This is a genomic window from Pseudomonas mucoides (assembly GCF_015461845.1).
Classification (GTDB): Bacteria; Pseudomonadota; Gammaproteobacteria; order Pseudomonadales; family Pseudomonadaceae; genus Aquipseudomonas; species Aquipseudomonas mucoides.
This window is the reverse complement of sequence record NZ_JACOPW010000003.1, coordinates 747043-803530: the sequence shown is the minus strand read 5'-3', so window position 1 is coordinate 803530 and position 56488 is coordinate 747043. Positions and strand designations below refer to the sequence as shown.

At 59.4% G+C, this 56488-nt stretch carries 54 protein-coding genes and 1 pseudogene (1 of these 55 cut by a window edge); 28 read left to right on the top strand and 27 right to left on the bottom strand.

Annotated features, from left to right (window positions below):
• Positions 1–283 precede the first annotated feature (283 nt).
• Complete coding sequence (gene yihA, locus H8F22_RS18520) at positions 284–925, bottom strand: ribosome biogenesis GTP-binding protein YihA/YsxC (protein ID WP_027926151.1); 642 nt, start codon at positions 923–925, stop codon at positions 284–286.
• Positions 926–1116: 191 nt separating this feature from the next.
• Here yihA and H8F22_RS18515 point away from each other — a divergent pair, with 191 nt between their 5' ends.
• The 7 genes from H8F22_RS18515 (at position 1117) to H8F22_RS18485 (ending at position 8388) form a co-directional block, all read left to right on the top strand.
• Positions 1117–1407, top strand: a complete 291-nt coding sequence (locus tag H8F22_RS18515; protein WP_027926152.1) for a c-type cytochrome — start codon at positions 1117–1119, stop codon at positions 1405–1407.
• 46 nt (positions 1408–1453) lie between these two features.
• Positions 1454–2065, top strand: coding sequence for a c-type cytochrome (locus H8F22_RS18510; RefSeq protein ID WP_027926153.1), 612 nt, complete (start codon positions 1454–1456; stop codon positions 2063–2065).
• A 200-nt stretch (positions 2066–2265) separates the two neighbouring features.
• The gene (locus tag H8F22_RS18505; RefSeq protein ID WP_059181884.1) at positions 2266–2907 is read left to right on the top strand and encodes a thiol:disulfide interchange protein DsbA/DsbL; all 642 of its coding nucleotides are present in this window, start codon (positions 2266–2268) and stop codon (positions 2905–2907) included.
• A 13-nt stretch (positions 2908–2920) separates the two neighbouring features.
• Entirely contained in the window at positions 2921–3799 is an 879-nt protein-coding gene (locus H8F22_RS18500) for an endonuclease/exonuclease/phosphatase family protein (protein WP_027926155.1), read from the top strand.
• The gene (locus H8F22_RS18495) at positions 3796–5817 is read left to right on the top strand and encodes a GGDEF domain-containing protein (RefSeq protein WP_194940529.1); all 2022 of its coding nucleotides are present in this window, start codon (positions 3796–3798) and stop codon (positions 5815–5817) included. The genes H8F22_RS18500 and H8F22_RS18495 overlap by 4 nt, the downstream gene beginning before the upstream one ends.
• A 102-nt stretch (positions 5818–5919) precedes the next feature.
• Entirely contained in the window at positions 5920–6699 is a 780-nt protein-coding gene (locus H8F22_RS18490; protein WP_027926157.1) for an N-acetylmuramoyl-L-alanine amidase, read from the top strand.
• 75 nt (positions 6700–6774) lie between these two features.
• Positions 6775–8388: an EAL domain-containing protein gene (locus H8F22_RS18485; protein ID WP_027926158.1), complete on the top strand. Its 1614-nt coding sequence runs from the start codon at positions 6775–6777 to the stop codon at positions 8386–8388.
• A 7-nt stretch (positions 8389–8395) separates the two neighbouring features.
• Here H8F22_RS18485 and H8F22_RS18480 read toward each other — a convergent pair whose 3' ends face one another.
• Both H8F22_RS18480 and algB read right to left on the bottom strand, forming a co-directional pair.
• Positions 8396–10186, bottom strand: a complete 1791-nt coding sequence (locus H8F22_RS18480; protein ID WP_027926159.1) for an ATP-binding protein — start codon at positions 10184–10186, stop codon at positions 8396–8398.
• A gap of 10 nt (positions 10187–10196) precedes the next feature.
• Entirely contained in the window at positions 10197–11543 is a 1347-nt protein-coding gene (gene algB / locus H8F22_RS18475) for a sigma-54-dependent response regulator transcription factor AlgB (RefSeq protein ID WP_027926160.1), read from the bottom strand.
• A gap of 439 nt (positions 11544–11982) precedes the next feature.
• On the opposite strand from algB, the gene H8F22_RS18470 reads away from it, so the two are divergent.
• From H8F22_RS18470 to H8F22_RS18450, 5 genes are all read left to right on the top strand, one after another.
• Complete coding sequence (locus H8F22_RS18470) at positions 11983–12270, top strand: hypothetical protein (protein ID WP_194940528.1); 288 nt, start codon at positions 11983–11985, stop codon at positions 12268–12270.
• 83 nt (positions 12271–12353) lie between these two features.
• A complete protein-coding gene (locus H8F22_RS18465) occupies positions 12354–12518 on the top strand; it encodes a DUF1328 domain-containing protein (protein WP_003177151.1) in 165 nt (54 codons plus the stop codon).
• 2 nt (positions 12519–12520) lie between these two features.
• On the top strand, positions 12521–12985 hold the full coding sequence (locus H8F22_RS18460; protein ID WP_027926162.1) for an inhibitor of vertebrate lysozyme family protein: 465 nt from the start codon (positions 12521–12523) through the stop codon (positions 12983–12985).
• A 706-nt stretch (positions 12986–13691) separates the two neighbouring features.
• Positions 13692–15023 carry a glutamate/aspartate:proton symporter GltP gene (gene gltP / locus H8F22_RS18455; protein WP_027926163.1) on the top strand — a complete coding sequence of 444 codons (1332 nt, stop codon included), beginning with the start codon at positions 13692–13694 and terminating at the stop codon, positions 15021–15023.
• A 202-nt stretch (positions 15024–15225) separates the two neighbouring features.
• Positions 15226–16455, top strand: coding sequence for a nucleoside recognition domain-containing protein (locus H8F22_RS18450; protein ID WP_027926164.1), 1230 nt, complete (start codon positions 15226–15228; stop codon positions 16453–16455).
• Positions 16456–16574: 119 nt separating this feature from the next.
• Here the strand turns inward: H8F22_RS18450 and H8F22_RS18445 are convergent, their stop codons facing one another.
• The 11 genes and pseudogenes from H8F22_RS18445 to H8F22_RS18395 form a co-directional block, all read right to left on the bottom strand.
• Positions 16575–17201, bottom strand: a complete 627-nt coding sequence (locus H8F22_RS18445) for an ABC-type transport auxiliary lipoprotein family protein (protein WP_027926165.1) — start codon at positions 17199–17201, stop codon at positions 16575–16577.
• Entirely contained in the window at positions 17198–18136 is a 939-nt protein-coding gene (locus H8F22_RS18440; protein ID WP_027926166.1) for an MlaD family protein, read from the bottom strand. Before H8F22_RS18440 ends, H8F22_RS18445 begins: the two co-directional genes overlap by 4 nt.
• Position 18137: 1 nt before the next feature.
• A complete protein-coding gene (locus H8F22_RS18435) occupies positions 18138–18941 on the bottom strand; it encodes an ABC transporter ATP-binding protein (protein WP_027926167.1) in 804 nt (267 codons plus the stop codon).
• Complete coding sequence (locus H8F22_RS18430; RefSeq protein ID WP_027926168.1) at positions 18938–20086, bottom strand: ABC transporter permease; 1149 nt, start codon at positions 20084–20086, stop codon at positions 18938–18940. Before H8F22_RS18430 ends, H8F22_RS18435 begins: the two co-directional genes overlap by 4 nt.
• 55 nt (positions 20087–20141) lie before the next feature.
• The gene (locus H8F22_RS18425; protein WP_027926169.1) at positions 20142–21170 is read right to left on the bottom strand and encodes a DUF5924 family protein; all 1029 of its coding nucleotides are present in this window, start codon (positions 21168–21170) and stop codon (positions 20142–20144) included.
• A gap of 124 nt (positions 21171–21294) precedes the next feature.
• Complete coding sequence (locus tag H8F22_RS18420) at positions 21295–22683, bottom strand: M16 family metallopeptidase (protein WP_194940527.1); 1389 nt, start codon at positions 22681–22683, stop codon at positions 21295–21297.
• A 164-nt stretch (positions 22684–22847) separates the two neighbouring features.
• On the bottom strand, positions 22848–24506 hold the full coding sequence (locus tag H8F22_RS18415; RefSeq protein WP_027926171.1) for a Na/Pi cotransporter family protein: 1659 nt from the start codon (positions 24504–24506) through the stop codon (positions 22848–22850).
• A 367-nt stretch (positions 24507–24873) separates the two neighbouring features.
• Entirely contained in the window at positions 24874–25329 is a 456-nt protein-coding gene (locus H8F22_RS18410; RefSeq protein ID WP_194940526.1) for a hypothetical protein, read from the bottom strand.
• Between the two features lie 50 nt (positions 25330–25379).
• A complete protein-coding gene (locus tag H8F22_RS18405; protein WP_324188018.1) occupies positions 25380–26033 on the bottom strand; it encodes a hypothetical protein in 654 nt (217 codons plus the stop codon).
• Positions 26030–27190, bottom strand: a complete 1161-nt coding sequence (locus tag H8F22_RS18400) for a DUF2515 family protein (protein WP_027926173.1) — start codon at positions 27188–27190, stop codon at positions 26030–26032. The genes H8F22_RS18405 and H8F22_RS18400 overlap by 4 nt, the downstream gene beginning before the upstream one ends.
• Before the next feature lie 18 nt (positions 27191–27208).
• Positions 27209–27705 (bottom strand): annotated as a pseudogene (locus tag H8F22_RS18395) (PAAR domain-containing protein).
• A gap of 478 nt (positions 27706–28183) precedes the next feature.
• Here H8F22_RS18395 and H8F22_RS18390 point away from each other — a divergent pair.
• Positions 28184–28471 carry a DUF6124 family protein gene (locus H8F22_RS18390; RefSeq protein WP_027926174.1) on the top strand — a complete coding sequence of 96 codons (288 nt, stop codon included), beginning with the start codon at positions 28184–28186 and terminating at the stop codon, positions 28469–28471.
• A gap of 136 nt (positions 28472–28607) precedes the next feature.
• On the opposite strand, the gene H8F22_RS18385 is transcribed toward H8F22_RS18390, so the two are convergent.
• Together H8F22_RS18385 and H8F22_RS18380 are read right to left on the bottom strand one after the other, a co-directional pair.
• Positions 28608–29375, bottom strand: coding sequence for a TerC family protein (locus H8F22_RS18385; protein WP_027926175.1), 768 nt, complete (start codon positions 29373–29375; stop codon positions 28608–28610).
• Between the two features lie 84 nt (positions 29376–29459).
• Positions 29460–30767, bottom strand: coding sequence for a CitMHS family transporter (locus H8F22_RS18380; RefSeq protein ID WP_027926176.1), 1308 nt, complete (start codon positions 30765–30767; stop codon positions 29460–29462).
• A 418-nt stretch (positions 30768–31185) separates the two neighbouring features.
• Between H8F22_RS18380 and H8F22_RS18375 the strand changes: the two genes are divergently transcribed.
• Positions 31186–31587, top strand: a complete 402-nt coding sequence (locus H8F22_RS18375; RefSeq protein ID WP_027926177.1) for a GFA family protein — start codon at positions 31186–31188, stop codon at positions 31585–31587.
• Here the strand turns inward: H8F22_RS18375 and H8F22_RS18370 are convergent, their stop codons facing one another.
• Positions 31588–31914 carry a DOPA 4,5-dioxygenase family protein gene (locus H8F22_RS18370; protein WP_194940525.1) on the bottom strand — a complete coding sequence of 109 codons (327 nt, stop codon included), beginning with the start codon at positions 31912–31914 and terminating at the stop codon, positions 31588–31590.
• Positions 31915–31998: 84 nt separating this feature from the next.
• On the opposite strand from H8F22_RS18370, the gene H8F22_RS18365 reads away from it, so the two are divergent.
• Positions 31999–32670, top strand: a complete 672-nt coding sequence (locus H8F22_RS18365; protein WP_194940524.1) for an NAD(P)-dependent oxidoreductase — start codon at positions 31999–32001, stop codon at positions 32668–32670.
• Here H8F22_RS18365 and H8F22_RS18360 read toward each other — a convergent pair.
• The gene (locus tag H8F22_RS18360) at positions 32657–33607 is read right to left on the bottom strand and encodes a choline sulfate utilization transcriptional regulator (protein WP_027926180.1); all 951 of its coding nucleotides are present in this window, start codon (positions 33605–33607) and stop codon (positions 32657–32659) included. The two genes, H8F22_RS18365 and H8F22_RS18360, sit on opposite strands and share 14 nt — an antisense overlap.
• A 114-nt stretch (positions 33608–33721) precedes the next feature.
• Between H8F22_RS18360 and betC the strand changes: the two genes are divergently transcribed.
• The 3 genes from betC (at position 33722) to H8F22_RS18345 (ending at position 37897) form a co-directional block, all read left to right on the top strand.
• Entirely contained in the window at positions 33722–35236 is a 1515-nt protein-coding gene (betC, locus tag H8F22_RS18355) for a choline-sulfatase (RefSeq protein WP_027926181.1), read from the top strand.
• A 16-nt stretch (positions 35237–35252) separates the two neighbouring features.
• Positions 35253–36173, top strand: coding sequence for a choline ABC transporter substrate-binding protein (choX, locus tag H8F22_RS18350; RefSeq protein ID WP_194940523.1), 921 nt, complete (start codon positions 35253–35255; stop codon positions 36171–36173).
• 155 nt (positions 36174–36328) lie between these two features.
• Positions 36329–37897, top strand: coding sequence for a SulP family inorganic anion transporter (locus H8F22_RS18345; RefSeq protein WP_194940522.1), 1569 nt, complete (start codon positions 36329–36331; stop codon positions 37895–37897).
• A 114-nt stretch (positions 37898–38011) separates the two neighbouring features.
• Here the strand turns inward: H8F22_RS18345 and aroE are convergent, their stop codons facing one another.
• Together aroE and hemF are read right to left on the bottom strand one after the other, a co-directional pair.
• Positions 38012–38833, bottom strand: coding sequence for a shikimate dehydrogenase (gene aroE, locus H8F22_RS18340; RefSeq protein ID WP_194940521.1), 822 nt, complete (start codon positions 38831–38833; stop codon positions 38012–38014).
• A 13-nt stretch (positions 38834–38846) separates the two neighbouring features.
• A complete protein-coding gene (gene hemF / locus H8F22_RS18335; protein WP_027926185.1) occupies positions 38847–39761 on the bottom strand; it encodes an oxygen-dependent coproporphyrinogen oxidase in 915 nt (304 codons plus the stop codon).
• 156 nt (positions 39762–39917) lie between these two features.
• Here hemF and H8F22_RS18330 point away from each other — a divergent pair, with 156 nt between their 5' ends.
• Positions 39918–40895: an NADPH:quinone reductase gene (locus H8F22_RS18330; RefSeq protein ID WP_027926186.1), complete on the top strand. Its 978-nt coding sequence runs from the start codon at positions 39918–39920 to the stop codon at positions 40893–40895.
• Positions 40896–40983: 88 nt separating this feature from the next.
• Here H8F22_RS18330 and H8F22_RS18325 read toward each other — a convergent pair whose 3' ends face one another.
• From H8F22_RS18325 to H8F22_RS18315, 3 genes are all read right to left on the bottom strand, one after another.
• Positions 40984–41541: an L-threonylcarbamoyladenylate synthase gene (locus H8F22_RS18325; protein ID WP_027926187.1), complete on the bottom strand. Its 558-nt coding sequence runs from the start codon at positions 41539–41541 to the stop codon at positions 40984–40986.
• Between the two features lie 54 nt (positions 41542–41595).
• A complete protein-coding gene (dprA, locus tag H8F22_RS18320; RefSeq protein ID WP_027926188.1) occupies positions 41596–42696 on the bottom strand; it encodes a DNA-processing protein DprA in 1101 nt (366 codons plus the stop codon).
• 80 nt (positions 42697–42776) lie between these two features.
• A complete protein-coding gene (locus H8F22_RS18315) occupies positions 42777–43802 on the bottom strand; it encodes a LysM peptidoglycan-binding domain-containing protein (protein WP_194940520.1) in 1026 nt (341 codons plus the stop codon).
• Positions 43803–43970: 168 nt separating this feature from the next.
• Here H8F22_RS18315 and def point away from each other — a divergent pair, with 168 nt between their 5' ends.
• The 5 genes from def to H8F22_RS18290 all read left to right on the top strand — a co-directional run bounded on the left by def (position 43971) and on the right by H8F22_RS18290 (position 48580).
• Positions 43971–44477: a peptide deformylase gene (gene def, locus H8F22_RS18310; RefSeq protein WP_027926190.1), complete on the top strand. Its 507-nt coding sequence runs from the start codon at positions 43971–43973 to the stop codon at positions 44475–44477.
• Between the two features lie 71 nt (positions 44478–44548).
• Positions 44549–45508 (top strand): methionyl-tRNA formyltransferase, encoded by a 960-nt coding sequence (gene fmt / locus H8F22_RS18305; RefSeq protein ID WP_027926191.1) that lies wholly within the window; start codon positions 44549–44551, stop codon positions 45506–45508.
• On the top strand, positions 45505–46815 hold the full coding sequence (gene rsmB / locus H8F22_RS18300; protein ID WP_027926192.1) for a 16S rRNA (cytosine(967)-C(5))-methyltransferase RsmB: 1311 nt from the start codon (positions 45505–45507) through the stop codon (positions 46813–46815). The genes fmt and rsmB overlap by 4 nt, the downstream gene beginning before the upstream one ends.
• Positions 46816–46837: 22 nt before the next feature.
• A complete protein-coding gene (gene trkA, locus H8F22_RS18295) occupies positions 46838–48211 on the top strand; it encodes a Trk system potassium transporter TrkA (RefSeq protein ID WP_027926193.1) in 1374 nt (457 codons plus the stop codon).
• Positions 48212–48262: 51 nt separating this feature from the next.
• A complete protein-coding gene (locus H8F22_RS18290; RefSeq protein ID WP_172825961.1) occupies positions 48263–48580 on the top strand; it encodes a tetratricopeptide repeat protein in 318 nt (105 codons plus the stop codon).
• On the opposite strand, the gene H8F22_RS18285 is transcribed toward H8F22_RS18290, so the two are convergent.
• From H8F22_RS18285 to tag, 3 genes are all read right to left on the bottom strand, one after another.
• Entirely contained in the window at positions 48581–48820 is a 240-nt protein-coding gene (locus H8F22_RS18285) for a pilus assembly protein PilZ (RefSeq protein WP_027926195.1), read from the bottom strand.
• A 72-nt stretch (positions 48821–48892) separates the two neighbouring features.
• Complete coding sequence (locus tag H8F22_RS18280; RefSeq protein WP_027926196.1) at positions 48893–49780, bottom strand: lysophospholipid acyltransferase; 888 nt, start codon at positions 49778–49780, stop codon at positions 48893–48895.
• Between the two features lie 40 nt (positions 49781–49820).
• A complete protein-coding gene (tag, locus tag H8F22_RS18275; protein WP_027926197.1) occupies positions 49821–50378 on the bottom strand; it encodes a DNA-3-methyladenine glycosylase I in 558 nt (185 codons plus the stop codon).
• Between the two features lie 81 nt (positions 50379–50459).
• Between tag and glyQ the strand changes: the two genes are divergently transcribed.
• The 4 genes from glyQ to H8F22_RS18255 all read left to right on the top strand — a co-directional run bounded on the left by glyQ (position 50460) and on the right by H8F22_RS18255 (position 54866).
• On the top strand, positions 50460–51413 hold the full coding sequence (gene glyQ, locus H8F22_RS18270) for a glycine--tRNA ligase subunit alpha (RefSeq protein WP_003213601.1): 954 nt from the start codon (positions 50460–50462) through the stop codon (positions 51411–51413).
• Positions 51410–53464, top strand: coding sequence for a glycine--tRNA ligase subunit beta (gene glyS, locus H8F22_RS18265; RefSeq protein ID WP_194940519.1), 2055 nt, complete (start codon positions 51410–51412; stop codon positions 53462–53464). Before glyQ ends, glyS begins: the two co-directional genes overlap by 4 nt.
• 4 nt (positions 53465–53468) lie before the next feature.
• The gene (gene gmhB, locus H8F22_RS18260; protein ID WP_172825962.1) at positions 53469–54008 is read left to right on the top strand and encodes a D-glycero-beta-D-manno-heptose 1,7-bisphosphate 7-phosphatase; all 540 of its coding nucleotides are present in this window, start codon (positions 53469–53471) and stop codon (positions 54006–54008) included.
• A gap of 78 nt (positions 54009–54086) precedes the next feature.
• Positions 54087–54866: a lysophospholipid acyltransferase family protein gene (locus tag H8F22_RS18255; RefSeq protein WP_194940518.1), complete on the top strand. Its 780-nt coding sequence runs from the start codon at positions 54087–54089 to the stop codon at positions 54864–54866.
• Between the two features lie 299 nt (positions 54867–55165).
• Here the strand turns inward: H8F22_RS18255 and gyrB are convergent, their stop codons facing one another.
• Positions 55166–56488, bottom strand: partial view of a DNA topoisomerase (ATP-hydrolyzing) subunit B gene (gene gyrB / locus H8F22_RS18250; RefSeq protein ID WP_027926201.1) — the 3' portion only. It continues 1095 nt past the right edge of the window; only the last 1323 of its 2418 coding nucleotides appear in the window; the start codon falls outside the window, past its right edge; its stop codon occupies positions 55166–55168.

The window sequence follows — 56488 nt, the reverse complement described above, 5'->3', positions numbered from 1 at the left end:
TTTCTGCTGCGGCATAGTGCCGCGGCAGAAAATCAGGGAGCAGCATTATGTCGAAAAATGCTTGGGCTTATTTCCAATGGATTTGGAACTTCCTCGGAACTAATCCCGTCAACCGCCACTCAGAGTTACTGAATGGCTGGTGAAGCCCTTCGATGCTCCTATGTTGTGTTAAGTGTTGGCAGATATCTGGACCCCGCCCTAGCGGTCCGGAACTTGGACCCCGGAACTTCCCCCTCCCCATAGAAGTCCGGGGTTTTTTTTGCCCGCGATTTGCCTCAACGCCTTACTCGGCGGCCTCGGAACCCTTGTCCGCCAGCTCCATCCAGCCCGCCAGTACAGTGTAGGCGTCTTCCAGACCCAGGCGTTTTGGCGCCGAGAACAACTGGATACTGACCGCATCCCCCCAGCCCTTGCGGATATCGGCCTGAACCTTCAGCAGGACGTTTTTCGCTGCGCCGTACGTCAGCTTGTCGGCTTTGGTCAGCAAAATATGCATCGGCATACCGGCGGCGACGGCCCAATCGAGCATCAGCAGGTCGAAGTCGGTCATTGGATGACGGATGTCCATCATCAAGATCAGACCTTTCAAACTCTCGCGACCGCCCAGGTACGCTTCCAGGTGACGCTGCCAGTGCAGCTTCAACGGAATGGGTACTTTTGCGTAACCGTACCCCGGAAGGTCGACCAGACGACGATCATCGTCTAGCTTGAAGAAGTTCAAGAGCTGCGTGCGCCCCGGAGTTTTCGAGGTTCGCGCAAGACTGGCGTGCGTCAGGGTGTTCAGCGCACTGGACTTGCCGGCGTTGGAACGGCCCGCGAAGGCCACTTCAAAGCCTTCATCGTCCGGGCATTGGTCGACTTTGGCAGCGCTGAGCATGAAGGTGGACTGTTGGCACAGGCCGAGGATGGGATTCTTGAGTTGCATGGGATTTCCGATGTGGGCGGCGCCGGGAATGGACGCGGCAAGCGGTGTCGTTTCCGTTTCAGTGACGCCAGTATATAATGCCGCAGATTTTGTGTGCGCTTTGTCCCAGCGTAGGATGAAGTTCACGAGAGCGATTGACCTTGATTGCGCATTAGAACGCAGAACGCTCTCAACCCTGAAAAGGTCGTTTTATGACGAAATGGCTGCTAGCTGCCGGTGTCTTGATACCGCTTTACAGCGCTCAGGCTACACAGGATCCGGAAGCTGTGTACAACCGTGTTTGTGGTGCCTGTCATTCCGGCCAACTACCCATGGCGCCTCAAAAGGGCGATCAGGAAGCTTGGACGCCGAGGTTGGCGAAAGGTATGGAGACGCTGGTGCAACACGTGACCCAGGGTTTCAAGGCGATGCCGCCGCGTGGTTTGTGCATGGACTGCAGTGCCGAGGATTACCAGGCCATCATCCACTGGATGAGCGAGTGATCCCGGTCCATAACTCTTTAACCCTTAGCCGTAGTTGGATTAGCTGATGAACAAATTGATCGTGAGTCTGCTGTTGACCGTGGGGATCTCCGGCATTGCCCATGCTGCAGGTGATGCGACTGCTGGTCAGGCGAAAGCCGCAGTATGTGGCGCCTGTCATGGCCCGGATGGCAACAGCATGGCGCCTAACTTTCCGAAGCTGGCGGGTCAGGGTGAACGCTACCTGACCAAGCAATTGCACGACATCAAGTCGGGCAAGCGCACCGTTCTGGAAATGACCGGCCTGCTGACCAACCTGAGTGACCAGGACCTGGCTGATATCGCAGCCTACTTCGCCAAGCAGAACGGCAGTGTGGGCGCCGCCGACCCTAAAATCGTGGCTCGCGGTGAGGCACTGTTCCGTGGCGGTGATCTGGCCAAAGGCTTGCCAGCCTGCACCGGTTGCCACTCGCCAAATGGCGCAGGCAACGTTGCTGCCGGCTTCCCTCACCTGGGCGGCCAGCACGCTCAATATGTCGCCAAGCAGCTGACCGATTTCCGCAAGGAAGAAGGCGGACGCACCAACGATGGCGATGCCAAAACCATGCAAACCATCGCCAAACGACTGAGCGACGAAGATATCGCCGCCGTGTCCAGCTACATTCAAGGCCTGCACTAAGGCCGGTTGATCGAGCGTTGCGAGCGATGAACATCTCCTGCAACGTTAACGCTCGATTAATCCGTCGCAGCAAGTATAAAAAGGGTGGCTTTGGCCGCCCTTTTTTGTGGCCGCTGCCGTTACACTACAGAACTCAAGCCCGCCAGGACCTGTCTGAAAACAGGTCGCGCGAGGCGACCCAAATTGTCCAGGAGTAAAGCATGCGTAATCTGATCATCAGCGCCGCACTCGTCGCTGCCAGCCTGTTCGGCATGACTGCCCAAGCCGCCGAAGCACCCGCCGCCCCTTATGTCGAACTGACCAATCCGGTTCCGGTTGCCGTGCCTGGCAAGATCGAAGTCGTGGAGCTGTTCTGGTATGGCTGCCCGCATTGCTACGCTTTTGAGCCCGTGATCAATCCTTGGGTCGAGAAGCTGCCTTCCGACGTCAACTTCGTGCGCATTCCGGCCATGTTCGGCGGCCCTTGGGACGCACACGGCCAGATGTTCCTGACCCTGGAAGCCATGGGCGTCGAGCACAAGGTTCACGCCGCCGTTTTCGAAGCGATCCAGAAAGAACACAAGAAACTGGTCACTCCAGAAGAAATGGCCGAGTTCCTGGCCACTCAGGGCGTCGATAAAGACAAGTTCCTGGCCACCTTCAACTCCTTCGCCATCAAGGGCAAAATCGTCCAGGCCAAAGAGCTGGCCAAGAAGTATGAAATTTCTGGCGTACCAACCATGATCGTCAACGGTAAATACCGTTTTGACGTGGGCTCTGCCGGCGGTGCCGAGCAAGCCCTGCAACTGGCCGATAAACTGGTCGACAAAGAGCGAGCGGCTAACAAGGCTGCCGCCAACTAAGCGAAGCACTGCCATGCGCCGCTGGGGAACTGAACGCGTTGTTGGCCTGCATGATCCACGGGTCAACGAACATCACCTGGAGTCCACGGGCCTGCCCGCAGACAGTCGTCTGCGCTTGCTCAGTTTTAATATTCAGGTCGGCATCAGTACCGAGCGGTATCGGCACTACCTGACCCGGGGCTGGCAACATTTGTTGCCGCACACCGGGCGTGCCGACAATCTGCAAAAAATCGGCAACCTGCTGGGCGACTTCGACCTGGTCGCCCTGCAAGAAGCCGATGGCGGCAGCCTGCGCTCAGGCTACGTCAATCAAGTCGAGCACCTGGCGCAGCTCGGTGCCTTCCCCTACTGGTATCAACAACTCAACCGCAACCTCGGACGACTCGGCCAGCACAGCAATGGTGTGCTCAGCCGCTTGCGCCCGTGGGCGATTGAAGACCACCCGCTGCCGGGGCCCAAGGGTCGCGGGGCCATTCTGGTGCGCTTTGGCGAAGGTCCGGAGGCGCTGGTGGTGGTCATGATGCATCTGGCGCTCGGCGCTCGCGTGCGCAGCCTGCAACTGGCCTACATCCGCGAATTGATCGGCGGCTATAAACACCAGGTGCTGATGGGCGACATGAACACCCATGCCAGTGACCTGCTGCAAAACTCCCCGTTGCGTGACCTCGGCCTGCTCGCGCCGCAACTGGAAGCGACCTTTCCCAGCTGGCGCCCGCAACGCTGCCTTGACCACATTCTGCTAAGCCCGACACTGACCCTCGAAAAGGTCGAAGTGCTGGCACAGCCCATTTCCGATCACCTGCCGGTCGCGGTAGAGATTCGTCTGCCGGGTTCGCTCACGGCTGATGCATTGCCCGCGTTGAGTCCTGCCCTTCGCGGATCCCATGAATGAGCGACGAAACACAGCGCTGGAAAGAGAAATACCTCAAAAGCATCGAACAACAGGAAAAGCTTGAGCGTCGCTGGGATGCTCGGCTCGATCTGCTGCGCCGTGGGCTGGTGCGCAGCACGCTGGCGGCGGAGGGCACTGACCGCGCTGTCGACCAATGCATGAAAGAGATGCGCGAAGTCGTGCGCACCGATGACATGGACGCCGGCTTGGCCGCCCTGCTGCCGCGACTCGAAAAAGCCGTGCTCGATTCCGAGCAGCGCCGGGAAACCCGAGTCAACCAGACCAGCGCCGCACTGACCGCGCTGGTCGCGCAACTGCAATCGCTGCCGCTGCCCCGGGAAGTCAGCCGACCGCTCAAGAGCTTCGCCAAAAAGCTCGATGGACGAGTCAGTCAGGCCCGCGAGATGCCACTTCTGCTCAGCGAACTGAGTGGCCTGCAAGGCAAAGCCTTGAGGCAATTGGAGAACCCCGCCGAACCTGACCGGCCCGGTTTTCTGCAGAGATTGTTCGGTAGCCACGAAGCGGATGAAGAAGTGCCGCAAGTCGTCGCACCTGCCGTTCACGCACCGGCTGTGCAGGCTGAAGAGCGGGTTGTCGAGATGGCGCACGCCGGTGACGCCGATGATGCAGATGAGGAGGACCTGCCGCCAGTCGCACCGCCAGCGGTGCACAGCGTCCACCCCACGGTGACTACCCCGGAGCCTCAAGAGACTCCCGCACCGGAGCCCGCTGCGGAGGTGGTCGCGTTTGTCCCGCCTGTTCTTCAGCCCGACATCGCGCCCGCGCCTGAATCGCCAACACCCTCGAACAGTGAACGACTGGAAGAGCCCGCCCTTCCCCTTCCAGCGCCAGCCATTCAGGTTCAACCAGCCATCAATCCCGATGAACTGACCCGGGCATTGACGACTGACGATCCGGAACAAACCGAACACGAGGACATCTTCTACGCCTTGCCCGATTCACCGGAGCCGTCCTATAGCTCCGTCGCCAGGCACATCGAAGACACCCTGCTGGGACTGCTCGACGACCTGACGCTGCCGGAACGCTACCGTCCGCAAGCCGAAGCGATGCGCGATCGCCTTCAACATGGCCTGAACTGGTACGAACTGATCCCGATCCTTGACGATCTGGCAACGTTGATGCTGGCGATCAACGACAGCGGCCAGCACGAATTCGAAGTCTATTTACAACAACTCAACGAACGCCTGGAGTCTTTCCAGAGTAATTTGCAGGCGGCCAGCGAAGGGCACGCCGACAACCGTTCTGCGGCGCGCCAGATGGACACGCAGATCCGCGAACAAGTCGACGGCTTGCACAGCAGCATGCAGGAAGCGGCAGACCTGGACGACCTGAAGCGGGTCCTGGAAAACCATCTTGAAGGCCTGCTCGGCACCATGGATCGCCACCAGAAGCAGCGCGACGAGCGCGAACAGGAAGTGGCGACGCGGCTGCACAGCCTGGCTGAACGGGTGGCGCACATGGAGCAAGAAGCGCAAGGCTATCGTGAGCACCTAGAAGAGCAACGCCAAAAAGCCCTGATTGATCCGCTCACCGGCCTGCCCAATCGCGCCGCCTGGAGCGAACGCCTGGATCACGAAATCGGTCAGTGGCAACAGCACGGCAATACCCTGTTGCTGGCCATGCTGGATCTCGATCACTTCAAAAGCATCAACGACAACTACGGCCACCTGGCAGGCGACAAGGTGCTGAAGATCATCGCCAACGTGTTGCGCAAGCGCCTGCGCGGGACGGATTTCATCGCACGATTTGGCGGTGAGGAATTTGTACTCCTGATGCCCGGTACAGCGCCGGCAGTCGGTGCAAAGCTGCTGGAAACTTTGCGCGCCGCGATCGAAGCCTGCCCTTTCCACTTCAAAGGTGAGCGGGTCACCATCACTATTTCCATGGGCCTGACGACGCTCAAGCCTGGCGAACATAGCGATGTGGCGCTGAAAAGAGCGGATCAAGCACTGTATCGCGCCAAAAACGCCGGACGTAATCGGGTGGAGACTGGCTGACGTCCAATTGTTCCATTTTGTTTAAAACCGGGCTTTTGCCGTCGGCACGCAAGGCAGTACGTTACACTGTTGCATTACTGTCTTGTGTGTACGTCTACTGCCATGAAATATCTCGCTCTCATTGTGTCGCTGTTGCTGTTGGCCGCTTGTTCCAGCGGCCCGCGTATCGACACCAGCCACCCTTCGGCCAACTACGACAGCCGCATCCAGTTCGTGGTGGTGCATTACACCAATGCCTCGCTGGAGCGCTCGCTTCAACTGCTGACCCACGGCGAAGTCAGCAGTCACTACCTGATCGGCGACGACAAGGGCGCCACTATCTATAAGCTGATGGACGAGAATTTTCGCGCCTGGCACGCGGGCGAAAGCGAATGGCAAGGCCGGACCTGGCTAAACTCCAGCTCCATCGGTATCGAGATCGTCAACCCGGGCTTCAAAGACACCCCCACCGGGCGCCTCTGGTATCCCTACAGCGAAGACCAGATCAACTCGTTGATCGTCCTGCTCAAGGACATCAGCAAGCGTTACAACATCAATCCCCACGCCATCATCGGCCATAGCGATATCGCGCCGCTGCGCAAACTCGATCCCGGTCCGCTGTTCCCCTGGAAACGCCTGGCTGCCGAAGGCCTGGGTGTCTGGCCCAACGAGCAGGCCGTGGCGCGCCAGCAAGCCCAGTTCGCGATACAACTGCCAAGCATCAGCTGGTTCCAGGGGCAACTGGCCAGGCTGGGTTATGCCACACCACAAACCGGTGAACTGGACGTAGCGACGCGTCATGTGTTGGCGGCTTTTCAGATGCATTTCCGCCCTTCCCGCTTCGACGGCACGCCTGACGCCGAATCCGCTGCGATCCTGCAGGTCCTGAATCAGACAAAATAATGGCGCCCGTCCGAAGGTAAGAGCTTTTTCCCAATCAGCAGCTATAACTCATTGGTAATTCTTCGGATATCAATAATGGCTGCCGCACGAGAGACACTCCGTAGCTGGTTTTATCGCCCATGGTTTCTGGCGATACTGGCTGCTGCCCTCAGCGCAACTATCTTGATGGCCGGCAGCCTGTTTGTGGCGATGCATCAGGTTGAACAGAACGAAAGCGAAGAAATGAATGCTCAGGGTGAGCGCTTCCTTGCCCGCCTGGAGCAATTGTTCGGGCAACTGCGCGAAAGCCTCGATGACCTGGAAGCCCAGCCGCTTCGAGGCTGCGATGCAGAGATGATCGCCACTTTGCAACAGGTCAGCTTCAACTACCGCTTCGTCTACGAAGCGGCCTACATTGATTCATCCCGCCTGTGCTCCAACCGTCCTCGCCAGGAAGGGCTTTCGCTGCTGCGCCCTCCCGACATCCGGGGCCCCACCTACAGCTACTGGCTGAACACCACCACCGAACCCGATGAAAACCGTGCCGCGCTGATGCTCGGCAGAGGCAACTTTCGGGTGGCGACGTCTCGCGGGCATTTGACGGACATGGTCGACCTGACGCCCGGAAGCAGCCTGCTGGTGGTGCTGGACCACGGCACTCGCGCCATTCCCGTATTGGGTGCTGCCCAAGTCTGGCCACCGACGGAATCCTGGGCTCCCAAAAGCCGCGACGCATTGCAAGTCACGCAAACCCGCCTGATTTACCGCATGCCGACCAACAACCCTGAATACCAATTGGTATTGATCACACCACGCACAGGCATCCACGTGCCGGCAGTGTGGTGGTGGCTCCTTCCCGCCAGCCTGGTACTCGGGATCATTGTCGGCTTCCTGGTGTTTCTGCTGGTGCGCCAGCGTCAGTCGCTGGATGCCGAATTGCATGGCGCCATACGCCGGGGTGAGCTGCAGGTGTTGTATCAACCGATCTTCGATCTCGACAGCCGCAACTGCGTCGGTGCCGAGGCGTTGCTGCGCTGGCGAAGGCCTGATGGCACGCTGACCAGCCCGGACCTGTTTATTCCAATGGCGGAAAATACCGGCCAGATCCGCCAGATGACCGATTTCGTCCTGCAGCGCCTGCTCGAACAATTGGGACAACTGCTGCGCGCCAACCCGCAACTGTACATCTCGGTCAACCTGGCAGCGTGTGATGTGATGGTGCCCCGAATCGGCCAGGTGATGGCCCGCCTGCTGACGTTGCACCGTGTCGCGGCCAAGCAGATCGCCTTCGAGGTGACCGAACGGGGATTGATCGATGTGGTGGTGGCCAGGGAAAACCTGCAAGCGTTGCGCGATGTCGGGCATCAAGTGCTGATCGATGACTTTGGCACCGGCTATTGCAGCCTCGCCTACCTGCAAACCCTGCCCGTGGACTGCCTGAAGATCGACAAGGCATTCATCGACGCACTGGGTCATGACGCCGCCAGCAGTGGCGTGGCACCGCACATCATCCACATGGCGCAAGCGCTGCAACTCAAAGTGATTGCCGAGGGCATCGAGCATGAAGCGCAGGCGGCGTTTCTAAGCAGCGAAGGCGTGAAATTCGGTCAAGGCTGGTTGTTCGCTCATGCCTTGAGCTCCGTGCAGTTCATCGAACTGATTACCCGCGGCCGGCGAATGAAAGGCCGGCGCCTGGATGACGAGGCGTGAAAGCGCCTTACACCGCCAGCGCCATGTAGAACTGCGTACCCTGCCCCGGCCGCGAATAGACGCCCATGCGCCCACCATGCAGTTGCACGATTTCCTTGCACAGCGCCAGGCCAAGCCCGGCGCCGCCCTTCTTGCGGCCGACCTGGACAAAAGGCTCGAAAATTCGCCCTTGCTGGCCATAGGCAATGCCTTCGCCGTTATCCTCGACACTGATAATCACCCGCTCGCCATGGCGCCGGGCCTGCAATCGGATCAGGCCTTCCCGTGCGGTATGGCGCAAAGCGTTGTCGATCAGGTTGTCGAGCACCCGGTCCAGCTGCGGTTGGTCGGCCTGCAATCGGGGCAACGGCCCTTGCACCTCTATGCGCAATTCGATGCCCTGCTCAGTCGCCGCCTCGGCAAAGCGGGCATGGGCCTGCGCCAACAGTTCCTCGATGGAGCATGGGGCCAGGGTCAGTTTCTGCAAGCCGTTCTGGTAGCGAGAGAAGTTCAGCAGGTCGTTGATCAACTGCATCAGGCGCTGCATTTCTTCATTGACCGTATCCAGCAGGTCGGCTTCGCGAGAGTCCTGTGGAAATTTCGCCCGCTCACGGAACAGACCGAACGCCATGTGCATGCCGGTCACCGGCGTTCGCAATTCATGGGACGCGCGCAGGACAAACTCGCTGCGCACCCGTTCGAACGCCCGCTGTTCGGTCACGTCATGCAACACCATGACCGCGCCGAGAATGTGCCCTTGGGTATGGCTGACCGGCGTCAGGCTGTAAGTCAGCAACCTCGATTCACCATCGACCTCGATACTCAGGTCTTCCGGCGCACGCTCCAGCGTGCCGCCGCGCAGCACCAGTTGCAGCTGTTCATCCAGCTCGGGACGTTCAAGGGCCGCGCCCAGCCCTTGGCCAAGGCGATCGGTGTCCCAACCCAACTGGCGCTGAGCCACCGGATTGAGGTGCTCGAGATGACCGTCGCGATCGATCATCAACAAGCCGTCATCGATGCTGTCGAGCACGGCTTGCAGACGTTGCTGACCGGCGAGCAGTTCATCGATGTTGGTGGCCTGATGCTCACGCAATGCCTCAGCCATGATCCCGAAGCGCTTGGTCAGCAGGTTCAATTCCACAGCAGACGACACCGGCAGGGTCACCTCGAAATTGCCCTGGCCAATATGATCGGCGGCCTGCGCCAAGGCTTCGATCGGTTCGCCAAAGCGCCGGGCAATCGCGTGTGCCGTCACGAACCCGATGATCAACACCGCCAATCCCACCAGACCCAGCAAGCCCGCCACCAGTAACGCGCGCTCTCGGGACTGGCGTTCGGTGCTGTTGATGTCATCCAGCGCCCGCTTGTGCTCTGCGAGAAGACCGTTGCGCAAGGTGTTGAATTTTTCCGTGAGGGCTTCGCTGCCACTCAGAACCTTGGTGGGCTCAGTGGCCTGGCCGTAGGCCTGAACAAACTCCAGATAATCAACCTTGGCCTGTTTGAACCCGTACTGACCGCCATTGCCGTTTTGCTCAAGGGCAATGCCCTCATCGAGCAACTGCAAGTAGTGTTGCCTGGACGCCTCGAACCCGGCTGGATCCGGTTTTTCGTTGACCATGATCATCAGTTGATCGCCCAGGGTCTGGCGTAGTTTCAATCCCAGATCGAGCGTGACGAAGTTGTTGCGAACGAGCGCTTCCTGGGACCCGGCCATCTGCATCACGCTGACCAGTCCGAGCAAGAGCCCGAGCAGTGCCACGGTGATCAGTGCAGAAATACTCAGGAACAGCCGAGTACGCAGCTTCATCGCCAATTTCATCGGTGGCAGCTCACAAGTTGTATTGCTTGCGTTTGCGGTACAGGGTCGAGGCATCAATGCCCAGGGTCTTGGCCGCTTGATCCAGTGTATCCGCCGTGGCGAGGACTGCACCGATGTGAGCTTTCTCAAGTTCGTCCAGACTCAACGCCGCGCCAATGCGCGGCGCATTATTGACCGGGGTTTCGGCCATGCCCAAATGGCTGATTTCGACCCGTTCTTGTGGACAAATAATGCTCGCCCGCTCCACCACGTTACGCAGTTCGCGAATATTGCCGGGCCAGCGATAACCTAGCAGTGCCTCGCGGGCCTCATCGCTGAAGGCTCGGGCCGGGCGCGCGTACTCCTTGACGAAGCGAGCGAGGAAACGGTCGGCCAGGTTCAGGATGTCTTCACGGCGCTCGCGCAGCGGCGGCAGGTGCAACGTGATGACGTTCAGGCGATAGAGCAAGTCTTCGCGGAAGCGGCCGTCGCGCACCATGTCTTCAAGGTTCAGGTTAGTTGCCGCCAGAATGCGCACATCGGCGCGGCGGGTCACCGGGTCCCCTACCCGCTCGTATTCCTTGTCTTGAATGAATCGCAGCAACTTGGGTTGCAAAGTCAGCGGAAAATCGCCGATCTCGTCGAGAAACAGCGTGCCGCCGTCGGCCTGATTGACCCGCCCCAATGTACTTTCGCTGGCACCGGTAAAGGCCCCACGGCTGTGACCGAACAGTTCGCTTTCCATGAGTTCGGCGGTCAGGGACGGGCAGTTGATCGTGACGCAGGACTTCTTCTGACGCTTGCTCCAGCCGTGAATCGCCTGGGACAGCTCACCTTTACCGGTGCCGGACTCACCCAGGATAAGGATGTTGGCATCGGTCCCGGCCACCTGGCGGGCGGTTTCGAGCACGACTTTCATCGCCGGGCTGTGGGAGTCCAGGCCATCCTTGGGTTTACGCACTTCACCTTCAAGGGCTTCCAGGCGGGCGGACAGTTGCCGCACTTCCAGTTGCTTGGCGGTGGCCAGACGCAATTGATCAGGGCTGCAGGGTTTGACCAGGTAATCGGCGGCGCCCGCCTGAATCGCATCGACCGCCGTGTCCACGGCCGAGTGCGCGGTGACGATCACCACACGCATCCACGGCGCCTGAATACGCATCTGAGCCAGCACATCCAGGCCATTGTCCTCACCCAGGCGCAGATCCAGAAAGCACAGGTCGAACACCTGACGCTGCAACAAGGCATCAGCCTGAGCGGCGCTGTTCGCGGTTGAGACGCTATAGCCCTCGTCTTCGAGGCAATAGCGGAAGGTTCGCAGGATAGCGGACTCATCGTCTACCAACAGAATGCGGCCTTGATGCACCGTGGCTGATTCCATGTTCCTGCGCTCCTTTAATGATTGATCTTGGTTAGTCCCGGATAAATCGGGCAAGTTGCATGGTCGATTCTGATCCATTCCAGCACCGGCAGGGTAGCTATCTAAGGCCTGTCTGACTAATTCGCTGATTTTCATGGCTTTTTATCAAAACACCGCATTTTTGGCGGTTACCCGCCTCCCTTTCTGACATCTGCGCCCGTCGCGCAATTCAAAAATATTCAAAGTGCCTGCGAATCTATCGTGCATTTCGCACGACCCTGGAGGGGTCATCGTGCAGGATGCGTCGCAAACGATTTTCATAAACTTGTTAACTTGTTGATTTTATTCAGTTTTATTCGCTCAAAAAAGCTGGCATGCAGGCTGCAATGGTCTGAGTAATCAGGGCATTTATCTCTATGCCCACCAACAAGATCACCACCAAAGTGGGAGGAGCTTCAGGATGAATCGCTACCGTGCCGCCCAACTGCGAATCTCGCCACTGCATATCCAGCAAGGCTTATTTGCTGTTCTGGCCTTGCTGATCACGCTGATCGCCGGCCAACAGTTCATGCGTTGGGAGCAGAGCCAGCAGCCAGAGGCACCGCACGTTTCGATTCAACCTGCAGCCCAAACCCACTTCAGCGCCGCCAGCAGCAGTCAGGCCGACCTCACCCCTATGCGGATGATGGACGTCGACCAGGCGCAGCCACTGGACGAGAGGCCTCGTCAGGAGCGCTGGGTGTTTTAGGTAATCGAACTTGGCGTGCGGTCTGCGCCGGGACAAGCACCAAAAGCGACACCTCTAAATAATGAAGCGTAAGGAGAATCACCATGTTGAGCTGGGCAATCACCTTCTTGATCATTGCCATCATCGCTGCAGTACTGGGCTTCGGTGGTATCGCGGGCACCGCCACGGGTATCGCCAAGATTCTCTTTGTCGTGTTCCTGGTGATGTTTATTGCTTCCTTCTTCTTTGGCCGTCGCGGTCGAGGCTGAACATGAGCGTTTTGTACAAGACACTGGCAGCCGCCCTGCTTTTGGGCGGTAGTGCCATGGCAATGGCGGCCAATGACGGCCAAATGCGGGCCAACGGGTTACTCACCACCGACCCGCAGTACCGTGACACATGGCAAGGCGTGGTGAAGAAGGAAGAACGCCTGCCGGAATGGGTGATGAACCTGTCTGGCGATGCCGAACAAATGAATGCTGTTGAGGAAGATGGCCACAAGTATCTGGTTGGGCCGCTGTGTGAATCACAGCCCACCTGCCTGAAGGAACGCTTGATCGTGGCTTTCAGTTTCGACAAGGAAGATGCCTACGCCATGCTGGTCGAAGTGCCCGCAGGACTGCCGGCCGACAAGTCGCCCACGCGACATGCCAGTTACCGCTTCCTCGGCAAACCGGACCAGGGCATGCAGGACCTGTTGATGGAACAGCTGAAAAAAGATCCGAACTGGTACTGAATTTGTCATATGAAAGAAGCACCCTGCTTCTCTCTACTGCGCTACCCGAGGAAGGTAGACGCATGACCATGGGGCCGGGACGTTCTGACTGTTGCAGGGTCGGAGTGACCTACGGGTACAGGGAGTACCTGCGCAAGGGCCGGGTCAGGCAAAAGCTGCGACGCAAATTCGCCGGGTCATCGGGACTCGACGAATTTGCGGAGAGCTTCATTCGCAAAAAAGCAGCGATCCAGAGCGCATCGCTCATTTATCTTTATGCCATTTCCGCTACAAACCCCGCAAAAACATTTCGCGGTATTTCTTCGCGACCGTATATCGAGAAATCTGTCTGCAAATGACTGCGATTTTTTACAGCTAAACGTAAGTTTTTCCTGAAGTTTTAACCCTGAATCCCCCGCTCAAAAAACAACCAACCTCCTCTGAGATGGCCGGTTCACGGCACTTATGGCTGCCGAAATGGCGTATTCGAACCGGTTGGGACGCCAGTTTCATTTGAAAAAGCTCATGCCGATTCGGCATAGGGTAGGCGTTTACGGCATTAGACGTCGCTTCCTTGCATCGGAATAGTTGCGCCTTTTTTCGCCTGCCAGAGAGCCACTAACAAGCGCTCCGGGGCTCCTTATACGGGGGCAGATGCACGCACTTTTCGCCACAAGCGAACCAGTGACTGCGTCTGCCTGAGTCAAACGCAAGTAAGGGTAATGATATGAAGAAGGCAAAGCTTAGCCTCGCCTGGCAGATCCTCATCGGTCTGGTATTGGGGATTGCAATCGGTGCGCTGCTCAACCATTTCAGTGCCGAAAAAGCCTGGTGGATCAGCAACGTCCTGCAGCCAGCAGGCGATATCTTTATCCGTCTGATCAAGATGATCGTGATCCCGATCGTGATCTCTTCGCTGGTCGTCGGCATCGCTGGCGTCGGTGACGCCAAGAAACTCGGGCGCATCGGCCTGAAGACCATCATCTACTTCGAGATCGTCACCACCATCGCCATTCTGGTCGGTCTGGTGTTGGCCAACGTGGTCCATCCAGGCACCGGCATCGACATGAGCACCCTGGGTACCGTGGATATTTCCAAGTACCAGGCCACTGCCGCCGAGGTTCAGCATGAACACGCGTTCATCGAAACCATCCTCAACCTGATCCCGTCGAACATCTTCGCGGCCATGGCCCGCGGCGAGATGCTGCCGATCATCTTCTTCTCCGTGTTGTTCGGCCTCGGTTTGTCGAGCCTGCAATCGGACCTGCGCGAGCCGCTGGTGAAGATGTTCCAGGGCGTCTCGGAAAGCATGTTCAAAGTCACCCACATGATCATGAACTACGCCCCGATCGGCGTATTCGCACTGATCGCGGTGACCGTGGCCAACTTCGGCTTCGCTTCCCTGCTGCCGCTGGCCAAACTGGTCGTGCTGGTGTACTTCGCCATCGCGTTCTTTGCCTTCGTGGTGCTGGGCCTGATCGCCCGCCTGTTCGGCTTCTCGGTGATCAAGCTGATGCGCATCTTCAAGGATGAGCTGGTACTGGCCTACTCCACTGCCAGCTCCGAAACCGTGCTGCCGCGCGTGATCGAGAAGATGGAAGCCTACGGCGCGCCGAAAGCCATTTGCAGCTTCGTGGTGCCGACCGGGTACTCGTTCAACCTCGACGGTTCGACCCTGTACCAGAGCATCGCGGCAATCTTCATTGCCCAGCTGTACGGCATCGACCTGTCGATCAGCCAGCAATTGCTGCTGGTGCTGACCCTGATGGTCACCTCCAAAGGCATCGCCGGCGTACCGGGCGTGTCCTTCGTGGTGCTGCTGGCCACGTTGGGCAGCGTCGGTATTCCGTTGGAAGGCCTGGCATTCATCGCCGGTGTCGACCGCATCATGGACATGGCCCGTACCGCATTGAACGTGATCGGTAACGCGCTGGCCGTGCTGGTCATCTCGCGCTGGGAAGGCATGTACGACGACGCCAAGGGTCAGCGCTACTGGAACTCCCTGCCGCACTGGCGCAGCAAGGAAAAACTCCCGGCTGGCGAGGTTTCCAAGAACTGACGCAAAACCTTGCAGGAGTGAGCCTGCTCGCGATAGCGGTGTATCAAACAACAGAGATGTTGGATGTGCCGCCCCATCGCGAGCAGGCTCACTTCTACAAAGGTCCGGTGTAAGCCGAACAAACAAACCCCGGAGAAATCCGGGGTTTGTCGTTTCTGGCTACCCCGCTATCATTCGCCGCATATTCCGGGGGATTTGACTGATGCTTAATGGCCTGTGGCTTGGCTTCTTCATCGTGGCGGCCGTTTCGGCGCTGGCGCAATGGCTGATCGGTGGCAACGCCGGGATCTTCGCGGCGATGGTGGAGAGTATTTTCGCCATGGCCAAGCTGTCGGTCGAAGTCATGGTCCTGCTGTTCGGCACCCTGACCTTGTGGCTGGGCTTTCTGCGCATCGCCGAGAAAGCCGGAATCGTCGAATGGCTGGCCAAAGCCCTGGGCCCACTGTTCCTGCGCCTGATGCCGGAAGTGCCGCCTGGTCACCCGGCCCTCGGCCTGATCACCCTGAACTTCGCCGCCAACGGCCTGGGCCTGGACAACGCCGCCACACCGATCGGCCTCAAGGCGATGAAAGCCCTGCAGGAGCTCAACCCCAGCGCCACCGTGGCCAGCAACGCGCAGATCCTGTTCCTGGTGCTCAACGCCTCCTCCCTGACCCTGCTGCCGGTGACGATTTTCATGTACCGCGCCCAGCAAGGCGCGCCGGACCCGACGCTGGTGTTCCTGCCAATTCTGCTCGCCACCAGTTGCTCGACTGTCGTCGGCTTCCTGTCGGTCGCATTCATGCAGCGCCTGCGCATCTGGGACCCGGTGGTGCTGGCGTACCTGATTCCCGGTGCCCTCGCCCTCGGTGGCTTCATGGCGCTGCTGGCGACGCTCTCAGCCACCGCGCTGGCCGGCCTGTCATCGATCCTCGGCAACCTGACGCTGTTCGGGCTGATCATGCTGTTTCTGATCATCGGCGCACTGCGCAAAGTAAAGGTCTACGAAGCGTTCGTCGAAGGCGCCAAAGAAGGCTTCGACGTGGCCAAGAACCTGCTGCCGTACCTGGTGGCGATGCTCTGTGCGGTGGGTGTGCTGCGGGCGTCCGGCGCGCTGGACTTTGGTCTGGACGGAATTCGGCACCTGGTGGAGTGGGCCGGTTGGGACACGCGCTTCGTCGACGCATTGCCGACGGCGATGGTCAAACCGTTCTCCGGCAGCGCCGCGCGGGCGATGCTGATCGAAACCATGAAAACCTCCGGGGTAGACAGCTTCCCGGCGCTGGTGGCGGCCACGGTTCAGGGCAGCACCGAGACCACGTTCTATGTGTTGGCGGTGTACTTTGGTGCGGTGGGTATCCAGCGCGCGCGGCATGCGGTGGGGTGTGCGTTGCTGGCAGAACTGGCCGGCGTACTGGGCGCCATCGGGGTGTGCTACTGGTTCTTCGGCTGACCGATATCCCCCTGTAGAAGTGAGCCTGCTCGCGATAGTGATGTAACAGTCGGTATTTATTGCGACTGATACACCGCTATCGCGAGCAGGCTCACTCCTACATTGGGTTTGTATTGGCCTTAAGGTCTCGCGGGCAGCTCGACCTTCTGCCCTTGCTCAACCGCCCAGTTCACCACCTGCACCGTCAATTGGTCGCTCGCCTGGCCAAACCCCGCAACCACTGCGGGCACGTTCACATCGCTCAGTGGCTGGCGCACTTCGAAGCGGCGGCTGGCGAGGATGCGCTGGTCATAACCGCGCACCAGCAAGGCATCCAGGCTTACGACAACAGTGGCGGTCGTGCCCTGATACTCAGTCTGAAACGCCTGCAAATGCCCGCCCAGCTCAAGGTCCGCCTGGAAAATGCTGTCGTCGGTGCTCAACAGCGGCACCCGGCCGTCACGCTGAAAGCCATCCAGCAGACGATTGCGCAGCAGTACCGGCGCCGGATCGCTCCAACGTGAGCCCTTGTAGCTGCTGATCACATCGCCTTGGGGGATTACCGCGATGTTCGGGCCGTCCAGTGCGTTGCTGGCCTGGAGTTTGGTCAGGCGCAGCGACCAGCGTTGCGGCGTGCCATGACCGGCCGACGCGGAGCTCTGGGCCGACGGCAATCGATAAACATCGAACGGCTCGGGCTTGGGCAGGATCGAGCACGAACTGATCAGCGTGAAGCCGGCGAGGAGGGCGATACGAGTCAGCTTCATGGCGTGAATTCCTTGCTCTTGTCACTGCCCAGCAGGTAACCGCTGGGGTTTTCCTCGAGGCGTTGAGAGATGGCGCGCAACGAGGTCAGGGTTTCACGCAGCTCGCGCACCGCCGGGGCCAGGCCATTGAGGCCCTGCATGCCGCTGTTGAGCGAATCCTGATTGGTGGCGAGCAACTTGTTGATCGTCGCGGTGCTCTGCTGCAGCGATTTCATTGCCTGCTCGGCGCTGCCCAACGCGTCCTTGCCATGGTCATTGAGCAGGCCGTTGGCATTGCGCATCAACGCCGTGGTCTGTTCCAGCATGTTGTTGGCCTGCTTGCCCACCGACGCCAGTTGCTGCATCGCCTGACGGATATCGCCGCGCTGATCGGCAATCGCCCCGGTGGTTTGCTCCAGGTGCTCCAACGTGTTGCTGATGCGCTCGACGTTTTCCGTGGAGAACAACAGGTTGGCATTCTGCATCAGCGTGTTCACCCCGGACATCAGGTCGTTGCTGTCATTGAGCAGGCGCGCGATGGGCGAGGGCGAGGCGACGATGGTCGGCAGGTTGCCGTCCTTGCCCTTGAGCGCCGGGCTCTGCGGAGTGCCGCCGCTGAGCTGGATGATCGAAGTCCCGGTGACGCCGGTCAGTGCCAGTTTGGCCTGGGTGTCTTCCTTGACCGGGGTGTCACCGCCCAGACGAATCCGCGCCAACACCCGGCGCGGGTCTTTCGGGTCCAGGCGCAATGTCACCACGTCGCCGACCTTGATCCCGCTGTACTGCACCGAACTGCCTTTGGACAGGCCGCTGACCGCCTCATTGAAGACCACTTCGTAATCCTTGAACTCGGTGTCGACACTGGACTTGGCCAGCCACAAGCCGAAGAGCAGGGCGCCTGCCACCACAATTACGGTGAACAGGCCGATCAATACATGATGGGCTCGGGTTTCCATGTCAGACCTCGTTCAACTGTTGAGCGGCCGTCAACGCCGCGCGGCCGCGAGGGCCATGGAAGTATTCGTGAATCCACGCGTCATCGGTTTCCGAGACCTTGTCGATGGCGTCCGCCACCAGCACTTTCTTCTGCGCCAGCACCGCCACCCGGTCGGTGATGGTGTAGAGCGTGTCGAGGTCGTGGGTTACCAGAAACACACTCAGGCCCAGCGCATCGCGCAGGGTCAGGATCAATTGATCGAATGCCGCCGCGCCAATCGGGTCGAGGCCGGCCGTGGGTTCGTCGAGAAACAGGATGTCCGGGTCCAGCGCCAGCGCACGGGCCAGCGCCGCCCGCTTGATCATGCCGCCGGACAGCGAAGCGGGGTACTTGTCGGCAGCCGACAGCGGCAGCCCGGCCAGCGCCAGTTTGACCGCCGCCAGGTGCTCGGCGTCTTCACGGCTCAGGCCGGCGTGTTCGATCAAGGGCAGGGCAACGTTTTCGGTCACGGTCAGCGAAGAGAACAGGGCACCTTGCTGGAACAGCACACCAAAACGCCGTTCAACCTTCGAGCGCTCCAGCTCGGACAAGGTCGCCAGGTTTTTACCGAACACCTTCACGTCCCCATCGTTAGGCCGACGCAGGCCGACAATGCTGCGAAGCAGCACCGATTTGCCGCTGCCGGAACCGCCGACCACGGCGAGAATTTCACCTTTGTACAAATCGAGGTCGAGGTTTTCGTGCACGCTTTGACTGCCAAAGCGATTGCATAGCCCGCGGACTTCGATCACCGCCTCGGAAGGCGCTCGGGGTAAACGACTCACCAGCCCATCTCCATGAAAAACAGAGCGGCCACCGCGTCGAGCACGATCACCACAAAAATCGACTGGACCACGCTGGACGTAGTGTGCGCTCCGACCGACTCGGCGCTGCCGCTGACTTTGAACCCTTCAAGACAGCCAATCGAGGCGATCAAAAACGCGAAAATAGGTGCTTTGACGATCCCCACCAGAAAATGCTGAACACCGATGTCCGATTGCAGCAGCGAGAGGAACATCGCTGGCGAAATATCCAGCGACACCGCACAGACCACGCCGCCGCCAATGATCCCCGAGAGCATCGCCAGAAAGGTCAGCATCGGTAAGGCGACCAGCAATGCCAAGACACGCGGCACTACCAGCAACTCCATCGGGTCGAGGCCCAGGGTGCGGATGGCGTCGATTTCTTCGTTGGCCTTCATCGAGCCGATCTGCGCGGTGAACGCACTGGCGGTGCGCCCGGCCATCAGAATCGCCGTCAACAGCACCGCGAATTCGCGCAGGAAGGAAAAGGCCACCAGGTCCACGGTGAACACCGTGGCGCCGAAACGGGCTAACACCGTCGCCCCGAGAAACGCCACCACTGCGCCCACCAAAAAGGTCAGCAGGGCGACGATGGGCGCGGCGTCGAGACCGGTTTGTTCGATGTGCGCGACCATGGGCGTGATGCGCCAACGCTTGGGCTGAAACAGGCTGCGGGCGATGGTTTCGATAATCAGTCCGACGAAACCCAACAGTTGCAGGGTGTCCTGCCAGACCGCGTCCACGGCACGGCCAATGCGGGTCAGCAATTGAATACTGACGCTGATTTCCGGTTCCTTGATGGGCACACAGAAATCGGTCATTGAGCGGTAGATGGTCTGCAGCAGGGCGCGATCGGCGGTGGACAGGGTGCAATCGGGGTGTTCGGCGGACCGGCCGAGGCGCTCGGTCCCCAGCAGCTCGACCAGAAGCGAGGCACCGGCGGTGTCGAGGGCACCGAGACTGTTGAGATCGATGTGGGTGTTGTCGTCGTACTGGCCGCGAAGCTTTTCGCACAAGGTCTTGAGATCGGCGTAATGGGCAAGCGTCCAGTCACCCGTAACCCGCAGTTGAGCAGGGGAGTGAGAGTCGTCCAATTGGGCATTACCGGCCATTGTGCTGCTGGTCATAAGCTCCGTGCTTGTTCGGTTAATTACACAGAGCTACGTAATAGCATGAACCGAGCTACTTTTCTTTGGTCGGTGTGCTGTCCGTGACGATGAAGCGCAGCACGCCGATAACCTGGCCATCTTCGGTCAACACCCGGACCTGCCATTTGCCCGCCGGGTTACCCGGGAAGTTCTGTTTGTGGGTCCAGGCGCGGTAGCCTTCCTTGCGTCCACCATGGATATCCAGCGGGATGCGGTCGACCTCTTTACCGTTGAACTGCCACACGTGATAGATGCGCTCATCCAGACCGCGCGGGGCGTTGATCGCGGTGTAGGCATACAGCCCGCCACCACGAATCTGCTCGGCAGTCACTTCATCCAGGCTTTCGCCGGGGGTGCGGTCCTGCATTTGCGTGCTGATTGCCACGTCGGTCATCCACAGGGTCGCCGGCGGCACCCACGAACGCAGCACCCAACCGAGGGCGCCGATGCCCAGGGTGATACTGAGGATCGCCAAAGCGTTGCGCACGGTGCGGATCGGGAAGATCGACGCCAGGCTCGGGAACGACAGCAGCACGGCGATCCCCAGCGCCAGTTTGAAACTCTGGGACGTGGTGAGGTGCATGATGACGGGCAGGGCGGTCAGCAACGCCGCGAACAGCGTCAGGGTATGCAGCGCCAGGAACGCCCAGCGCCGGGGCGCCAGCCATTTGTAGTAGAGCGGGTCGATGATGGAAATCAGCGCGGCGATGCTCAACAGCCCGGTGAAGAATAATTGGCCGCTGTTCCAGGTGGTGGTGATGAAAAAGAACGGCAGGACGAAGAACAGGCTTTCCTGGTGGATCATCTGCGTGGCGTAACGCAGCAGCGGCTGGGGAATCTCGCGTTTGAAGATTTTGGTGAACAGCTGGGTGAGGCTGTTTTCCAGCATCAGCCAGACCCAACTGAGCACCATGATGATGGTGATCCAGGTCGCCAGGCCTTGTTGGCGATCCACCAGGATGAAGCTGCCGACACCGGAGATGAAACCACCGAGCGCGATGACCCCAGGATAGCGCTTCATCAATTCCAGGATGCGCTGGACGTATTGGGTCAGGATCGGCATTCGGCGGTTCACATTCGTCGTAGGAAATATCCTCGACAGGTTACCCGCCGGCGGGCGACGTGGCGAGGCCCGCGGTCGACCCGGAGCCCTTGTAGCAGCTGCCGAACGCAGCCTTCGGCAGCGGCTACACGGTGGGCGGTGTCCTTCTGTACAAGCGCCAGCCCAATAAGCCGAACACCAGCAGCCCCAACACCCCGGCAATTACCCACATCAACTGGTCATCACCCATCAGCGGCTTCTCGATCCGCAAATACCCGGGCTGCAGCAGCAACTCACGCAACGCCTTGTTCGCTTCCTCCAGCGTCACCCCTTGCAGTTCCCTCGCCGGATCAGCGAAGCGCCCGTCCTCATAGTCGCCAAGGGCACTCCAGTAATAATCCGCCAGCGCGCTATTGCCTTGCACGGCCCAGGCCTGACGGGCGATGGCCGCCTGCTTGAGACGGTTGAAGGTGTCGGCGTCGAGACCTTCCTTGAGCAACTGCGCCTTCAACGCCTCAAGGACCCGTTCAGCCTGAGGCACATCATCGCGCTCAAGGTCGGCGTTCAGGCTCATAAAGCCCACACCGCCGAACAACTCGCGTTCCGCCGAAGGCCCGTAGGACAAGCTATGGACCAGACGCATCTGGCGATACAGCGCCCAGTCCAGATAGTCCTTGAGCAGGTCGAACGTCTCGTCGTGCTCATCCTCAAGCACCGGCTCCGGCACCAGCCAGTGCAACTTGGCACCATCGCCGACGAAACCACTGCTCAGCGTGCGTTCATGGGCGGCACTGGAACGAATTTCCGGCAGGGGCAAGTGCTCGCTCGGGTCGACTGCCACCAGCTCCCCCCAGGCCCGTTCCAGATAGGCCGGCAGCAACCGGTCGAGGTCGCCGACCATGATCAGCGTCATGTTGTTAGGCGCGTACCAGAGCTTGCGCACCTTCTCCAGTTGTTCACGGGTCAGGTGATCGACTTCAGCGCGCTGTGGGCATTTGAGGCCCAGTTCCACCGCCAATTGATTACTGGCTGTATGGCCAAGGTCCTGGCGATCCAGCCAACGTTGCAGGTGAGTGTAATGACCGCCGTCTTCGCGCTCGACCACTTGCTTGGCGGCGTTGATGGCGTTGTCGTCGATGCGGGTCTGGGTCAGCAGCGCCAGCAACAGGTCGAGGACCTTGCGCTGGTTTTTCGCCGGGGCTTCGATGACGAACGTGGTGTCGGCGTTGCTGGTGTAAGCGTTCCACTCACCCCCCAGCGCCTGCATGCGCTCCTCCAGCCCCCCTTCGCCGGTGGCGTCGATACCGCTGAACAACAAGTGTTCGAGCAGATGGGGCAGTTCTTTGTCGGCGCAATTGAAATCATCCAGGCCTACGCCGACCACCAGGCGAATCGCCACATGCCCGCGGTCAGCGCCCGGTTTGAGCAGCAATTGCAGGCCATTGGGCAGCGTATAGCCCTCGACCTGAAAACGATCCAGGGCAAACGAAGGAAGTGAACCCAGCAACAAACAGGCGAACAACAGACAACGCATAACAGGTTTCCATACGGCTGATTGGAGATCCGTGTCGCTTTCCGGCAGCCATCGCGAGCAGGCTCGCTCCCACAGTTTCACCGAAGCTCCAGTGTGGGAGCGAGCCTGCTCGCGATGCTTTTAAGCCGGAACCCATGTAACTGACTGATCACACTGCCAGACGTTCAAGGCGAATGCGTGATGTCCGCGAAATCGTCGACCGACAATGCCCCCGTGTCGGACGTTTCCAGCACCACATACGCGCTGCTGCAAAACAGCGAATTCAAACGTTTCATGTCGGCAATCAGCTCCAGGTGCAGCGAACTGGTCTCGATACTTTGCACAATCTTACGTTGCAAGCGGCTGACATGGGCATGGGCCAGACGCCTTTCCTGTGCGCGAAAACGACGTTTTTCGCGCAACAACTGACGGGCACTTTCCTTGTCAGAGCTCAGGAATACGGACAACCCCAGTCGCAGATTGGAGATTAGCTGGCTGTGCAGCCCGGCCAATTCCTCCAGCCCCACCTCGGAAAAAGACCGGCGCTGCGAGGTTTTCTGCTGCTGAACCTTGCGCAACATACGTTCGATCAGGTCGCTGGCGAGTTTCAGGTTGATCGCCAATTCAATGATTTCAGCCCAGCGCCGGCTGTCCTGGTCGCTGAGGTCTTCACGGGGCATTTGCGCCAGGTAGAGTTTGATTGCGCTGTAGAGCGCTTCGACATCATCGGTCAGGCGGCGCATTTCCTGGGTCACGGCGGTTTGCTTGCCGCGCAGCACATCGAGCATCGCTTCGAGCATGTTGTCGATCAGATCGCCCATGCGCAGGGTTTCCCGCGCCGCATTGGCCAGCGCCAGGCTCGGCGTGTCCAGCGCGGTCGGGTCGAGGTGCCGGGGTTTGGCCATTCCGTTGACGACCGGCCGCTCTGGCAACAGCCAGGTGCATAGCCTGGCCATCCCTGCGACAGTCGGCGTCAGAATCAAGCAGCGGACGGTGTTGTAGAGCAGGTGGAAGCCGATGACCGTTTCCTGAGGACTGAAGTCCAGGCCATCGAGCCAGTGCACCAATGGGTTAAGCACCGGAATGATCAACACCAGGCCAATCAGTTTGTACAACAAGCTGCCCAAGGCCACTTGGCGCCCGGCGGAGTTCTGCATGCTGGTGCTGAGAAACGCGAGAACACCGCTGCCGATATTGGCGCCGATCACCAGACCGATGGCCACCGGCAAACTGATGACCTTGGCCCCGGCCAGCGTCGCCGTCAGCAGCACCGCGGCCAGGCTCGAGTAGGAGATCATCGCGAACAATGCGCCGACGAGGGCGTCGACCAGAATGTCGCCGGTCAACGAGGCAAAGATCACCTTCACCCCTTTGGCGTGGGTGATCGGCGCAGCCGCTTCGACGATCAATTGCAGCGCCAGAATGATCAATCCAAGGCCTATGGCCACGCGGCCCATCTGCCCGAGCCGGGTCTGTTTGCGCGACAGGAAGAAAATCACCCCGACAAAAATCAGCAGCGGCGACAGCCAGGAAAGGTCCAGGGTCAGCACCCGCGCCATCAGTGCTGTACCGACGTCGGCCCCCAGCATGGTCACCAGCGCAGGGGTCAACGCCATCAGGCCTTGCCCGACAAACGAAGTGACAAGCATGGCGGTGGCGTTACTGCTCTGCACCATCGCCGTCACCACGATCCCGGCGATAAACGCCAGCCAGCGCTTGGACATGTTCTGGCCGATCACATGGCGCAGGTTGGTGCCGTAAACCCGCAGGATGCCGGTTCGGACGATGTGCGTGCCCCAGATCAACAAGGCCACAGCCGATAACAAATTGAGCAGGGTGAGCATAAAGGCCCCCTGTGATGGTCGCGCCCCAGAGGGGCAAATTGACGGTACCGCGCGTTCTTCTACGTTCTGTACTTAAGCTGTAGTTGGCTAACGGTCTGGGCGCCAGCATTGCACAGCTAAAGACGTGAATGAAACAAAACTGTCATGAAAATAGTGTCACCCTTGTGGGGGCGAGCCTGCTCGCGATGGCGGTATTGCATTCATCCCAATGTGGGCTGACCTCCGCTCAGGGGGGCTCAGTCACTGAAATGATCCTCACCCAGTCCTACGTCGATCAGATACTTGGCTGTTTCGGTGTTTCGCTTATCGCAGCGGGCATAGCATTTGATATGAAGGATCAAGCTGTACTTGTGCGGGATCAACAGGATTACACCGTCCAGTTGATCGAAGAGTTTGGCCTGAAGTCGATTTTTTCCTCTTTTGTTTCTATTTTTAGCCAATCGTTAACTTCAACAGGTTCTGGAGTCCATCCGACTTGCTTGAACTTTTGTTGTAATTCATCAAGGAGTAATACCGCTTGCTCAAATGGCAAGGTTTCAAGCATCGGCGACGTAGTCAGGGTAATCGCTTTGAAATCGGACCACCCAATCGCGCCAAACCTGGTAGCTGGCAACGTGAATCCATGCTGCTTGTCATCAAAGGTGATAATGACTGGGGTGCTAATCCAGGTTGAGCTCGGGTGAGGTGGCTCACTGGGATAAATGGCAGTTTTACGCAATACAGGAAACGTCGAACCCCTCACGACGCTTTCGTATAGCTTACCGATGTGAATAACCAAAAATCCATTGGGTAGTGAAAAGACGTCAGGCAAAAAAAACAACATGAAAAAACGCTACACCCTCCAGCATGTAACGCGCCTCTTACAGCGATTGCTCATGTCCCGCTTCGATCCCGGCCCACACTAATATCGATCAGATATTTAGCCGCCACCGAATCACGCGTACCACAGCTTCCATAACACTTGATCAATAGCAGCAGACTGTATTTTCCCGGTACATACAAATCGATGCCCACTGGCTGATCGAAGAGCTTCACCTGCAATCGCTCACGCTCTGCAGCAGAGTCGACACTGAACCAGTCGTTATTTTCCAAAGGCTCAAGCATCCACCCTCCGGACTTGAGGGTGTTTTGTACATCCACCAATCGATCCACAGCGGCCGTGAATGGCATCGTTTCCAACATGGGTGATGTGGTTACAGTCGATACTTTCTGCCCTCCATAAGTAACGGCACCAAACACCGTCGGAGGAAGTTTGAATCCATAAGCTGGATCATCAAACTCAATGACAGTCGGGCTGCTGATCCACGTGGAACCAGGTCTACGAGGATCTTTCGCGTTATTAGGGTCACCTGGATAGATAGCCGTTTTTTCTTCGACAGGGAAAGTTGAGTCTTTAATGACCTGTTCGTAGGGCTTTCCGATATGGACGGATAAGGTTTTGGTGCTCAAACGGGCATACACCAGGCTTCCCGACACCAGAAGAATGAAAACAATAAAAATCAACCAGCGCTGCTTTGATTCAGTCACTGGTGCACTCCATTTCCACTTGCGATGTCGGTTATAGAGCGTTGCAGCTGTCTTTTAGTCGCGGGATTATTTAGCAAGGCATTGAACTGTGCTGCGGCCCGAAGCACGAATGTCATCCTTTGATCCTTGTCCGCCAGATTTGCCAACGGGTTGCTGCTGAAAGTGACGCTTCGACTGTCGGGAGCTTTGCACTGACTGGCCAAGGTGAGCTGTATCCCCTCTGGAACGCCGGAAAGCAGACCAGTAACGACGGAAACGATGTCAGAGGCATGCGTACCACGGATGAGCGAGGCGAAGTGCACATCGTCATACATCGCCGGTTGCAGAATATTGATCTGCTCGTGCGCAGCCATGTAGTTAACGCTGTCGGCGATGTTTCCCGCTTCGATTGCTTCAAAGGTATCAAAAATTTCTTTATGGGCAACGCCGAAACGGACGCTATCACCGATGGACCACATCACGTCTTTTGCGATTTCTATCCGACTTCTCAGGCATTTCTCCATTTCCTTATACCCCCGAACCATGAAAAACCGATGGAGAGGATAAACATCCAGAAATAGCGCAGTGTTTCCCAACGCCAACATTTCGTACACATAGTCGAGTTGTTGTTGAACCAACGACCGAGAATTGTCGCCGAGCGTGATGTCCGTCGTGGGTACCGGATTCTCTGACCTAGCTTTGTCTACTTCAGACTGAATATCAGGATCAGTTCGGCTTAGCTTGAACCCAAGCCCTTCAAATAAGGTTTCTGATGGGGCCTGACGCAATCTTTGGTGGGCTTTCTTTTCTGCGGCAATACCTTTTTGCAACTTGGCCGCGTGCAACAACCCACACCCCACCTGCTTCGACGCAAACGCCGCCAACCCCGCCCATTGAAACCGGTTATCCGCCAGCCACAACTGCGCATATGCGGCGTTGATCTTGCGGTTACGTGATTGTGGGTCGGCGATCAGTACGCCACCCGGAGCGACCCATTCTTCGGCTTCTTTCTGAAACCGGCGCCACAGGCAGTTGCAGGTCAGCAACGGCACTTCGACGCGGGTCTTGGGGTTGGGACCGCCTGTGGTGGTTTCGCGCTTGCAGGCAGGCAGTTCGCAGGTGCTGTTCCAGAGTTTTTTCATGTCCAGGTCGTCTGGGGCGATGCATTGTCCGGTCAATTGATTCTTCCTTGAGGCTTAGACGGTCCAGCGGACGACGGCGAGATCGGGTTTTAGCGTGGCGACACTTTGGGTCATGCCCAAGGCGTTGGTCTGGCCTTTGACGATGCGGCCTTCGGCGGTTTCGATTTCGTAGCCTCGTTCGGCTATCGGTTCGCCATTGCCAGCGCTGACGGCTTTGAATTCCACGACGGGCTGGCCAATGATCGGGAGGGGCGGAATGAACGGCGCCGGGGTATGGGTGCTGCCGATGATTACGTTGCCGGAGCCGCCGACTATTACGCCGCCGTGCTCGTGGTGCCATCGAGGGTCATGGCGTTCAGGCCGTTGATGAACACCGTGGAGGAGAAGCCGCCGCTGAGTGCCTGGCCGCAGGTGCAGGTGTCGCTGACTCTCGCAGCGGCGAGGCCATTAAAAAACACATCGGGGGAGCCGCTGGCGATGGGGTTGGTGCCATGGCCCGGAATCGGGCAAGTGGTCGGGTCCGTGACGCGTGCAGCCGGTTTTCCAGACATATGCACTCCTTGTCATTGTCGTTTGAGGCGAGTGCGGGACGCTAACCACCAAGGGGCTGTGCGTCAACCTTGGAGTGCGACCGTATCAAGCACCACGCGCGATGGCTGTAGGAAAATGCTTAAATGTTCGAGCGCGGGGAGCCCTGTTTAAAAATACTCCGAGTTACTTCTCAGAGGCTACAACGCCTTGCGTCGTTGCCTACGGTTACTACAGAATCCGCCGGCTTGTGCGCCTTGAACCAGGCCTCTATCGTTTCCCGGTCGCTGAAAACAGTGATCGGGTTTGGTAGCCCGGAGTTCTGGCGCATAGCCACTTTCTGCGGACGCTTTCTCAGTTCGCAGCTTTATGGTGGCCATGCGCAGGGTCCCTTCGGGGGCGCCGGTTCCAGTACTCCGGTCTACCAACCTGTGTATGGCCACCACCTTCGTTTGGTAGCGAGTGTGAGGGCTCCACGTAACCAGTACTGGAGTTCTATTTATGTTCAAGGTAACGCCCAACCCACCGGACAGCGATCCGGTCCCCCACGACTTCCCGCCGCGCAAACCCAGCACCATCTTCCTTATAGACCCCAAGATTGATAACGAAACCCTGCTAGCGCATGCCTGCGAATCGTTGGCGTCAGCCAGCGTCATGGCGAGTGATCTCGCCGGGTTTCTGGGGGGCCCGCAACGCCATACGTTGCTGGGGATTCAGCAGGTCATCATGCTAGGAGAATTGGCGGTGAATCGAGTGCTGGATAACCTCGATCCGCCCGCTACCCACTAGTCCCTGAACCCTGCACAAAAAAAATGTGGGAGCGAGCTTGCTCGCGATGGGGCCTTCACATTCAACAGTGCTGTTGACTGAAAGACCGCTATCGCGAGCAAGCTCGCTCCCACAGGGTATTGCGCTGACGTTTGGGTTATTGGCCCGGAATGTCCTTGCGCAGTTTCACCGGATCTTGCTGTTTCTTCTTTTTCGCGATGGCAGTGCGCATCTTGATGTTGATCGCTTCAACCGCCAGCGAGAACGCCATGGCGAAGTAGACGTAGCCTTTTGGCACGTGTACGTCCAGGGATTCGGCAATCAGCACGGTACCGACGATCAGCAGGAACGACAGCGCCAGCATCTTCAGCGACGGGTGCTTGTCGATGAACTCGCTGATGGTGCCGGACGCCCACATCATCACCAGCACAGCCACGACGATCGCGGCGACCATGACCGGAACATGGGAGACCATGCCGACGGCGGTGATCACCGAATCCAGCGAGAACACGATGTCAATGATCGCGATCTGGATGATGGTGTAGAGGAAGTTGCCGCCCTTGCCGCTCGGCTCTTCGTTGGTTTCGTCTTCACCTTCCAGCGCGTGGTACATCTCTTGCGAGCTCTTCCACAGCAGGAACAGACCACCGAAGAACAGGATCAGGTCTCGCCCGGAAATACCCTGGCCGAACACCTCGAACAGGTCGGCCGTGAGGCGCATGACCCAGGTGATCGACAGCAGCAACAGGATCCGCGTGATCATGGCCAGGGCCAGACCGAAAATCCGGGTGCGCGCCTGCATGTGCTTGGGCATGCGGCTGACCAGGATCGAAATCATGATGATGTTATCGATACCCAGGACGATTTCCAGGGCGGTCAGTGTAAAGAAGGCAACCCAGATTTCAGGGTTGGTCAGCCATTCCATGTGTATTCCTTTGAGCGAGTGTTAAACCACGAAAGGCCCGGGCTTCAAACCGCGAAGACCGGACCCGTCGTGATGAGTCTTTGGTTATAGAGTGCTGAACAGCGGAAAAATCCCCATCAGCAACGCTGCAACCAGTATGCACATGCACACCAGCACGGCCCATTTCAGGGTAAAGCGCTGATGGTCACCGAATTCGATACCGGCCAGGGCCACCAACAAATAGGTCGATGGTACCAGCGGGCTCAGCAAGTGGACGGGCTGACCGACGATCGAGGCACGTGCCATTTCCACTGCGGTTATACCGTAATGACTGGCGGCTTCGGCAAGCACTGGTAACACGCCGTAATAAAATGCGTCGTTCGACATGAAAAACGTAAACGGCATGCTCACCAGCGCAGTGATCACGGCCAGGTACGGCCCGAGGAAATCCGGGATGACCCCCAGCAGGCTTTTGGACATCGCGTCGACCATGCCGGTACCGGACAGGATACCGGTGAAGATACCCGCCGCGAAGATCAGACCGACCACCGACAACACGCTACCGGCGTGAGCCGCAACGCGGTCCTTCTGCATTTGCAGGCAAGGATAGTTGACGATCATCGCGATACTGAACGCCACCATGAACAGCACCGGCAGCGGCAACAGGCCGGCGATCAGGGTGCACATCAGCGCGAGGGTCAGCAAACCGTTGAACCAGATCAGTTTCGGACGACGGGCGTCCGGGAACTGCGAAACGCTGATTTCACTGTGGTCGATTTCATCGCCGGCCAGGTGCAATTCACCCAGGCGCGCACGCTCGCGCTTACCGTAGAAGTAGGCAATCGCCAGGATCGCCACCACGCCCGCCAGCATTGCCGGAATCATCGGCACGAAAATGTCCGACGGGTCGACATGCAGGGCGCTGGCCGCACGAGCGGTCGGGCCACCCCATGGGGTCATGTTCATCACGCCACCGGCGAGGATGATCAGGCCGGCCATGATCCGCGGGCTCATGCCGATGCGGCTGTAGAGCGGCAGCATGGCGGCCACGCAGATCATATAAGTGGTCGCGCCGTCCCCATCGAGGGAAACGACGAGCGCCAGTACGGCGGTGCCGACCGAAACTTTCAGCGGGTCGCCCTTGACCAGTTTGAGGATCTTGCGCACGGCCGGGTCAAACAGGCCGGAGTCGATCATCAGGGCGAAATACAGAATGGCAAACATCAGCATCACGCCGGTCGGCGCAAGCTTGGTGATGCCTTCGAGCATCATCGGACCGATCTTCGGCGCAAAACCGCCGAACAGGGCAAAGACGATCGGGATGATGATCAAGGCGATCAGCGCGGACAGGCGCTTGGTCATGATCAGGAACATGAACGTGATGACCATGGCAAAGCCAAGGAAAGTCAGCATGGGAATACTCCAGGCGTAGCGCGGCTAGGGGAAATGGGCGAACCGGTTGGGTCAGCGCAGAACGGGAAGCACGAGGCGTACGGGCGGAGTGACAGCGAAGCGGCGGGTAGCAAAGGACATCAGGATCACCATTGTTGTTGTTAAATGGGCCGTGCGAGCGATAAAACACTCATTGGCCAACCGGTCTGTTGCCGGCAGTGGGGGCGATCCTAATCGGGGAAGCTTTCAGCAAGCTTTCGCCGGTAAAAGCATTGCGCGGATGGGCGACCGGTCGTCGGACCGGTTTATCCAGATGGACCGAGTTGCGGCCTGCGCGAGCAGGCTCGCTCCCACCATAGATCTGTGGCCACTGAGGCCCCACGGTGGGAGCGAGTCTGCTCGCGAAGGGGTCAGCACATAGGCAACAGGAGCAAACAGGATGACCAACATTCACACCGGCGGCTGCCACTGCGGACATCTGCGCTATCAATTCAACGGGCCGTTGCACGACATCGCCCACTGTCATTGTTCGATTTGCCGACGGGTCAGCGGCGGGATCGTCACCACCTGGATCACCGTGCCCGCGTCAGCCTTTCAATGGCTGAAAGGAACACCCGCGCAGTACCTGTCTTCTTCAACCGGCGTGCGCAATTTCTGCCCGAACTGTGGGGCGCAACTGACGTTCATGAACCCTCTCAGCCCCGAGAGCATCGACGTCACCGTCGCCACCTTCGACCATCCAGAGCTGGCACCGGCCGAGCGGCATATATGGACCGACAGCCGCTTGCCCTGGCTGCACCTGGACGAACACTTGCCCGGCGAAGCAGAAGAAACGATCTGATCAAAAAATAGACAGGTCCAGGGCCCGGATCGCGCCCATCCAGATCGCGTGCTCGGTGTGATCGAGCAAGTCATTACCGGTGTCCGGGTGCAGGAACACCACCAACCCGTTGCGGTTGAGCGCCAGCCACGGCAGCACGTCACCAATGAGTTCGGGGCCGAACGCCAGTTGGCAGCTCCAGTCCGGGTGCGGGCCGACCGGGCGTTCGTGTACGCGGCCCATTTTTAGCGAGAACAACTGCGCCGCCTGTTCGCACAGTGTCCGAGCCTGATTGATGGTGCTGGCGTCGAAATACACATGGGCGTGATAACCCTTGATCTGCTGCATCTGAATCCCTCTGAAACCCGGTCGAACCCTCACCGCTTCCTACAGGTCACACGCCATATACGCAGGAAACAAGGAACTTCAGCAATGAAAAATGCCGAAACCCCGGTGGTAAAAGTGGTGCTTTATGGTGCCATGAGTAGCCTGGGCAGTGCGCTGATGGCTGAAATGCTGCGGCGCCAACATGAAGTGATCGCCATTCTGGACGACCTGACGGCGTTGGCGCCACGCCCGGGCCTGCGCACAAAAACCGGCGACCTGTTTGAAGCCGAGCGCGTTAAACAAAGCGTGGCGGGGTGCTCAGCCGTGATCTGTTTACTGGATGCGCCAGGATTGCCGTTCAACAGCGAATACGTCGAAAAAACCATCGTGCCGGGTCCGGTCGAGCAAGTGCTTGCCGTGGATGCGTTGATCGATGGCATGCAGGCAGCAGGCATTACGCGGCTGTTTCTGGTAGGTGATTTTGAATTGCTGGACGATCCGGAAATAGAAGATCGATTGCAACGCCACGCCGCCGAAGAAATCCGCGAAGCGCTGCAAAACAGTGCTTTGCGCTGGACGCTGGTCAATGCACCGCGCGGTGTGTCCGGTCTGACGATCGAGCACTTCAGCCATATCAGCGACAGCCTCGAACCGGGCTTGGCAGAACCCCTTCAACGGTTGAACCGCGTGGCCGTAGGGATTGCCGATGAACTGCATCTGAGTCTGCACGTTGGCGAGCACGTGAACTTCATCGCGGCTGACACTAAACAGCAATAGAGGGCAATGGCAGGCCATTAAGCGATTGCGCGCTACTGGCCTGTTCCTCCATCAACCAGTCCACAAACTGTTGAATCAACGCTCCACGCCGTTTTCGCTGGGGCAGGACCACGTAATAACCCAGCCTGGAAATTACCGTCTCGGCAATCGGCCGACACAACAAATCCTGCGCCAGCAAGTTATCCACAAGGTGCCGCCAGCCAATCGCTACGCCTTGTCCGCCAATCGCCGCTTGAATCAATAGCGTGTAATTGTCGAAGCGTAACTGCCCCGGTGCGGGTGCCGACGTTATCCCCAACTCGCGAAACACACCGCTCCAGTCGAACCAGTTACTGCTGTTTTCACCCCTTAAATGAAGCAGCGGAAACTCCAGCAACGACTGTGCAGACAAGGGCAGGGAACGATCCTTGAGCAACAGCGGGCTGCACACTGGAAACACTTCTTCGCTGAACAGCCAATGGCTTTCACCCTGCTTGAAGCGTCCGTCGCCAAACAACACCGCCACATCAATATCGGTGCGCAGCATGTTGTGGCTGCGTTCACTGGTGACCAGGCTGACGTCCACCTGTGGATTGGCTTTGTGAAAACGGTGCAGACGCGGCATCAGCCAGTAAGCGGCGAATGCGAAATCGGTCGCGACTTGCAGCACCTCATGTTGCTGCTGTGCGCTGATCGCGCTCAATCCCGCGTCGATATTCTGCAAACCGAGCTGAACTTGCTCAAAAAGAATAGTCCCGGCTTCTGTCAATTCAATACCGCGATAAATGCGGTCAAACAACCGCGTCGCGAGTTGCTCCTCCAATCGCTTGATCTGCTGACTGACCGCCGGCTGCGTAGTGCCAAGCTCCACCGCCGCCGCGGTAAAGCTGCGATGACGGGCGGCTGCTTCAAAGGCACGAAGCAAGTCGAGCGACAAATCACCAAGGGCGTCATACATAAGCTGGGCTAATCCTAGTCATTGCCTGGCATGGGCTTTACCGCAAAGTGCATGGGTAACATGCTCGGTCGCAGCACTCTCGCATAAATATTCACTATGGAATGCCGCGATCACATGAAGCGCAAGAACATTCTTTTCATCATGGCCGATCAAATGGCCGCGCCAATGTTGCCGTTCTACGGTCCTTCGCCGATCAAACTGCCGAATCTGAGCCGCCTCGCCGCCGAAGGTGTGGTGTTCGACGCTGCTTATTGCAACAGCCCCCTATGCGCGCCGTCGCGCTTTACCCTGGTCAGCGGTCAATTGCCGAGCAAGATCGGCGCTTACGATAACGCGGCCGATTTCCCCGCTGACGTACCGACCTACGCCCACTACCTGCGTCGCCTCGGCTACCGCACTGCGCTGTCCGGCAAGATGCACTTTTGCGGCCCGGACCAACTCCATGGCTACGAAGAACGCCTGACCAGCGACATCTACCCGGCCGACTACGGCTGGGCCGTGAATTGGGATGAGCCGGATGTGCGTCCGACCTGGTATCACAACATGTCGTCGGTGCTGCAAGCCGGGCCGTGCGTGCGCACCAATCAGCTGGATTTCGACGAGGAGGTGGTGTTCAAGGCCCAGCAATACTTGTTCGATCACATCCGCGAGGACGGCGACCAGCCGTTTTGCCTGACCGTTTCGATGACTCACCCGCACGATCCGTACACGATCCCCAAGGCTTTCTGGGACATGTACGACGATGCCGACATTCCGTTGCCTGAAACCCCGGCGCAGACCGCACTCGATCCGCACTCCCAGCGCTTATTGAAGGTCTATGACCTGTGGGATAAACCGCTGCCTGTGGATAAGATTCGCGATGCCCGCCGTGCCTACTTCGGTGCATGCAGCTATATCGACAGCAACGTCGGCAAACTCCTGCAAACACTTGAGGAAACCGGTCTGATTGACGACACCATCATCGTATTTTCCGGCGACCATGGCGACATGCTCGGCGAGCGCGGACTCTGGTACAAAATGCACTGGTACGAAATGGCCGCCCGTGTGCCCCTGTTGATAAGTGCGCCGGGGCAGTTCGGGGCTGGGCGGGTCAGCGCCGCCGTGTCCACCGCCGACCTTTTGCCGACCTTCGTGGAACTGGCCGGTGGCTCGCTGGAGCCAGGTTTGCCACTGGACGGTCGCTCGCTGGTTTCGCACCTGCAAGGGCAGGGCGGTCATGACGAAGTGTTCGGCGAATACATGGCCGAAGGCACTATCAGCCCGTTGATGATGATCCGTCGCGGCGCTTACAAATTCATCTACAGCGAAGATGATCCCTGCCTACTCTTCGACGTACACAACGACCCGCGCGAACTGGAAGAACTCAGCCAATCGCCGCAACATCTGCAGCTTTTCGAAGAATTTCTAGCCGAAGCACGCGCCAAATGGAACATTCCGGAGATTCACCAACAAGTGCTCGCCAGCCAGCGGCGCCGTCGTTTCGTTGCCGAGGCGTTGACCATCGGCAAGCTGAAGAGCTGGGATCACCAGCCGCTGGTGGACGCCAGTCAGCAGTACATGCGCAACCATATCGACCTCGATGATCTGGAGCGCAAAGCACGTTATCCACAACCCTGCCAAAACCAATAATGTTAAGGGGAAGTCCATGCAAAAGTTATCCACAGTACTGACGGTCGGGCTTTTGGCTCTGGGCAGCGCATCGGCCTTTGCCGATCAAACCTGCGAGACGGTGAAAATGGCCGACCCTGGCTGGAGCGACATCGCCGCGACCAACGCCATCACCGGGTTTCTGCTGGACGGCATGGGCTACAAGGCCAAGGTCGACACCCTCGCGGTGCCGATTACCTTCGGCGGGTTGAAGGATGGCCAGGTCGACGTGTTCCTGGGTAACTGGATGCCGGCGCAGCAGGGCTTCTACGACAAGTTCGTGGCCACCGGCGATGTCACACAGTTGGCGAAGAACCTCGATGGCACCGAGTTCACCCTCGCCGTTCCCGATTATGTTTGGGACGCGGGTGTGCATAACTTTGCCGACCTGAACAAATTTGCCGACAAGTTCGACAAGAAGATCTACGGCATTGGCTCGGGCGCACCAGCGAACATCTCGTTGCAGGAAATCATCAAGAAAAACGATTTCGACATGGGCCAATGGAAACTGATCGAGTCCAGCGAGCAGGCGATGTTGGCCGAAGTGTCTCGCGCGGTGAAGAAACAGAAATTCGTGACCTTCCTCGGCTGGACCCCGCACCCGATGAATGTGCAACTGAAAATGCATTACCTGAAGGGTGGCGAGAAATACTTCGGTGACACCGGCAGCGTGCACACCCTGACCCGCAAGGGCTACGCCGAAGCCTGCCCGAACGTGGGCAAACTGCTGACCAACCTGAGTTTCACCCAGGACATGGAGAACAGCATCATGGCCGAGGTGGTGAACAAGAAAGTCAGCAATGCGGACGCGGCCAAGGCGTGGATCAAGGCCAATCCGGCGGTGCTGGACAAGTGGCTGGAGGGCGTGAAGACAGCGGATGGCAAGGACGCGTTGCCGGCAGTGAAAGCCAAACTCTAAACCCATGTGGGAGCGAGCCTGCTCGCAAAGCGCCCGTCAGATCCGACAATTATGTCGACTGACACTCCGCATTCGCGAGCAGGCTCGCTCCCACAAAGGGAACATTAGGCTTGCGTCCTGCTACCCTTGCGCCAAAACCCCACCCGAGAGGACCCATGGCCTTCCCCAGCCGTCACTCACTCTTTCCCTTCCTCAGTTGGTTGCCCCGGCAAACCCGCGCCAGCGTCGGGCGCGACCTGATCGTCGGCCTCAGCGGGGCGATTCTCGCGTTGCCGCAGTCCATTGCCTACGCACTGATCGCCGGTCTCCCACCGGAATACGGTTTGTACGCCGCGATCATCCCGGTGTTGATCGCGTGCCTGTGGGGTTCGTCGTGGCATTTGATCTGCGGTCCTACAGCGGCGATCTCCATTGTCCTGTTCGCCAGCGTCAGTCCGCTGGCCGTCCCCGCGTCACAGGACTACATCACGCTGATCCTGCTGCTGACACTCCTGGCCGGTATTTTCCAATGGCTGCTCGGCATGCTGCGGTTCGGTGCCCTGGTGAATTTTGTCTCGCATTCGGTGGTGCTGGGTTTCACCCTCGGTGCGGCGGTGGTGATTGCCATCGGGCAGTTGCCGAACTTGCTGGGGCTGGATTTGCCCAGCCAGGCCACGGCGCTGGACAGCTTCCTGACGCTGTTCAAACACCTCGGTGCTTTGGATAAACCGTCGTTGGTACTGGGACTGGCGACGGTCGTGGTTGGCGTAGTGTTGAAGATGATGCTGCCTCGCTGGCCGACCTTGTTGATCACGCTGGTCCTCGGCGGGCTGCTGGTGTGGCTGTGGCCATCGATGTTCGGCCATGTGAAGTTGGTCAGCGCCTTTGTCGGGCGCTTGCCGCCGTTCAGCCCGGTGCCGCTGGATCTGGACTTGATCCTGCGCCTGCTGCCAAGCGCGGTGGCGGTGGGCATGCTGGGATTGGTGACCAGCCTGTCGATTGCCCGCTCGTTGTCGGCCCGCTCGCAGCAATTGCTCGACGCCAATCAGGAAGTCCGCGCCCAAGGCCTGTCGAACATCGTCGGCGCGCTTTTTTCCGGCTCGCTGTCAGCCGGATCCTTCACACGTTCGGGTTTGAGTTATGAAGCCGGTGCCTGCTCACCAATGGCCGGGGTGTTCTCGGCCGTGTGGGTCGCACTGTTCGCGATCTTCGGTGCAGGCTTAATCGCTCACATCCCGATCCCGGCCATGGCCGGCAGCATTCTGCTGATCGCCTGGGGGCTGGTCGACTATCGCGGCATACGGGCGCTGTTGCGCGTCAGCCACGCGGAATTCGTGGTGATGGCGCTGACCTGTGTCGCCACGTTGCTGCTGGAGTTGCAGACGGCGATTTATGCCGGGGTGCTCGCTTCATTGTTCTTCTACCTCAAGCGCACCTCGCAACCGCGGGTGCAGCATTCATACGAAGGGGATGAAGACATTCTGAGGGTGGGCGGTTCGATCTTCTTCGGCGCCAGCCATTACCTGCAAGTGCGCCTGCAACGCCTGCACGGTGCGCGCGTGGTGATCGAGGCGCAGCAGATCAACTTCATCGATTATTCAGGGGTAGAGATGTTGCATCAGGAAGCGCGGCGACTGCTGAAGCAGGATCGCAGCCTGACGCTGCGCAGCGCGCGGCCGCAGGTGGTGGAGGAGTTGAGGAAGCTGGAAGGGGCGGAGAAGTGCCCGATCCGGTTTGAGGATTGATCCGACTTCGCGGCGATCCCTTGTAGGAGAGCCTGCTCGCGATGTGGCCGGTACATTCAAACATTGATGGCGCCTGACACTCCACCATCGCGAGCAGGCTCACTCCTACACTGATTACAGTGTCAGCTGACGGCGCAGTTCGGCCAGTACCGGCGCTGTGTCCGGGCGCACGCCGCGCCACAGGAAGAAGGCTTCTGCCGCTTGCTCCACGAGCATGCCCAAACCATCCATCGACACCGCCGCGCCCTGTTCCGTGGCCCAACGGCAGAACGAAGTCGGCTCCTTGCCATACATCATGTCGTAGCAAACGGTCTTGCCCGGCTCGATCAAGCTGCCGGCAATCGGCGGCACATCACCGGACAGGCTCGCCGACGTCGCGTTGATGATCAGGTCCACCGATTCCTTCAACCAATCGAAACCGCTGGCCGACACCGGCCCCAGGTCCGCGAACAATTCCGCCAGCAACTCGGCTTTTTCCACCGTGCGGTTGGCGATGATCACCGACGCCGGCTGCTCGGCCAGCAAAGGTTCCAGTGCACCACGCACCGCGCCGCCCGCGCCGAGCAGCAGAATGCGTTTGCCCTTGAGGCTGAAACCGGCGTTGACCGTCAAATCGCGCACCAGCCCGGCGCCGTCGGTGTTATCCCCCAGCAGGCTGCCGTCGGCGAGTTTGCTCAAGGTGTTCACCGCGCCAGCTCGTTGCGCACGTTCCGTCAGGCTGTCGGCCAGGCGAAAGGCGTCTTCCTTGAACGGCACCGTCACATTGGCACCACGACCTTCGCGGAAAAACGCCCGGGCGAAGTCGGAAAAGTCGTCGATCGGCGCCAGCGAGGTGCTGTAGTCCAGTTGCTGCGCGGTTTGCTCGGCGAACAAACGGTGGATCAGCGGTGACTTGCTGTGGCCAATCGGGTTACCGAATACGACGTAACGGTCCATCAGAACTCCTCGTTCAGGCCTCGGCCAACCAATCGCGGTCTTGCAGGAAATACTCGGTCAAGCGCGCTTCTTCGCTGCCCGGTTCGGCTTTCCAGTCGTAGCTCCAGCGCACTTGCGGCGGCAGCGACATCAGGATCGACTCGGTACGCCCGCCCGATTGCAGGCCGAACAAGGTGCCACGGTCGTAGACCAGGTTGAATTCGACGTAACGGCCACGACGGAATTCCTGGAATTCACGCTGCTTGGCGGTGAACGCATCGTGCTTGCGGCGCTGCACGATTGGCAGGTACGCGTCGATGTACGCGTCGCCGATGGCGCGCATGAACGCGAAGCTGGTGTCAAAGTCCCACTCGTTCAAATCATCAAAGAACAGGCCACCGATGCCGCGCGGCTCGTGGCGATGCTTGATGTGGAAATAGCTGTCGCACCAGGCTTTGTAGCGCGAATAGACGTCCGGCCCGAACGGCGCACACGCCTGCTCGGCAACGCGGTGCCAGTGCACGCAGTCTGCTTCGTTGCCGTAATAAGGGGTCAGGTCGAAACCGCCGCCGAACCACCAGACCGGATCTTCACCTTCTTTTTCAGCGATGAAAAAGCGCACATTGGCGTGGGACGTCGGCACATGCGGGTTGTGCGGGTGAATCACCAGCGACACGCCGAGGGCTTCGAAGCCCCGGCCGGCCAATTCTGGCCGATGGGCGCTGGCGGACGGTGGGAGACCGCTGCCAAAGACGTGGGAAAAGTTGACGCCGCCCTTTTCGATCACCGCGCCATTTTCGATCACTCGCGTGCGACCGCCACCACCGGCAGGCCGGATCCAGGCGTCTTCGACGAAGCGTGTGCCGCCGTCCTCAGCTTCGAGGGCCGAGCAAATACGGTCTTGCAGGTCGAGCAGGTAGGCTTTTACGGCCTCGGTGCGGGTTGTCATGTCATCACCTTGAATCGGGCAAAGCGGCGCGGCGCATCAATGGCCGGCGGCAAATTGCTGCGTAGGATAACACTGCACCTTGCTCCACCGCAGTTGACGAAGATCAGGGTTAGGAGTCCGATAGGGCGCTTGGCAAATGACCTAAGGAGAGTTCTGATGGCAAAGCGAATCCAGTTCCGCGCCCATGGCGGCCCCGAAGTGCTCGAGTACGTCGAATTCCAACCCGCCGAGCCCGGTCCGCAGCAGGTCCGCGTCGCCAACAAGGCCATCGGCCTGAACTTCATCGACACCTATTACCGCAGCGGCCTCTATCCACCACCTGCCCTGCCATCGGGTCTGGGATCGGAAGGCGCGGGCATCGTCGAAGCGGTGGGCAGCGAAGTGACCCGCTTCAAGGTCGGTGACCGCGTGGCTTACGGCAGCGGCCCGTTGGGCGCTTACAGCGACGTTCACGTCTTGCCCGAGGCCAATCTGGTGCTGCTGCCGGAGGCGATCAGCTTCGAAACGGCGGCTGGGGTGATGCTCAAGGGCCTGACCGTGCAGTACCTGTTGCGTCAGACCTATGAACTCAAGGGTGGCGAAACCGTGCTGTTCCACGCCGCCGCCGGGGGGGTCGGTTCGCTGGCCTGCCAATGGGCGAGGGCGCTGGGCGTGAAGTTGATCGGCACGGTCAGCTCGCCGGAGAAAGCCGCACTGGCCAAGGCCAACGGTGCCTGGGCGACCATCGACTACAGCCATGAAAACGTCGCACAACGTGTACTGGAATTGACCGACGGGAAGAAGGTGCCGGTGGTGTACGACGGCGTGGGCAAAGACACGTGGCTGACGTCGCTCGATAGCGCAGCGCCTCGCGGGTTGGTGGTGAGCTTTGGCAATGCGTCAGGTGCGGTGGACGGGGTGAACCTGGGGATACTGGCGGCGAAGGGTTCGCTGTACGTAACCCGGCCGACGCTCGGGACTTACGCCAACAATGCCGAGAACCTGCAGCGGATGGCGGATGAGTTGTTTGAGATGATCATCAGCGGAAAGCTGCACGTGGACATCAGTCACACGTATCCGCTGGCGGATGCGGCGAAGGCGCAGACCGAGTTGTCGGCACGACGGACTACCGGCTCGACTGTACTGTTGCCTTGAGGGCCTCATCGCGGGCAAGCCCGGCTCCCACAGGGATAACCGAAATCTGTGGGAGCCGGGTTTACCCGCGATGAACGATAACGCGGTATCAGCCCTGACGCACAACGTGGCCGGTCGCCAGATCCCGAATGACGCTCGGATTCTTGCGCCCCCCCAGGTTCCCGCCCAACACCAAATCCAGCTGTCCACGGAAATACTGCTCCACGCGAATCCGCGTGCGCGCCGCCGGCCGTCCCTGCGGATTGGCCGAGGTCGACACCAGCGGCCCGACAATTGCGCACAAATCCCGCACCAGCGGATGATCGCTGACCCGCAATGCCACGGTTTCATGCACCCCGGTGATCCACTGCGGCAACAGGTTCTGATGCGGCACCAGCCAGGTGTTCGGTCCCGGCCACGTGCTGGCCATGCGGTCCATCCACAGTTCCGGGAAGTCTTCGAAGAGAAAGTCGAACTGCCGGATATTGTCGGCAACCAGAATCAACCCCTTGCCCACAGACCGACCCTTGAGCATCAACAGACGCTCAACCGCTTCTTCGTCCCATGGGTCGCAACCCAGCCCCCAGACCGCTTCGGTTGGATAGGCAATCACCGCCCCTGCGCGAACGGCTTGCGCGGCTTGTTGCACACGCCAACTGTTGACCATGAAAAACTCTCCGGAATAAGGCTCTGCGCAGTTTACCGATCTTCCTTATAAAACCTAGCTCACCCGCGCAAACCAGCGACCACTTTCGCAAACGGCGCGGCCCTCCATTTCCAGCTCGGTCAGCGCCGCCAGCACTTTGGGCAAGGCCCAGCCGCTGGTGACGGACAACGCTTCGCTGGTGTGCGGGGCCGCGTGCAACAGCATGAGCAACGGATGGGTCACCGAAGGAGCCTCGCCGTACAACGGCAACTGTTGCCAGCCGCGCAAGGCTTCGAGGATATGTTCGATGGTTTCCACCAGCATCGCGCCGTCCCGGATCAACTGATGACAGCCTTTGGCGCCGGGATGATGGATCGATCCAGGAATCGCATACACCTCCCGACCTTGCTCCGCCGCCAGCCTCGCGGTGATCAGCGAACCACTCGCCACGCTGGCTTCAACCACCAGCACACCAAGCGACAAACCGCTGATGATTCGATTGCGCCGGGGGAAGTTGCTGGCGGTGGGGCCGGCGTCCAGCGGGAACTCCGAAAGCACCGCACTGCCCGATGCAATCATGGCGTCGGCCAGTCGTCGATTGCGCTGTGGATAAAACTTTTCAAGTCCCGTGCCAAGTACACCGACCGTTCGCCCGCCCACGTCCAGTGCGGCTTGATGCGCGGCCGCATCAATGCCCAGCGCCAGACCGCTGGTGATGACGAAACCGGCGCCCGCCAGGCTGCGGGAAAATGCGGCAGCGGTGTCCATGCCCGGCCGTGAAGCGCGGCGACTGCCAACCATCGCCAGTTGCGGTTTTTCCAGAATTCCCGGATTACCCGCCACGAACAACAGCGGCGGCGCGTCGCTGATTTGCGCCAGCAACGCCGGGTAGTCAGGCTGGTCCCACATCAGTAAATGCTGGCCCGGACGCTCTAGCCAGGCCAATGCGTGGCTGGCGCCATCGCGCACATCATTGGCCCGGCGAGCCTCGGCGCACGCCAACGGCAAGCCCAGCGAACGCCAGGCACTGGCCGGCGCGCTGATGGCTTTGGAGGCCGAACCGAACGCTTCAAGCAGCTTCTTGAAACGCGCCGGGCCGAGTTCCGGTAAACGGTGCAAACGTAAACGAGCTTCCAGTTCCGCGGGGGAAACCGGTGTAACGGCAGGCAGCGACATGGATCATCCTTGATCGTTATGGGCCCCGTTCAAACGGGAATAAGCTGTGGATAACTCTGTTGGTAACTTGTGGAGCCTGCTTACGGATTTCGCACCTTGTCCATCACGGCCAACGAGCGCGAAGCGTTGAGCACCAGCCCGTAGCTGAGCTTGTCGTAGGTGCGGAAAACCATCAGCAATCCGGCCCCCTCATCGGGGATCTTCAGCGGCTGGCCAGTGATCCGGTCGCGCACGGTTTCACCGGTTTTCATCACCACCAGCACGTTGCCTTCGACGAGGCCATCACGCTGCCCCTTGTTCAGCGTGACCACATCCAGCGCGCCAATTTGTGTCACGCCGCGCGGCACATCGATGATCAGCCCGTTGACCGGGGTTTTCGGCGCGCTGGGCATGAAGGTCGAGTTGATCGAGCGTTCTTCGCCGCTGAACAAGCGGTCGCCGAGGCGCACTTCCTGGGTCGTGCGCTGTAAGGCGAGAGTGGCGACATCGCCTTCAGTGGCAACAATTTCGCCACCACCGATGTCGTCGGCGTTGATCCCCAAAAACTCCTTGGTCTCGGGGTCGGTGTAAACCTTGCCCTGACGGAAGATCCCGTAAACCGGCTGATCCGGATCGAAATGACCGCGGGCGAAGATGCGGTCTCCGGTGCCGCTGAGCACGCGTTCGGCATCGCCGGCGACGATGTAAGGCGCCTCGTTGAAATCCTCGACCTTGTCGACGATGCGGTTACTCAGCAAAAAGCTATTGATCGAACGCAGCGGAATGCTCGGGATGGCTTCGGCCACCGGCGAACTGCGTACGCGAGGCGAAAGCTTGATTGTGCCGCGCGATGCACCGCGATTGAGGGTCAGGCGCGGCTGGCCGTTGACATAGACCAGCGCCAGCGAATCGCCGGGATAGATGAGATTGGGGTTTTCGATTTGCGGATTGGCCTGCCACAGCTCTGGCCATTGCCATGGCTGGCGCAGGTATTTACCGGAGATGTCCCAGAGTGTGTCCCCCGCAACCACGGTGTATTGCTGTGGAAAACCTTCCTTGAGTTGCACTTGCCCGTGCGCCACACCGGCCGAAGCCAGAAGGAGCAAGGCGAGTAGTGATTTCCTCATGCGGTGAATCCCTTTATTATGTGCGTTCGCGTAAAACGCCAGAGCCTTCTTGGCTCGCTCCCCGTGCTTTACTTAGAAAAGGGAGCTACGTTTTACAACGGTAGCCTGCATCTTCGGACCCGCCAGGCCATCGACCCGACTTTCCTCACATGTGCAGCAATCAAGCTTATGGCCATTTTAGACATCCTCGAATTCCCCGACTCGCGCCTGCGCACTATCGCCAAACCTGTGGCCGTAGTGGACGACGAAGTGCGTCAGTTGGTCGATGACATGTTTGAAACAATGTATGAAGCGCCAGGCATCGGCCTCGCCGCGACCCAGGTCAACGTGCACAAACGTATCGTGGTGATGGACCTCTCCGAAGACCGCAGCGAACCACGGGTGTTCATCAATCCCGAGTTCGAGACCCTGACCGACGAGATGGAGCAATACCAGGAAGGCTGCCTCTCGGTGCCGGGTTTCTACGAAAACGTCGATCGCCCGCAGAAGGTCAAGATCAAGGCCCTGGACCGCGACGGCCAGCCTTACGAACTGATCGCCGAAGGCCTGCTCGCCGTGTGCATCCAGCATGAATGCGACCACCTGAATGGCAAATTGTTCGTCGACTACCTGTCCAGTCTCAAACGCGACCGAATCAAGAAGAAACTGGAAAAGCTCCATCGCCAGAACGCTTGATGCCCTCCTTTCAAAGGCTTGCTGCGGCAAGCCTTTTTCTTTTGCGACTGCTTTGTAATTGAGAGTTTTACATGACTGAGCCACTGCGCATCGTTTTTGCCGGCACCCCGGAATTCGCCGCCGAACACCTCAAGGCCCTGCTCGACAGCCCTTACGAGATCGTCGCGGTCTACACCCAGCCGGACCGTCCGGCGGGCCGTGGGCAAAAGCTGATGCCGAGCCCGGTCAAGCAGTTGGCGTTGGAAAACAACATCCCGGTGTTGCAACCGCCGACCCTGCGCAACGAAGACGCTCAGGCCGAACTCGCCGCGCTCAAGCCAGACTTGCTGGTGGTAGTCGCCTACGGTCTGATCCTGCCGCAAGTGGTGCTGGATATTCCGCGCCTGGGCTGCATCAACAGCCACGCGTCCCTGCTGCCACGCTGGCGCGGGGCGGCGCCGATCCAGCGCGCCGTCGAAGCGGGCGACAGCGAAAGCGGCGTGACCGTGATGCGCATGGAACTGGGCCTGGACACCGGGCCGATGCTGCTCAAAGTCACCACGCCAATCAGCGCTGACGACACCGGCGGCAGCCTGCATGATCGTCTGGCCGAGATGGGCCCACCGGCGGTGATTCAGGCGATTGCCGGCCTTGCCGCGGGTACGCTCGACGGCGAAGTGCAGGACGACAGCCTCGCCACTTATGCTCACAAATTGAACAAGGACGAAGCGCGCATCGACTGGACTCGCCCGGCGGTTGAGCTGGAACGGCTGGTTCGCGCCTTCAATCCATGGCCGATTACCCACAGCACGTTGAACGGAGAAGCGCTGAAAGTGCTGGCCGCGAGCCTCGCTGAAGGGAAGGGCGCACCAGGCGAAATCCTCAGCGCCAGCAAGGACGGCTTGCTCGTCGCTTGCGGTGAGCAAGCGCTGTGCCTGACCCGCCTGCAATTGCCCGGCGGCAAGGCGCTGAACTTCAGCGATCTGTTCAACAGCCGCAAAGAGAAATTCGCCGTCGGCACTGTGCTAGGTCAAGCGGCGGACGCTCAATGAACCCGCGTCTGGCCGCCGCCAAGGCACTCGCCGCTGTTCTGAACGGAAAAGCCTCGCTCAACAGTTCTCTGCCGACACAAATGGACAAGGTTGAAGACCGCGATCGTGGCTTCACTCAGGACCTGGCGTTCGGCACCGCGCGCTGGCAGCCACGTTTGTCGGCGCTGGCGGCCAAACTGCTGCAAAAGCCCTTCAAGGCTGCCGATGCGGACGTCGAAGCGCTGTTGCTGGTCGGCCTTTATCAACTGCTCTACACCCGCGTTCCGGCCCACGCCGCCATCGGTGAAACGGTCGGTTGCGCGGACAAGCTAAAGAAGCCTTGGGCCAAAGCCTTGCTCAACGCCGTGTTGCGCCGTGCCCAACGGGAAAGCGAAGCACTGCTGGCCGAGCTGGAACACGACCCGGTGGTGCGTACCGCGCACCCGCGCTGGCTGCAAAAATCCCTGAAGGCATTCTGGCCTGAACAATGGGAAGCCATTTGCGCGGCGAACAACGCGCACCCGCCGATGATTCTGCGGGTCAACCGTCGCCATCACACTCGCGACGCCTACCTTGGTTTGCTGACCGAAGCCGGGATCGCCGCGACGCCGTGCGTCTACAGTCAGGACGGCATCATCCTCGAAGCCGCCGCCGACGTGCGCAGCCTGCCGGGCTTCGCCGAAGGCTGGATCAGCGTGCAGGACGAGGCGGCGCAACTGGCCGCCGACCTCCTCGATCTGGCGCCAGGCCAACGGGTGCTGGACGCCTGCTGCGCACCGGGCGGCAAGACCTGCCACATCCTCGAAGCCGAGCCAAAACTGGCCGGCGTCGTCGCGGTGGACCTGGAAGCCAAACGTCTGGTGCGGGTGCGCGAAAACCTGGCGCGTCTGGGCCTCAGTGCCGAGCTGATCGCCGCCGATGGTCGCGACACCCAGGCCTGGTGGGACGGCAAACCGTTCCAGCGCATCCTGCTGGATGCGCCGTGCTCGGCGACTGGGGTCATCCGTCGTCACCCGGACATCAAGCTGACCCGCCAACCCGACGACATCGCCGCCCTCGCCGTGCTGCAAGGCGAATTGCTCGACGCCCTGTGGATAACTCTGGAAGTCGGCGGCATCCTGCTTTACGCCACCTGCTCGACGCTGCCGACCGAAAACACCGAAGTCATCGAAGCTTTCCTCGCCCGCACGCCGGGCGCCCGTGAGCTGGACCTCGCCACGGCGGCCGGCATCAAGCAACCCCACGGTCGCCAATTGCTGGCCCAGGAAGGCGGGCACGACGGGTTCTACTACGCCAAGCTGATCAAGATTGCCGCCGCGCGCGGTTAAACGGTTTTAATGGAGTGACTGGATGAAAATCATCATCCTCGGTGCAGGGCAGGTTGGCGGTTCGCTGGCGGAGCACTTGGCCAGCGAAGCCAACGACATCACCGTGGTCGACACCGACGGCGATCGCCTGCGCGACCTCGGTGATCGGCTGGACATCCGCACTGTGCATGGTCGCGGCTCACTGCCGACAGTGCTGCGCCAGGCCGGCGCAGACGACGCCGACATGCTGGTGGCCGTGACCAACAGCGACGAAACCAACATGGTGGCCTGTCAGGTCGCCCACACGCTGTTCCACACACCGACCAAAATCGCTCGCGTGCGCGAAGCGGCGTACCTCACGCGCTCCGAATTGTTCGATAACGACGCGATCCCGGTGGATGTGCTGATCAGCCCGGAACAAGTGGTGACCAACTACATCAAGCGCCTGATCCAGCATCCGGGCGCCTTGCAGGTGATCGACTTTGCCGAAGGCAAAGCGCAACTGGTCGCGGTGAAGGCGTATTACGGCGGACCGCTGGTGGGTCAGCAGCTGCGGCAATTGCGCGAACACATGCCGAATGTCGAAACCCGCGTTGCCGCGATCTTCCGCCGTGACCGGCCGATTTTGCCCCAGGGTGACACCGTCATCGAGGCCGACGACGAAGTGTTTTTCATCGCCGCCAAGGACAATATCCGCGCGGTAATGAGCGAAATGCGCCGGCTGGATGAAACCTACAAACGCATCGTCATTGCCGGTGGCGGGCAGATCGGTGAGCGTCTGGCCGAGGCCATCGAAAGCCGTTATCAGGTGAAGATCATCGAGATGAACCCGGCCCGCTGCCGTCATCTCTCGGACACCCTCGACAGTACCGTGGTGTTGCAGGGCAGTGCGTCCGACCGCGATTTGCTGATGGAAGAGAACATCGCCGACGCCGATATTTTCCTGGCCCTGACCAACGATGACGAAGCCAACATCATGTCCTCGCTGCTGGCCAAGCGCCTGGGCGCGAAGAAGGTGATGACGATCATCAACAACCCGGCGTACGTGGATCTGATTCAGGGCGGCGACATCGACATCGCCATCAGCCCGCAACTGGCGACCATCGGCACCTTGCTGGCCCACGTGCGCCGTGGCGATATCGTCAGCGTGCACTCATTGCGCCGGGGCGCGGCAGAAGCCATTGAGGCGATTGCCCATGGTGATGCGAAGTCGAGCAAGGTGATTGGCAAGGCGATCGAGAACATTGGTCTGCCACCGGGAACGACGATTGGCGCGATTATTCGTGACGAGGAAGTGATCATTGCGCATGACGACACGGTGATCGAAACGGGGGACCATGTGATTTTGTTCCTTGTGGATAAAAAGCATATTCGGGATGTGGAGAAGCTGTTTCATGTGGGATTGAGCTTTTTCTAACCGATCATTCCCACACTCTGCGTGGGAACAATCGCTGACTGAGGGAAAACACTGATGCTCGAATCCCTGGAAAAAATGCTCGCCAAGGGTGTGGATAACTCATTGCTGCGCTTCGGCCTGGGCAAGGGTTATCTGGACCTTGGGGAAAACGCCAAGGCGGCCGAGCATTTCCAGCGCTGTGTCGAATTCGATCCGAAGTATTCAGCGGCCTGGAAGCTGTTGGGCAAGGCCCATCTGGCGCAGGAAGATTTCGCGGCAGCCCGGCAGGCATGGGAACAAGGTCTGGAAGCCGCCCGCGCCCATGGCGACAAGCAGGCAGAGAAGGAAATGACGGTGTTTCTGAAGAAACTCGAGCGCAACGCTCACTGATCAGAGGTAGCGCAGGCCTATCCCGTCGGCATCGACCTGAATCACTTCCATGCGCACACGCGGCGCACCTGTGGGTAAGTCTTGCACCTGCCCATACACCACCGCGCCTTTGGGTAACGACGACAGGCGCGGATGCTTGACATAGACACCCGTGGTCGACAGGTGGCGGGTCTGGCCCAGGCATTCGCCGAAGCTTTCATGGCTGATCTTGATGCGAAACGATTTGCGGTGTTCGGACATCTGCTGCGCCCTTTAATGAACAGCTGTGGATAACCCTGGCCCCAGAATTATCCACAGATCATGCCAACGTACTCAATACCAGCGTTCTTCACCCGGTGGACGCTTCTTGAAGCGCTTCATGCTCCACATGTATTGGCTGGGGTACGCCCGCACATAACGCTCGACCACTTGGCTCATGGCCGCGCAGGACGTCTCGGTATCCGTGCTGTACATGGCCTCAGGCGCCGCTTCCAGGATCACTTTGTACCCCGAACCGTCCGGCAAGCGCAGGGCATGCAGGAACACGCCGACCGCTTTGCCGCCGGCGAGCATGTTCGGCACAAACTTACTGGTCAGGGCCTGGGTGGCGAAGAAGGGCACGAAGATTCCGGCGGATTCGGCCGGTTCCGGGTCAGCGGGAATGCCCACTGCACCACCTTTGCGCACTTCCTTGATGACGCTGAGGATGCCTTCCTTGGTGGAAGCGGCCACCCGGTTGCCCAATTGCACCCGCTGTTTGCGCAGCAAATCATCCACAGCCTTCAACTTCGGTGGCCGGTAGAAAATGATCGGTTTGCACTGGCTGCAATAGAAGTGGTTCAGCACTTCCCAATTGCCCAGGTGGCTGGTGATACCCACGACCCCTTTACCAGAGGCGAGGGCGTCCTTCAAGACGTCGAGGCCTTCGACTTCGCGCACCAGGTCAATGGAACGCTGGGCCGGCCAGATCCACGCGCAGGCGCTTTCGGTCAGGGACTTGCCGATGTCTTTCAGGCTCTGTCCGACCAGACGCTCACGCTCGGCCGGGTCCATCTCGGGGAAACACTTGGCGAGGTTGATCCGCACCACGTCGCGGGAACGGTTCGGGGTTTTCCACATGACCCAGCCAATCGCCGAGCCCACGGCTTGCACGGCCCGCCACGGGAGCAGGGCAAACAGCCGCAGAGCGCCTACCAGCAAGGCGCCTTTAAACTTATCCACAGGTCACTCCTGATTATGTGCTGTGCGCGAGGCGGCTATTCTAACCGCCGTTCGCCAAGGTCGCGTAGCGATCGCAATCCCGGGTGTGGTCCATGACCATGCCCGAGGCCTGCATCAGCGCGTAGCAAATGGTCGGCCCGACGAACGTGAAACCGGCCTTTTTCAGGCCTTTGCTCATCTCTACCGCCACTGGCGTGACCGCCGGGACTTCGGTGCGATCCTTGAAATGATTGATCACCGGCATGCCGCCAACGAAGGACCAGAGAAACGCCACCGGGTCCTCCAGCGCCAGCCAGGCCTGGGCATTGCGCCGGGCGGCATTGAGTTTGAGGCGGTTGCGGATGATGCCAGGATCGAGCATCAATTCATCGATTTCCGCGTCGCTCATTTGCGCCACGCGCTGTACGTCGAAGCCGAACAGCACCTCGCGATAACGCTCACGTTTACGCAAGACCGTGATCCATGAGAGGCCGGCCTGGAACCCTTCGAGCAAAAGCAACTCGAACAATCCCTGCGCATCGCGTAGCGGCGTGCCCCACTCCTGGTCGTGATAAGCCATGTACAGCGGATCTTCGGAACACCAAAAGCAGCGTGGCATAAGGCTCCAGGGGGCGTGCGCAGCAATGAATCGGGTATACTCCCGCTCTTTAAATCGCAGCCCAAGAAACAGGTGAATTTCGTGAGCCAGCCTACGCCAGCCGTGCGTACCTTCCAAGACTTGATCCTCGCGCTCCAGCAATACTGGGCCGAGCAAGGTTGTGTGGTACTTCAGCCCTACGATATGGAAGTAGGCGCCGGCACTTTCCACACTGCCACATTCCTGCGGGCCATTGGCCCGGAAACCTGGAACGCCGCTTATGTGCAGCCCAGTCGTCGCCCGACTGACGGCCGCTACGGCGAAAACCCGAACCGTCTGCAGCACTACTACCAGTTCCAGGTGGTATTGAAGCCGAACCCGGACAACTTCCAGGAACTGTACCTGGGCTCCCTCAAGCACGTCGGCCTGGACCCGTTGGTCCACGACATTCGCTTCGTCGAAGACAACTGGGAATCGCCGACCCTGGGCGCCTGGGGTCTGGGTTGGGAAGTCTGGCTCAACGGCATGGAAGTGACGCAGTTCACTTACTTCCAGCAAGCGGGCGGCATCGAATGCTACCCGGTGACCGGCGAGATCACCTACGGTCTGGAGCGTCTGGCCATGTACCTGCAAGGCGTAGACTCGGTCTACGACCTGGTCTGGGCTGACGGTCCGTTCGGCAAAGTGACCTATGGCGACGTGTTCCACCAGAACGAAGTGGAGCAGTCGACCTACAACTTCGAACACGCCAACGTCGAGAAGCTGTTCGAACTGTTCGACTTCTATGAAAGCGAAGCCAAGCGCCTGATCGAACTCGACCAGCCGCTGCCGTTGCCGAGCTACGAAATGGTGTTGAAGGCTTCCCATACCTTCAACCTGCTGGATGCGCGCCGGGCAATTTCGGTGACTGCGCGTCAGCAATACATTCTGCGTGTACGCACCCTGGCGCGTTCCGTTGCGCAAGCCTACCTGCTGGCTCGCGCCAAGCTGGGCTTCCCGATGGCGACCCCGGACCTGCGTGATGAAGTACTGGCCAAGCTGGAGGCTGCACAATGAGTGCTCTGGATTTTCTGGTTGAACTGGGCACTGAAGAACTGCCACCCAAAGCCCTGAACACCCTGGCCGAGGCGTTCCTCGCCGGTATCGACAAGGGCCTGCAAGCTGCCGGCCTGAACTACGAGACCAAAACGGTCTATGCCGCGCCGCGTCGCCTGGCCGTGCTGATCACCTCGCTGGCCACCCAGCAACCGGATCGCAGCATCAACCTCGATGGCCCGCCACGTCAGGCGGCGTTCGATGTCGAAGGCAACCCGACCCAGGCAGCACTGGGTTTTGCCAAGAAGTGCGGTGTCGAGCTGAGCGAAATCGATCAGAGCGGTCCGAAACTGCGTTACAGCCAAAGCATCGCCGGCAAGCCGACTGCGAGCCTGCTGCCGACCATCGTCGAAGATTCGCTGAACGACATGCCGATCCCGAAACGCATGCGTTGGGGCGCTCGCAAGGAAGAATTCGTTCGTCCGACCCAGTGGCTGGTGATGCTGCTCGGTGACGAAGTCATCGATTGCACCATCCTCGCCCAGAAGGCTGGCCGTGATTCCCGTGGTCACCGCTTCCATCACCCGCAAAACGTACGCATCACCTCGCCGGCCAATTACCTCGCCGACTTGCGTGCCGCGTACGTCCTGGCCGATGCCAACGATCGTCGCGACATCATCAGCAAGCGCACCGAAGAACTGGCTACCCGCCAGGAAGGCACGGCGATTGTTCCGCCGGCGCTGCTCGACGAAGTGACCGCGCTGGTCGAATGGCCAGTGCCGCTGGTGTGCTCGTTCGAAGAGCGTTTCCTCGATGTGCCGCAAGAAGCACTGATCACCACCATGCAGGACAACCAGAAGTATTTCTGCCTGCTGGATGCCGATGGCAAGTTGCTGCCCCGTTTCATTACCGTGGCCAACATCGAAAGCAAAGACCCGCAGCAGATCATCGCCGGTAACGAGAAAGTGGTTCGCCCACGCCTGACCGACGCCGAGTTCTTCTTCAAGCAAGACAAGAAGCAGAAACTCGAAGACTTCAACCTGCGCCTGCAAAACGTGGTGTTCCAGGAAAAACTCGGCAGCGTCTACGACAAGGCCGAGCGCGTTTCCAAACTCGCTGCGTTCATCGCGCAACGCATTGGCGGCAACGCTGCATGGGCTTCCCGTGCCGGCCTGCTGTCCAAGTGCGACCTGGCGACCGAGATGGTCGGTGAGTTCCCGGAGATGCAAGGTGTCGCCGGTTACTACTACGCCCTCAACGACGGCGAGCCGGAAGAAGTCGCCCTGGCGCTGAACGAGCAGTACATGCCGCGCGGTGCCGGTGCTGAACTGCCGACCACCCTGACCGGTGCGGCCGTGGCCATCGCCGACAAGCTGGACACGCTGGTGGGTATTTTCGGTATCGGCATGCTGCCAACGGGTAGCAAAGACCCGTACGCCTTGCGCCGTGCTGCACTCGGCGTGCTGCGTATTCTGATCGACAAGAAACTCGATCTGGACCTGAACGACGCCGTGGCTTTCGCCGTGAATGCGTTCGGTGCCAAGATCAAGGCCGCCGGCCTCAACGACGCGGTGCTGGAGTTCGTCTTCGACCGTCTGCGTGCCCGTTACGAAGACGAGGGTGTAGACGTTGCGACTTACCTGTCGGTGCGTGCCCTGAAGCCGGGTTCGGCACTGGACTTCGACCAACGTGTACAAGCGGTAGAAGCTTTCCGCAAATTGCCGGAAGCCGCGGCCCTGGCTGCGGTGAACAAGCGCGTATCGAACTTGCTGAGCAAGGTCGAAGGCTCCGTTCCAACGGTGGTTGAAGCCAAGTACTTCGACAATGCCAACGAGTTTTCCCTGTATTCGGCGATCCAGCAGGCAGACCAGGCTGTCCAGCCGATGGCTGCTGCGCGTCAGTACAGCGAATCGCTGGCACGCCTGGCCGCCTTGCGCGAGCCGGTGGATGCGTTCTTCGAAGCGGTAATGGTCAACGCGGAAGATGCCAAGGTCCGCGCCAACCGTTATGCGTTGCTGGCGCGTCTGCGTGGGCTGTTCCTCGGCGTCGCTGATATTTCGCTGCTGAGCTAAGGGGCTGCTGTTGAAACTGCTGATTCTCGATCGCGACGGGGTGATCAATTACGACTCCGACGCTTACATCAAGTCGGTGGAGGAGTGGATTCCACTCCCCGGTTCGATCGAAGCCATCGCGCAGTTGAGCAAGGCCGGCTGGACGGTAGCGGTCGCTACCAACCAGTCGGGCATCGCTCGCGGCTATTACGACATCGCCACTCTGGACGCCATGCACGAGCGCTTGCGCGCGCTGGTGGCGGAGCAGGGCGGTGAAGTCGGCCTGATCGTCTATTGCCCGCACGGGCCGAACGACGGCTGCGATTGCCGCAAGCCGAAACCCGGGATGCTGAAAGCCATCGCCGAGCATTACAACGTGTCGCTGACCAATCTCTGGTTCGTCGGCGACAGCCTTGGTGACCTGGAAGCCGCCAAAGCCGTCGATTCTCAGCCAGTTTTGGTAAAGACCGGGAAAGGCGAAAAGACTTTCGGCAAGACCCTACCGGTAGGCACCTTGATTTTTGACGATCTGGCGGCGATTGCCGCAGAACTTATCCACAATTAAAGTGCTTCGATTGTTCCGATTAAGGACTGATCGGGAGTGCGCTTATAGACGGGCAGAGCCCGCACGGTAAACGTCACCATGTCGATACTGCAGGCCATCAGAACGTTCCTCTTTTATCTGTTGCTGGGCACCAGCTCTTTGCTTTGGTGCAGCCTGAGCTTTTTCATCGCGCCGTTTCTGCCGTTCAAGGCGCGATATCGCTTCATTAATGTGTACTGGTGCCGCTGCGCCTTGTGGCTGAGCAAAGTGTTCCTGGGCATCAGCTACGAAGTGAAGGGCGCCGAGAACGTGCCTGACCAGCCCTGCGTGATTCAATCGAACCACCAGAGCACCTGGGAGACGTTCTTTCTCTCTGCTTACTTCGAACCGTTGAGCCAGGTGCTCAAGCGTTCATTGCTTTACGTACCTTTCTTCGGCTGGGCTATGGCCATGCTGCGACCGATTGCCATCGACCGCGACAATCCGAAAGCCGCGCTCAAGCATGTGGCAAAGAAGGGCGATGAGCTGCTGAAGGATGGTGTCTGGGTGCTGATCTTCCCTGAGGGGACGCGCGTTCCTTTTGGCACCATCGGCAAGTTCTCACGCGGTGGCACCGCGTTGGCCGTCAACGCCGAGCTTCCTGTACTGCCGATTGCGCACAATGCGGGCAAGTTCTGGCCTAAAACTGGTTGGGCAAAGAAGCAGGGTGTCATCACCGTAATCATCGGCGAACCGATGTACGCCGTGGGCAGCGGGCCTCGCGCCATCGCCGATCTGAACGACCGGGTACAAGCCTGGAACGAGCAGATGCAACGGGAAATGGGGTCGCTGCCAGCAGCCCCGGCGGCACCGACTTCGACGGATCAAGTGGCTGTCTGAGATTCTGTGGATAACCTGTGTACCGTTTTATCGAAAAACAGCGATATCGTTTTATAAGTTAATGATTTATATACATATTTCTTAAACACATAAAACGCAGGAAATGGTGCATAAGTTTTTTCGGGCGCAAAAAAACCGGCGGATATAGCCGGTTTTTTTATGCCTGAAATTTGCAGTTTTCCACACTATGTACTAAGGGGAATGACGCTGGTAATTCGGCATGATTCCGTACGAATTGCAGATAATAAAAAAGGCCAACGCTGAGCGTTGGCCTTTTTTGGTTTGGCAGGTTCGCTGGATCAGAAATCCAGGTTGGAAACCGCCAGGGCGTTGCTTTCGATGAAGTCACGGCGAGGTTCGACCGCATCACCCATCAGGGTGTTGAAGATCTGGTCTGCGCCAATGGCGTCTTCGATAGTCACTTTGAGCATCCGGCGCTGTGCTGGGTCCATGGTGGTTTCCCACAGCTGATCCGGGTTCATCTCGCCCAGACCTTTGTATCGCTGGATGGTGTGACGCTTGGTGCTTTCAGCCATCAGCCATTCAAGGGCTTCCTTGAACTCGGTGACCGGCTTCTTGCGCTCGCCACGCTGGATGTACGCACCGTCGTCCAACAAGGTGCTCAGTTGAGCGCCCAGCGAAACAACCGTGCGGTAATCGTTGCTGCCGAAGAAGTCGCGGTTGAAGGTGACGTAGTTCGACAGGCCGTGGGAGATCAGTTCGACCTCTGGCAGCCAGACGTTACGTTCACGGTCTTCACGCAGGCTGGCTTTGTAGACCAGGCCAGACTTCTCGACGGTGCGCAGGCGAACTTCGTACTGAGCCAGCCAATCCTGCATCGCTGCATGATCGGACAGTTGATCCATGCTCACTGCTGGCAGGTAGATGAAGTGCTCGGTCAGCTCCTGTGGATACAGGCGCGACAGACGCTTGAGGGTCTTCATCACCAGACGGAAGTCATTCACCAGGCGCTCAAGCGCTTCACCGGAGATGCCAGGGGCTTCTTCGTTCAGGTGCAGGCTCGCGTCTTCCAGGGCCGACTGCGTCATGTACTCTTCCATGGCGTCGTCGTCTTTGATGTATTGCTCTTGCTTGCCTTTCTTGACCTTGTACAGCGGCGGCTGAGCGATGTAGATGTAGCCACGCTCGATCAGCTCCGGCAACTGACGGAAGAAGAAGGTCAGCAGCAGGGTACGGATGTGCGAACCGTCGACGTCAGCATCGGTCATGATGATGATGTTGTGATAACGCAGCTTGTCGATGTTGTACTCGTCGCGGCCGATGCCACAGCCCAGCGCGGTGATCAAGGTGCCTACTTCTTGCGAAGAGATCATCTTGTCGAAACGCGCCTTCTCGACGTTCAGGATCTTGCCCTTCAGCGGCAGGATAGCCTGGGTGCGGCGGTTACGTCCCTGCTTGGCGGAGCCGCCAGCAGAGTCACCTTCCACAAGGTACAGTTCGGACAGGGCAGGGTCTTTTTCCTGGCAGTCAGCCAGTTTGCCCGGCAGGCCGGCGATATCCAGCGCGCCTTTACGACGGGTCATTTCACGGGCTTTACGCGCCGCTTCACGCGCACGTGCCGCGTCGATCATCTTGCCAACGACCAGTTTGGCTTCGTTCGG

What these genes read in the sequence shown, in the direction of transcription:
- yihA (WP_027926151.1), bottom strand. Translation starts at nt 925, where the DNA reads ATGCAACTCAAGAATCCCATCCTCGGCCTGTGCCAACAGTCCACCTTC.
- H8F22_RS18515 (WP_027926152.1), top strand. Translation starts at nt 1,117, where the DNA reads ATGACGAAATGGCTGCTAGCTGCCGGTGTCTTGATACCGCTTTACAGC.
- H8F22_RS18510 (WP_027926153.1), top strand. Translation starts at nt 1,454, where the DNA reads ATGAACAAATTGATCGTGAGTCTGCTGTTGACCGTGGGGATCTCCGGC.
- H8F22_RS18505 (WP_059181884.1), top strand. Translation starts at nt 2,266, where the DNA reads ATGCGTAATCTGATCATCAGCGCCGCACTCGTCGCTGCCAGCCTGTTC.
- H8F22_RS18500 (WP_027926155.1), top strand. Translation starts at nt 2,921, where the DNA reads ATGCGCCGCTGGGGAACTGAACGCGTTGTTGGCCTGCATGATCCACGG.
- H8F22_RS18495 (WP_194940529.1), top strand. Translation starts at nt 3,796, where the DNA reads ATGAGCGACGAAACACAGCGCTGGAAAGAGAAATACCTCAAAAGCATC.
- H8F22_RS18490 (WP_027926157.1), top strand. Translation starts at nt 5,920, where the DNA reads ATGAAATATCTCGCTCTCATTGTGTCGCTGTTGCTGTTGGCCGCTTGT.
- H8F22_RS18485 (WP_027926158.1), top strand. Translation starts at nt 6,775, where the DNA reads ATGGCTGCCGCACGAGAGACACTCCGTAGCTGGTTTTATCGCCCATGG.
- H8F22_RS18480 (WP_027926159.1), bottom strand. Translation starts at nt 10,186, where the DNA reads ATGAAATTGGCGATGAAGCTGCGTACTCGGCTGTTCCTGAGTATTTCT.
- algB (WP_027926160.1), bottom strand. Translation starts at nt 11,543, where the DNA reads ATGGAATCAGCCACGGTGCATCAAGGCCGCATTCTGTTGGTAGACGAT.
- H8F22_RS18470 (WP_194940528.1), top strand. Translation starts at nt 11,983, where the DNA reads ATGAATCGCTACCGTGCCGCCCAACTGCGAATCTCGCCACTGCATATC.
- H8F22_RS18465 (WP_003177151.1), top strand. Translation starts at nt 12,354, where the DNA reads ATGTTGAGCTGGGCAATCACCTTCTTGATCATTGCCATCATCGCTGCA.
- H8F22_RS18460 (WP_027926162.1), top strand. Translation starts at nt 12,521, where the DNA reads ATGAGCGTTTTGTACAAGACACTGGCAGCCGCCCTGCTTTTGGGCGGT.
- gltP (WP_027926163.1), top strand. Translation starts at nt 13,692, where the DNA reads ATGAAGAAGGCAAAGCTTAGCCTCGCCTGGCAGATCCTCATCGGTCTG.
- H8F22_RS18450 (WP_027926164.1), top strand. Translation starts at nt 15,226, where the DNA reads ATGCTTAATGGCCTGTGGCTTGGCTTCTTCATCGTGGCGGCCGTTTCG.
- H8F22_RS18445 (WP_027926165.1), bottom strand. Translation starts at nt 17,201, where the DNA reads ATGAAGCTGACTCGTATCGCCCTCCTCGCCGGCTTCACGCTGATCAGT.
- H8F22_RS18440 (WP_027926166.1), bottom strand. Translation starts at nt 18,136, where the DNA reads ATGGAAACCCGAGCCCATCATGTATTGATCGGCCTGTTCACCGTAATT.
- H8F22_RS18430 (WP_027926168.1), bottom strand. Translation starts at nt 20,086, where the DNA reads ATGACCAGCAGCACAATGGCCGGTAATGCCCAATTGGACGACTCTCAC.
- H8F22_RS18425 (WP_027926169.1), bottom strand. Translation starts at nt 21,170, where the DNA reads ATGCCGATCCTGACCCAATACGTCCAGCGCATCCTGGAATTGATGAAG.
- H8F22_RS18420 (WP_194940527.1), bottom strand. Translation starts at nt 22,683, where the DNA reads ATGCGTTGTCTGTTGTTCGCCTGTTTGTTGCTGGGTTCACTTCCTTCG.
- H8F22_RS18415 (WP_027926171.1), bottom strand. Translation starts at nt 24,506, where the DNA reads ATGCTCACCCTGCTCAATTTGTTATCGGCTGTGGCCTTGTTGATCTGG.
- H8F22_RS18410 (WP_194940526.1), bottom strand. Translation starts at nt 25,329, where the DNA reads ATGTTGTTTTTTTTGCCTGACGTCTTTTCACTACCCAATGGATTTTTG.
- H8F22_RS18390 (WP_027926174.1), top strand. Translation starts at nt 28,184, where the DNA reads ATGTTCAAGGTAACGCCCAACCCACCGGACAGCGATCCGGTCCCCCAC.
- H8F22_RS18385 (WP_027926175.1), bottom strand. Translation starts at nt 29,375, where the DNA reads ATGGAATGGCTGACCAACCCTGAAATCTGGGTTGCCTTCTTTACACTG.
- H8F22_RS18380 (WP_027926176.1), bottom strand. Translation starts at nt 30,767, where the DNA reads ATGCTGACTTTCCTTGGCTTTGCCATGGTCATCACGTTCATGTTCCTG.
- H8F22_RS18375 (WP_027926177.1), top strand. Translation starts at nt 31,186, where the DNA reads ATGACCAACATTCACACCGGCGGCTGCCACTGCGGACATCTGCGCTAT.
- H8F22_RS18370 (WP_194940525.1), bottom strand. Translation starts at nt 31,914, where the DNA reads ATGCAGCAGATCAAGGGTTATCACGCCCATGTGTATTTCGACGCCAGC.
- H8F22_RS18365 (WP_194940524.1), top strand. Translation starts at nt 31,999, where the DNA reads ATGAAAAATGCCGAAACCCCGGTGGTAAAAGTGGTGCTTTATGGTGCC.
- H8F22_RS18360 (WP_027926180.1), bottom strand. Translation starts at nt 33,607, where the DNA reads ATGTATGACGCCCTTGGTGATTTGTCGCTCGACTTGCTTCGTGCCTTT.
- betC (WP_027926181.1), top strand. Translation starts at nt 33,722, where the DNA reads ATGAAGCGCAAGAACATTCTTTTCATCATGGCCGATCAAATGGCCGCG.
- choX (WP_194940523.1), top strand. Translation starts at nt 35,253, where the DNA reads ATGCAAAAGTTATCCACAGTACTGACGGTCGGGCTTTTGGCTCTGGGC.
- H8F22_RS18345 (WP_194940522.1), top strand. Translation starts at nt 36,329, where the DNA reads ATGGCCTTCCCCAGCCGTCACTCACTCTTTCCCTTCCTCAGTTGGTTG.
- aroE (WP_194940521.1), bottom strand. Translation starts at nt 38,833, where the DNA reads ATGGACCGTTACGTCGTATTCGGTAACCCGATTGGCCACAGCAAGTCA.
- hemF (WP_027926185.1), bottom strand. Translation starts at nt 39,761, where the DNA reads ATGACAACCCGCACCGAGGCCGTAAAAGCCTACCTGCTCGACCTGCAA.
- H8F22_RS18330 (WP_027926186.1), top strand. Translation starts at nt 39,918, where the DNA reads ATGGCAAAGCGAATCCAGTTCCGCGCCCATGGCGGCCCCGAAGTGCTC.
- H8F22_RS18325 (WP_027926187.1), bottom strand. Translation starts at nt 41,541, where the DNA reads ATGGTCAACAGTTGGCGTGTGCAACAAGCCGCGCAAGCCGTTCGCGCA.
- dprA (WP_027926188.1), bottom strand. Translation starts at nt 42,696, where the DNA reads ATGTCGCTGCCTGCCGTTACACCGGTTTCCCCCGCGGAACTGGAAGCT.
- H8F22_RS18315 (WP_194940520.1), bottom strand. Translation starts at nt 43,802, where the DNA reads ATGAGGAAATCACTACTCGCCTTGCTCCTTCTGGCTTCGGCCGGTGTG.
- def (WP_027926190.1), top strand. Translation starts at nt 43,971, where the DNA reads ATGGCCATTTTAGACATCCTCGAATTCCCCGACTCGCGCCTGCGCACT.
- fmt (WP_027926191.1), top strand. Translation starts at nt 44,549, where the DNA reads ATGACTGAGCCACTGCGCATCGTTTTTGCCGGCACCCCGGAATTCGCC.
- rsmB (WP_027926192.1), top strand. Translation starts at nt 45,505, where the DNA reads ATGAACCCGCGTCTGGCCGCCGCCAAGGCACTCGCCGCTGTTCTGAAC.
- trkA (WP_027926193.1), top strand. Translation starts at nt 46,838, where the DNA reads ATGAAAATCATCATCCTCGGTGCAGGGCAGGTTGGCGGTTCGCTGGCG.
- H8F22_RS18285 (WP_027926195.1), bottom strand. Translation starts at nt 48,820, where the DNA reads ATGTCCGAACACCGCAAATCGTTTCGCATCAAGATCAGCCATGAAAGC.
- tag (WP_027926197.1), bottom strand. Translation starts at nt 50,378, where the DNA reads ATGCCACGCTGCTTTTGGTGTTCCGAAGATCCGCTGTACATGGCTTAT.
- glyS (WP_194940519.1), top strand. Translation starts at nt 51,410, where the DNA reads ATGAGTGCTCTGGATTTTCTGGTTGAACTGGGCACTGAAGAACTGCCA.
- H8F22_RS18255 (WP_194940518.1), top strand. Translation starts at nt 54,087, where the DNA reads ATGTCGATACTGCAGGCCATCAGAACGTTCCTCTTTTATCTGTTGCTG.